Source organism: Bradyrhizobium sp. UFLA05-125 (assembly GCF_059803515.1).
Genome location: NZ_JBANBJ010000011.1, coordinates 56765 through 111913, shown reverse-complemented (window position 1 = coordinate 111913; position 55149 = coordinate 56765). Strand labels below are relative to the sequence as shown.

General features: G+C 63.9%; 55 protein-coding genes and 1 tRNA gene (2 of these 56 only partly in view). 28 read left to right on the top strand and 28 right to left on the bottom strand.

Going from position 1 to position 55149, the window contains the following annotated elements:
* Positions 1–697: the 5' portion of an acyl-CoA dehydrogenase family protein gene (locus SO156_RS13805; protein ID WP_498535143.1), read on the bottom strand. 368 nt of this gene lie to the left of the window's left edge; the window shows 697 of its 1065 coding nt (coding positions 1–697); its start codon is at positions 695–697; the stop codon falls past the left edge of the window.
* Between the two features lie 237 nt (positions 698–934).
* On the opposite strand from SO156_RS13805, the gene SO156_RS13800 reads away from it, so the two are divergent.
* Positions 935–1720, top strand: a complete 786-nt coding sequence (locus SO156_RS13800; RefSeq protein ID WP_458148576.1) for an SDR family NAD(P)-dependent oxidoreductase — start codon at positions 935–937, stop codon at positions 1718–1720.
* 197 nt (positions 1721–1917) lie between these two features.
* Here the strand turns inward: SO156_RS13800 and SO156_RS13795 are convergent, their stop codons facing one another.
* Complete coding sequence (locus tag SO156_RS13795) at positions 1918–2184, bottom strand: GlsB/YeaQ/YmgE family stress response membrane protein (protein WP_458148575.1); 267 nt, start codon at positions 2182–2184, stop codon at positions 1918–1920.
* A gap of 48 nt (positions 2185–2232) precedes the next feature.
* Positions 2233–2826, bottom strand: a complete 594-nt coding sequence (locus SO156_RS13790; protein ID WP_458148574.1) for a YidB family protein — start codon at positions 2824–2826, stop codon at positions 2233–2235.
* 190 nt (positions 2827–3016) lie between these two features.
* Here SO156_RS13790 and SO156_RS13785 point away from each other — a divergent pair, with 190 nt between their 5' ends.
* Both SO156_RS13785 and SO156_RS13780 read left to right on the top strand, forming a co-directional pair.
* Complete coding sequence (locus SO156_RS13785) at positions 3017–4024, top strand: 2-dehydropantoate 2-reductase (protein ID WP_498535142.1); 1008 nt, start codon at positions 3017–3019, stop codon at positions 4022–4024.
* A gap of 28 nt (positions 4025–4052) precedes the next feature.
* A complete protein-coding gene (locus SO156_RS13780) occupies positions 4053–4268 on the top strand; it encodes a hypothetical protein (RefSeq protein ID WP_498535141.1) in 216 nt (71 codons plus the stop codon).
* Between the two features lie 220 nt (positions 4269–4488).
* Here the strand turns inward: SO156_RS13780 and SO156_RS13775 are convergent, their stop codons facing one another.
* A complete protein-coding gene (locus tag SO156_RS13775; protein ID WP_498535140.1) occupies positions 4489–5079 on the bottom strand; it encodes a hypothetical protein in 591 nt (196 codons plus the stop codon).
* Positions 5080–5310: 231 nt separating this feature from the next.
* Between SO156_RS13775 and SO156_RS13770 the strand changes: the two genes are divergently transcribed.
* Positions 5311–6339, top strand: a complete 1029-nt coding sequence (locus SO156_RS13770; protein WP_498535139.1) for an alpha/beta hydrolase — start codon at positions 5311–5313, stop codon at positions 6337–6339.
* A gap of 40 nt (positions 6340–6379) precedes the next feature.
* Here the strand turns inward: SO156_RS13770 and SO156_RS13765 are convergent, their stop codons facing one another.
* The gene (locus SO156_RS13765) at positions 6380–6673 is read right to left on the bottom strand and encodes a GYD domain-containing protein (protein ID WP_449381148.1); all 294 of its coding nucleotides are present in this window, start codon (positions 6671–6673) and stop codon (positions 6380–6382) included.
* A 124-nt stretch (positions 6674–6797) separates the two neighbouring features.
* Positions 6798–7151: a VOC family protein gene (locus tag SO156_RS13760; protein ID WP_458148046.1), complete on the bottom strand. Its 354-nt coding sequence runs from the start codon at positions 7149–7151 to the stop codon at positions 6798–6800.
* A 114-nt stretch (positions 7152–7265) separates the two neighbouring features.
* Between SO156_RS13760 and SO156_RS13755 the strand changes: the two genes are divergently transcribed.
* The 4 genes from SO156_RS13755 to SO156_RS13740 all read left to right on the top strand — a co-directional run bounded on the left by SO156_RS13755 (position 7266) and on the right by SO156_RS13740 (position 11114).
* The gene (locus tag SO156_RS13755; RefSeq protein ID WP_458148045.1) at positions 7266–7460 is read left to right on the top strand and encodes a hypothetical protein; all 195 of its coding nucleotides are present in this window, start codon (positions 7266–7268) and stop codon (positions 7458–7460) included.
* Positions 7461–7561: 101 nt separating this feature from the next.
* Positions 7562–7638 (top strand) — tRNA-Arg (locus SO156_RS13750).
* 200 nt (positions 7639–7838) lie between these two features.
* Positions 7839–9845, top strand: coding sequence for an SPFH domain-containing protein (locus tag SO156_RS13745; protein WP_498535138.1), 2007 nt, complete (start codon positions 7839–7841; stop codon positions 9843–9845).
* 129 nt (positions 9846–9974) lie between these two features.
* The gene (locus tag SO156_RS13740) at positions 9975–11114 is read left to right on the top strand and encodes an amidohydrolase/deacetylase family metallohydrolase (RefSeq protein WP_498535137.1); all 1140 of its coding nucleotides are present in this window, start codon (positions 9975–9977) and stop codon (positions 11112–11114) included.
* A gap of 274 nt (positions 11115–11388) precedes the next feature.
* Here the strand turns inward: SO156_RS13740 and SO156_RS13735 are convergent, their stop codons facing one another.
* Both SO156_RS13735 and SO156_RS13730 read right to left on the bottom strand, forming a co-directional pair.
* The gene (locus SO156_RS13735; protein ID WP_498535136.1) at positions 11389–12999 is read right to left on the bottom strand and encodes an ABC transporter substrate-binding protein; all 1611 of its coding nucleotides are present in this window, start codon (positions 12997–12999) and stop codon (positions 11389–11391) included.
* A 299-nt stretch (positions 13000–13298) separates the two neighbouring features.
* Complete coding sequence (locus SO156_RS13730) at positions 13299–14024, bottom strand: alpha/beta fold hydrolase (protein WP_498535135.1); 726 nt, start codon at positions 14022–14024, stop codon at positions 13299–13301.
* 161 nt (positions 14025–14185) lie between these two features.
* Between SO156_RS13730 and SO156_RS13725 the strand changes: the two genes are divergently transcribed.
* A complete protein-coding gene (locus SO156_RS13725) occupies positions 14186–15166 on the top strand; it encodes a helix-turn-helix domain-containing protein (RefSeq protein ID WP_498535134.1) in 981 nt (326 codons plus the stop codon).
* A 9-nt stretch (positions 15167–15175) separates the two neighbouring features.
* Here the strand turns inward: SO156_RS13725 and SO156_RS13720 are convergent, their stop codons facing one another.
* The 3 genes from SO156_RS13720 to SO156_RS13710 are packed head-to-tail and all read right to left on the bottom strand — an operon-like array spanning position 15176 to position 16695.
* Complete coding sequence (locus SO156_RS13720) at positions 15176–15739, bottom strand: TlpA family protein disulfide reductase (protein WP_498535173.1); 564 nt, start codon at positions 15737–15739, stop codon at positions 15176–15178.
* 40 nt (positions 15740–15779) lie between these two features.
* Positions 15780–16244, bottom strand: coding sequence for a DsrE family protein (locus SO156_RS13715; protein WP_498535133.1), 465 nt, complete (start codon positions 16242–16244; stop codon positions 15780–15782).
* 22 nt (positions 16245–16266) lie between these two features.
* Entirely contained in the window at positions 16267–16695 is a 429-nt protein-coding gene (locus SO156_RS13710; RefSeq protein ID WP_498535132.1) for a DoxX family protein, read from the bottom strand.
* Positions 16696–16798: 103 nt separating this feature from the next.
* Here SO156_RS13710 and SO156_RS13705 point away from each other — a divergent pair, with 103 nt between their 5' ends.
* The gene (locus SO156_RS13705) at positions 16799–17683 is read left to right on the top strand and encodes a LysR family transcriptional regulator (RefSeq protein WP_458148036.1); all 885 of its coding nucleotides are present in this window, start codon (positions 16799–16801) and stop codon (positions 17681–17683) included.
* A 19-nt stretch (positions 17684–17702) separates the two neighbouring features.
* On the opposite strand, the gene SO156_RS13700 is transcribed toward SO156_RS13705, so the two are convergent.
* Positions 17703–18848 (bottom strand): acyl-CoA dehydrogenase family protein, encoded by a 1146-nt coding sequence (locus SO156_RS13700; RefSeq protein WP_458148035.1) that lies wholly within the window; start codon positions 18846–18848, stop codon positions 17703–17705.
* A 126-nt stretch (positions 18849–18974) separates the two neighbouring features.
* Here SO156_RS13700 and SO156_RS13695 point away from each other — a divergent pair, with 126 nt between their 5' ends.
* Positions 18975–19667 carry an alpha/beta hydrolase family protein gene (locus tag SO156_RS13695; RefSeq protein WP_498535131.1) on the top strand — a complete coding sequence of 231 codons (693 nt, stop codon included), beginning with the start codon at positions 18975–18977 and terminating at the stop codon, positions 19665–19667.
* A 12-nt stretch (positions 19668–19679) separates the two neighbouring features.
* On the opposite strand, the gene SO156_RS13690 is transcribed toward SO156_RS13695, so the two are convergent.
* Complete coding sequence (locus SO156_RS13690) at positions 19680–20654, bottom strand: ketopantoate reductase family protein (protein ID WP_498535130.1); 975 nt, start codon at positions 20652–20654, stop codon at positions 19680–19682.
* Between the two features lie 172 nt (positions 20655–20826).
* Here SO156_RS13690 and SO156_RS13685 point away from each other — a divergent pair, with 172 nt between their 5' ends.
* A complete protein-coding gene (locus SO156_RS13685; RefSeq protein ID WP_498535129.1) occupies positions 20827–21627 on the top strand; it encodes an enoyl-CoA hydratase-related protein in 801 nt (266 codons plus the stop codon).
* Positions 21628–21853: 226 nt separating this feature from the next.
* On the opposite strand, the gene SO156_RS13680 is transcribed toward SO156_RS13685, so the two are convergent.
* Entirely contained in the window at positions 21854–22108 is a 255-nt protein-coding gene (locus tag SO156_RS13680) for a hypothetical protein (RefSeq protein WP_498535128.1), read from the bottom strand.
* A gap of 148 nt (positions 22109–22256) precedes the next feature.
* Here SO156_RS13680 and SO156_RS13675 point away from each other — a divergent pair, with 148 nt between their 5' ends.
* The 4 genes from SO156_RS13675 (at position 22257) to SO156_RS13660 (ending at position 26356) form a co-directional block, all read left to right on the top strand.
* Positions 22257–23621, top strand: a complete 1365-nt coding sequence (locus SO156_RS13675; RefSeq protein ID WP_498535127.1) for an FAD-dependent oxidoreductase — start codon at positions 22257–22259, stop codon at positions 23619–23621.
* Positions 23622–23642: 21 nt separating this feature from the next.
* Positions 23643–24647 (top strand): ABC transporter substrate-binding protein, encoded by a 1005-nt coding sequence (locus SO156_RS13670; RefSeq protein WP_458148030.1) that lies wholly within the window; start codon positions 23643–23645, stop codon positions 24645–24647.
* 115 nt (positions 24648–24762) lie between these two features.
* Entirely contained in the window at positions 24763–25536 is a 774-nt protein-coding gene (locus tag SO156_RS13665; RefSeq protein WP_458148029.1) for an ABC transporter ATP-binding protein, read from the top strand.
* Positions 25529–26356, top strand: a complete 828-nt coding sequence (locus SO156_RS13660; RefSeq protein ID WP_498535126.1) for an ABC transporter permease — start codon at positions 25529–25531, stop codon at positions 26354–26356. Before SO156_RS13665 ends, SO156_RS13660 begins: the two co-directional genes overlap by 8 nt.
* Positions 26357–26484: 128 nt before the next feature.
* Here the strand turns inward: SO156_RS13660 and gtdA are convergent, their stop codons facing one another.
* A complete protein-coding gene (gene gtdA / locus SO156_RS13655) occupies positions 26485–27525 on the bottom strand; it encodes a gentisate 1,2-dioxygenase (RefSeq protein WP_498535125.1) in 1041 nt (346 codons plus the stop codon).
* 93 nt (positions 27526–27618) lie between these two features.
* On the opposite strand from gtdA, the gene maiA reads away from it, so the two are divergent.
* Both maiA and SO156_RS13645 read left to right on the top strand, forming a co-directional pair.
* A complete protein-coding gene (gene maiA, locus SO156_RS13650) occupies positions 27619–28251 on the top strand; it encodes a maleylacetoacetate isomerase (RefSeq protein ID WP_498535124.1) in 633 nt (210 codons plus the stop codon).
* Entirely contained in the window at positions 28241–28753 is a 513-nt protein-coding gene (locus SO156_RS13645; protein ID WP_498535123.1) for a MarR family winged helix-turn-helix transcriptional regulator, read from the top strand. Before maiA ends, SO156_RS13645 begins: the two co-directional genes overlap by 11 nt.
* A 293-nt stretch (positions 28754–29046) precedes the next feature.
* Here the strand turns inward: SO156_RS13645 and SO156_RS13640 are convergent, their stop codons facing one another.
* The 3 genes from SO156_RS13640 to SO156_RS13630 form a co-directional block, all read right to left on the bottom strand.
* Positions 29047–30186, bottom strand: coding sequence for an FAD-dependent monooxygenase (locus tag SO156_RS13640; protein WP_458148024.1), 1140 nt, complete (start codon positions 30184–30186; stop codon positions 29047–29049).
* 141 nt (positions 30187–30327) lie between these two features.
* The gene (locus SO156_RS13635; RefSeq protein ID WP_498535122.1) at positions 30328–31146 is read right to left on the bottom strand and encodes a cysteine rich repeat-containing protein; all 819 of its coding nucleotides are present in this window, start codon (positions 31144–31146) and stop codon (positions 30328–30330) included.
* A 167-nt stretch (positions 31147–31313) separates the two neighbouring features.
* Entirely contained in the window at positions 31314–32315 is a 1002-nt protein-coding gene (locus SO156_RS13630; RefSeq protein WP_498535121.1) for an NADP-dependent oxidoreductase, read from the bottom strand.
* Between the two features lie 213 nt (positions 32316–32528).
* Between SO156_RS13630 and SO156_RS13625 the strand changes: the two genes are divergently transcribed.
* Together SO156_RS13625 and SO156_RS13620 are read left to right on the top strand one after the other, a co-directional pair.
* Positions 32529–33824 carry a dicarboxylate/amino acid:cation symporter gene (locus SO156_RS13625; RefSeq protein ID WP_458148021.1) on the top strand — a complete coding sequence of 432 codons (1296 nt, stop codon included), beginning with the start codon at positions 32529–32531 and terminating at the stop codon, positions 33822–33824.
* Between the two features lie 12 nt (positions 33825–33836).
* Positions 33837–34754 (top strand): amino acid ABC transporter substrate-binding protein, encoded by a 918-nt coding sequence (locus tag SO156_RS13620; RefSeq protein WP_458148020.1) that lies wholly within the window; start codon positions 33837–33839, stop codon positions 34752–34754.
* On the opposite strand, the gene SO156_RS13615 is transcribed toward SO156_RS13620, so the two are convergent.
* The gene (locus SO156_RS13615; RefSeq protein WP_458148019.1) at positions 34751–35686 is read right to left on the bottom strand and encodes an ATP-grasp domain-containing protein; all 936 of its coding nucleotides are present in this window, start codon (positions 35684–35686) and stop codon (positions 34751–34753) included. The two genes, SO156_RS13620 and SO156_RS13615, sit on opposite strands and share 4 nt — an antisense overlap.
* Before the next feature lie 28 nt (positions 35687–35714).
* On the opposite strand from SO156_RS13615, the gene SO156_RS13610 reads away from it, so the two are divergent.
* The 4 genes from SO156_RS13610 to SO156_RS13595 all read left to right on the top strand — a co-directional run bounded on the left by SO156_RS13610 (position 35715) and on the right by SO156_RS13595 (position 39360).
* Positions 35715–35861 (top strand): hypothetical protein, encoded by a 147-nt coding sequence (locus SO156_RS13610; RefSeq protein WP_458148018.1) that lies wholly within the window; start codon positions 35715–35717, stop codon positions 35859–35861.
* A 193-nt stretch (positions 35862–36054) separates the two neighbouring features.
* Positions 36055–36828: a ferredoxin--NADP reductase gene (locus SO156_RS13605; RefSeq protein WP_458148017.1), complete on the top strand. Its 774-nt coding sequence runs from the start codon at positions 36055–36057 to the stop codon at positions 36826–36828.
* A gap of 512 nt (positions 36829–37340) precedes the next feature.
* Positions 37341–38966 carry an FMN-binding glutamate synthase family protein gene (locus tag SO156_RS13600; protein ID WP_458148054.1) on the top strand — a complete coding sequence of 542 codons (1626 nt, stop codon included), beginning with the start codon at positions 37341–37343 and terminating at the stop codon, positions 38964–38966.
* A 106-nt stretch (positions 38967–39072) separates the two neighbouring features.
* The gene (locus SO156_RS13595; protein ID WP_498535120.1) at positions 39073–39360 is read left to right on the top strand and encodes a hypothetical protein; all 288 of its coding nucleotides are present in this window, start codon (positions 39073–39075) and stop codon (positions 39358–39360) included.
* A gap of 196 nt (positions 39361–39556) precedes the next feature.
* Here the strand turns inward: SO156_RS13595 and SO156_RS13590 are convergent, their stop codons facing one another.
* On the bottom strand, positions 39557–40855 hold the full coding sequence (locus SO156_RS13590; RefSeq protein WP_498535119.1) for a hemolysin family protein: 1299 nt from the start codon (positions 40853–40855) through the stop codon (positions 39557–39559).
* 216 nt (positions 40856–41071) lie between these two features.
* Here SO156_RS13590 and SO156_RS13585 point away from each other — a divergent pair, with 216 nt between their 5' ends.
* Positions 41072–43147: a methyl-accepting chemotaxis protein gene (locus tag SO156_RS13585; protein WP_498535118.1), complete on the top strand. Its 2076-nt coding sequence runs from the start codon at positions 41072–41074 to the stop codon at positions 43145–43147.
* Positions 43148–43374: 227 nt separating this feature from the next.
* Here the strand turns inward: SO156_RS13585 and SO156_RS13580 are convergent, their stop codons facing one another.
* From SO156_RS13580 to SO156_RS13545, 8 genes are all read right to left on the bottom strand, one after another.
* Positions 43375–43914, bottom strand: coding sequence for a TadE/TadG family type IV pilus assembly protein (locus SO156_RS13580; RefSeq protein WP_498535117.1), 540 nt, complete (start codon positions 43912–43914; stop codon positions 43375–43377).
* A 17-nt stretch (positions 43915–43931) separates the two neighbouring features.
* Positions 43932–44492: a TadE/TadG family type IV pilus assembly protein gene (locus SO156_RS13575; RefSeq protein ID WP_498535116.1), complete on the bottom strand. Its 561-nt coding sequence runs from the start codon at positions 44490–44492 to the stop codon at positions 43932–43934.
* Positions 44493–44503: 11 nt separating this feature from the next.
* On the bottom strand, positions 44504–46051 hold the full coding sequence (locus SO156_RS13570; protein ID WP_498535172.1) for a TadE/TadG family type IV pilus assembly protein: 1548 nt from the start codon (positions 46049–46051) through the stop codon (positions 44504–44506).
* A 317-nt stretch (positions 46052–46368) separates the two neighbouring features.
* Positions 46369–47673, bottom strand: a complete 1305-nt coding sequence (locus SO156_RS13565) for an ABC transporter ATP-binding protein (RefSeq protein WP_498535115.1) — start codon at positions 47671–47673, stop codon at positions 46369–46371.
* Positions 47674–47686: 13 nt separating this feature from the next.
* Positions 47687–49420, bottom strand: coding sequence for an ABC transporter permease (locus tag SO156_RS13560; protein ID WP_498535114.1), 1734 nt, complete (start codon positions 49418–49420; stop codon positions 47687–47689).
* 37 nt (positions 49421–49457) lie between these two features.
* A complete protein-coding gene (locus tag SO156_RS13555; protein ID WP_498535171.1) occupies positions 49458–51401 on the bottom strand; it encodes a carbohydrate porin in 1944 nt (647 codons plus the stop codon).
* 430 nt (positions 51402–51831) lie between these two features.
* Positions 51832–52095, bottom strand: a complete 264-nt coding sequence (locus tag SO156_RS13550; protein ID WP_498535113.1) for a hypothetical protein — start codon at positions 52093–52095, stop codon at positions 51832–51834.
* 139 nt (positions 52096–52234) lie between these two features.
* Positions 52235–53041: a creatininase family protein gene (locus SO156_RS13545; protein ID WP_498535112.1), complete on the bottom strand. Its 807-nt coding sequence runs from the start codon at positions 53039–53041 to the stop codon at positions 52235–52237.
* Positions 53042–53167: 126 nt separating this feature from the next.
* Between SO156_RS13545 and SO156_RS13540 the strand changes: the two genes are divergently transcribed.
* The 3 genes in view from SO156_RS13540 to SO156_RS13530 are tightly spaced (at most 10 nt apart) and all read left to right on the top strand, a layout consistent with a single transcriptional unit that may run on beyond the window.
* The gene (locus tag SO156_RS13540) at positions 53168–54190 is read left to right on the top strand and encodes an ABC transporter substrate-binding protein (protein ID WP_498535111.1); all 1023 of its coding nucleotides are present in this window, start codon (positions 53168–53170) and stop codon (positions 54188–54190) included.
* 10 nt (positions 54191–54200) lie between these two features.
* Entirely contained in the window at positions 54201–55016 is an 816-nt protein-coding gene (locus SO156_RS13535) for an ABC transporter ATP-binding protein (RefSeq protein ID WP_498535110.1), read from the top strand.
* Positions 55013–55149 carry the 5' end (the start) of an ABC transporter permease gene (locus SO156_RS13530; RefSeq protein WP_498535109.1) on the top strand. Its footprint extends 685 nt past the window's final position, so only the first 137 of its 822 coding nucleotides appear in the window; its start codon is at positions 55013–55015; the stop codon falls past the right edge of the window. The genes SO156_RS13535 and SO156_RS13530 overlap by 4 nt, the downstream gene beginning before the upstream one ends.

Genomic DNA, 55149 nt, shown 5'->3' with positions numbered 1-55149 from the left:
TCTTCTTCTCGAACGCGACGCGCTCGTTGGAGTAGCGCACGGAAATGTCGAGCATGGATTCCAGCGCGCCCGCGATCTGGAGGCTGCGCGCCACCCCGCCCATCAGCATCAGCGTGGTCTGATCAAGGTGCTTCGGCGCGGGCTTGATTGTGATGGGCGCGACCTTGTCGAGCGTCACGACATCGCTGTCGTCGTAGCCGACATTGAGCCCGGCCTCGACCTTAGCCTTGCCGGCATCGACCAGCGCGATGGACACGCCGCCTGCGCCATGCGCCAGCACCGCAAAATGCCTTGCGGCTTTCGCAAAAGGCACGTCGCGGACGCGGCCGGAGAGCGAGCCGTCGGGATTGAGGGTGATGCGGTTCTGCGGGCTTGCCGGCAGCACCGTCATCTCGCCTTCGGGGGAGGCAATCTTCGCCTGCGCGAGCAGCCAGCCGGCGAGCATGGTTTCGGCCAGGGGAACCGCAATGGCAAAACGTCCCGCCGCGTTGAGGAACGCAAAGCCGTCGGCAAGGCTTGCGCCGGAGCCGCCAAGGTCCTCCGGCACCCACGCCAAAGGCAGGCCGGCCTCGCTCAGCGCCTGCCACAGCGGCGCTTTCCACGCGTCCTTCTTGTCGTTGTTGATGGTTTGCGGATCAGCGAGATCGGCGAAGATTTTCTCCGCGGTCTCGACGACGATGTTGTCACTCTCCGCCACAGCGTTCCCCGTGTTTTGCCATTGGCGCGCCCGTGTTTTCGAGCGGGTGCGCAGCTCTCTTCTTGCGCCCGATGATCGGAAAAAGCCACGGCCCTGACAAGCGTTGGTCGCAGGTCCGCCTGCGGCGCGGGCATGGGCAAAGAGACTAATTCCGCTTAGCGGAGTTTGGTCGATTTGCAGCCGTCCGCAAACTCGCTAAACAGACCGCTGGCATTCACAGCAAGAGAGGATAACCGGATGGCAAAGGACGGCTTGTGCGCAATCGTGACGGGGTCCGCATCCGGTCTTGGAGCTGCGACCGCGGAAATTCTCGCGCGCGGCGGCGCGCGGCTTGTCATCAATTACTCCTCGAGCCAGAAGGAAGCCGAGGCCACCGCCGAGGCCTGTCGCAAGGCAGGCGCGGCCGAGGTTGTGATCGCGCAGGGCGATGTCTCGCGCGACGAGGACTGCCGCAGGATCGTCGCGGCGGCCGAGGCCTGGGGCCGGCTCGACGCGCTCATCAACAATGCCGGTACGACCAAGCACGTCGCTCACGCCAATCTTGACGGATTGTCGGCGGAAGATTTTCAGCGGCTCTATGGCGTCAACACCATCGGTCCATTCCAGATGGTGCGTGCCGCACGTAAGCTGCTCGAGGCCGGCGCGAACGCCTCGGGGCGGGCGTCAGCGGTGGTGAACGTGTCCTCCGTTGCCGGCATCAGCGGCGTCGGTTCCTCGATCGCCTATGCCGCGAGCAAGGGCGCGCTCAACACCATCACGCTGTCGCTGGCGCGCGCGCTTGCGCCGCTGATCCGCGTCAACACGGTCTGTCCCGGTTATATCGATACGCCCTGGTTCACCAAGGGCCGCGGCGAGGATGCTGCCAAGCAGGTGCGCGACAACGTGGTCGCGAAAGTGCCGCTCAAGGTCGCCTCGAGCGCCGACGACGTCGCGCAGCTCGTCTGCTTCCTGGCAACGCCAGCCTCCAGCAACATGACCGGCGAGATCGTGCGCATGGATGCCGGGCTGCATTTGGTTACGTGATGCGTCATTGCGCGTTTACGGCAGGTGCGATTCACATCCCCGCTGTCGTCACCCGCGAAAGCGGGTGATCCAGTATTCCAGAGACATCAATCGTATGCGGGGAAGCCAAGGCGTACTGGATGCCCCGGTCAAGCCGGGGCATGACGAGCGGAGTAGCAGCAGAGGCTCGTGGTTTCAGTTAGCCCCGGCTTATGCCGTCAGCCCTTGATCACGCCGCTCGCCACCAGGCGATGCCAGATGAACAGCACCACCACCGCGCCGATCGTGGCGGTGATGAAGCCGGCGCCCTGGTCCAGGCTGTAATGGCCGATGGCCTGGCCGATAAAGGTTGCGAGAAACGCGCCGACGATGCCGAGGACGGTGGTGAGTATGAAGCCCTGCGGATTCTTCGGTCCCGGCATCAGCCAGCGCGCGATGAGGCCGGCGACGAAGCCGACGACGATGATCCAGATAATCCCGCCCATGTTCGCAACTCCCCTTGCAGCAACGATACGACTGAAATCAGAGCTCGATCAGATCCTGTCCGACAGCTCGTTCTCGGTCGGCAGCCGTCCGTCCGGCGTCAGGTGATCGATCACCTTCGGTAAATACTGGCTGAGACCTGACAGGAGCTCGTCGCGCGACAGGCCGCTCTGGGCCGACAGGCTCTGGATCTGGTCGGCGCCGAGCGCGTTGGCGAGATCGCCCGGTGCGATAGGCTTGTTCTCACCCTTGCCGACCCAGGAATTCGCCGTTTCGCCATGGCCGCCTTGCTGGAGCTGGTTGAGGAGATCGCCGAGCCCGCCGCTGAGCACGCTGCCGGCCGCGCCGCCGGCGAGCAGGCCGCCGAGGCCGCCCTTGAGCACATCGCTGAGCCCGCCGCCGCCGGGCGCGCCGCCCGGAAGCGCTGCGCCGCCGGCATTCGCTTGCGTCGGCGGCGGCAAGGGTGACGATTGCGGCGCCGCGCTGCCTTGGCCTGCCGTCAAATGCTTGAATGCCTTCCACGCCAGCAGGCCAAGGATCGCCATGCTCATTGGCGACATGCCGCCGGAGGATTCTTGCGAGCTCGGCGTGCTGGGGCCGCGCGGGCCGTTCTGCATGCCGTTGAGGACGTCGAGTAGACCCATGGTGCTCTCCCGCTGAACATGCCCCGGGCGAAAACATATGGGGCTCTCATGACGGTTACAAGGCGGTCGCGCCGCAACCGCAGGGGCCGATGGGCAAGCGGCGCGGCCTTTGCTATCGAAGGTCCGGCAGGCGCAGGTCCGGTCAACGCCGCTGTCGAAAGCGGCAAGTTGTTTGGGGAGCAGAGATTAGGTGGTGACGGATCGACCGATCGCCGTTGCGGGCGCGGGGGCCATCGGCTGCTTCGTCGGCGGCACGCTCGCTGCCGCCGGCCGCCGCGTGGCGCTTCTGGTGCGGCCGCGGGTGAAGACCGAGATCGAGCGGTTCGGCCTGCGCCTGACCGATTTCGACGGGGATGAACGGCGACTCTCCGCAGGCCAGCTCGCGCTGTCGGAAGATGCCTCGATTTTTCACAGTGTTGGCGTCGTTCTGGTGACCGTGAAGAGCGCCGACACGACTGAGGTCGCCGAGCTGATCGCCCGGCATGCGCCGCAGGATGCCGTCATCGTCTCCTTGCAGAACGGCGTCGGCAATGTGGGTCTCCTGCGCGAGAGACTGCCGGGGCGACGCGTGCTCGCGGGCATGGTGCCGTTCAACGTCATCGCGATGGGCGAGGGGCGTTTCCACCGCTCGACCTCCGGCGACATTCATGTCGAGAAGGATCAGGCCAATACGGCCGCGGCGCTGTCGGTGCCGGGCCTTGCTATGCGCGCGAGCCCGGACATCGCCGGCGTGCAGTGGGGCAAGCTGATCATCAATCTGAACAATGCGCTGAGCGCCTTGTCCGACATGCCGCTTGCCGCGCAGCTCGCGAACCGGGACTGGCGAAGATTGTTTGCGGACCAAATGGCCGAGGGGCTCGCGACGATGACGGCGGCTGATATCAAGCCGGTGTCGGCGACGCCGATTCCGCCGCGCTGGACGCCGACGCTGCTGCGATTGCCCGACATGATCTTCAACGTGATCCTGGGGCGGACAATGAAGATCGATCCCGAGGCGCGCTCATCGATGTGGCAGGACCTGAAGCAGGGCCGCAAGACCGAGATCGACTATCTGCAGGGGGCGATCATCGCGCTGGCGGACCAGCACGGGGTGGACGTGCCGCTGTGTCGCCGCATTGCTGCGCTGATCAGGGAGGCGGAAAGCGCAGGCCAAGGCCCGCCGCGCCTGACGCCGCGGCAGATCCGCGGCCGTGCATGAGCGTGCTGGTCCGACCCGAGGCGTGCCGATGAAGCCTGTTCTGATGATGGTGATTGCGGCTGCGATGCTCTGCGGTGCATCCACGCTTGCGCAAGCCGTTCCACCCACCGTCACACCGTCGCCCGGCTATGACAGGCGGTTGCAGGAAAGCCGGTCGGCGCCGGGCGGCGCGACGACGACGGTTGCGCCGACCACCGCGCCGGCGACCACGCACAAGCATTCAAGGAAGAAGCATACGAATTGACGCGCTGCATGGTGCTGCGGCTTATCAAGGCCAGTTGGCGACGCTCGAGGCCACAGGCTCCCTTGTCATTCCCCGCGAAAGCGGGGAATCCAGTACGCCGCGGCCTATCGATTCAATCACAGCCGTCTCTGGAATGCTGGATCGCCCGATCAAGTCGGACGATGACGGCGGAGGGTAAGGAGAGTCCCCGATCCCGGCTCGCAGGGACGGTGCGAAGGTTTCAGCCCTTCTTCGCCTTGCTCGGCGCCGGGCTGAACAGCTTCTTCAGTTCGTTCAAGCTCTCCGACAGCCTTGGCCATTCGCAGGAGAACGAGTCCTTGGTGCATGCCTTCGGGCGCGGCTGCTTGGGCCGCTCGACCGGAACCGGCACGCGCGCCGTCTCGGTGCGCAGTGCGACCTGCTGGACTTGCTCTTGTTGTTGCTGTTGCTGCTGCTTAGCGGCGGCCTCGGCAGCCAGGTTGGCCCGACGCTGATTGGCGAGATAGGCGGCGTAGGACTCGTCGATCTTTTTCTGTTCCTCCGGCGTCGGATTGGGACCGGTGATGTCGAAGCTGCGATCCTGGAGGACGTCGTAGTAGGTGTACCCGCCACCTATCTTGCGGCGGCCGGCGAACTTGGCGTTGCACTCGGCGAGCGCCGCCGTCTTCTCCTGCTTGGTTGCATATCTCTCGGCCCGATCGGCGCATTCCTCGAAATCGCCCGGCGTGCGCTTCCACCATTCCGCGCGGGCATGCGCCGGCATCAGCAGGATGAGCCCTGCAATCAAGCCAAGCGACAATCTCGCGCTACGCGAAGCGATCACGAACGACATTCAACAGATACAATCTTTGTGGAACTCAACTGAATCAGCCGAATTTTCGCCTGTTTCCAGCCACTTGTCACCCGTGGAACCCGACATTTTCATGGCTGCATTGCTGACATTTTTTGCTTGACGTGGCCAGCCGGTCACAGCGGCATGGCACATGATGCGCATAGAGTTGCAAGAAGGCTTCAAGTCAAGAAGGCTTCTAGTCGAGTCTTCGCGTGGAAAGGAATTTTGCCTATGGGATGGCGGACATTTGTCACGGCGATTGCGTTGACACTGCTGTCGTGTCACGCGAATGCCGCCGATGAGGAGGCGCCCAACCGCGCACCGGTGAAGGCGGTCGCCGACGCCCGCCTTGCGGTCGGCGATCAGGGTGTCCTGCCACTTTATCTCTCCAGCGATTGGGCGCTGCCACTGCCAGCGATCACCCGCGCCGTCATCGTGCTGCATGGGCGGTTGCGCAATGCGGATGTTTATTACAAGTCGGCGCGGGCGGCGCAGGCGGCGGCCGGCGACGAGGGCCGGGCCACCATCATGATCGTTCCGCAGTTTCTGGCGCAAATCGACGCCGACGCATACAAGCTGCCCGACGAGACGCTGCGCTGGTCGCTGGAGGGATGGGAGGGCGGCGAGGCCGCGCTTGCGCCAAACCCGGCCTCCTCGTTCGAGGCACTCGATGCGATCCTCGCCAAGCTCGGCGACCGGCGCATCTTCCCCAATCTCAAGCAGGTCGTGGTGGCCGGTCATTCCGGCGGCGGCCAGGTCGCGCAGCGTTATGCCATCGCGGGCAGGGGCGAGGCGGCGCTGTCGCGCCAACACATCGAGGTTCGTTACGTCGTCGCCAATCCGTCATCCTACGCATATTTCAGCAGCGAGCGGCCCGAGCCGTCGATCGCCGCCTCCTGCGCCGGCTACGACAATTGGAAATACGGCATGGAGGGGCGACCGCCTTATCTCAGCGACGCCACGCCCGCCGCGCTCGAACAGCGCTATGTCGAGCGCGAGGTGATTTATCTGCTCGGCACGCTCGACACCAATCCTGAGCATCCGGCGCTGGACAAGAGCTGCATGGCGCGCGCGCAAGGACCCTATCGCTACGCCCGCGGCCACGCCTATGCCGACGCGATGGCCAAGCGCGACCACGGCACGCCCAATCACAAGCTCTTCGACGTCGCCGGCATCGGCCATGACGGCGACAAGATGCTGACCTCGAAATGCGGGCTCGCGGCGCTGTTCGATCTGCCGGGCTGCACTGCGGACCGGTGAGCCCGCACCCACGCTGGCCGAAGTGTCGCGCGCTTTTGCGTCAGGCGATCTTGCCGACGATCTTCGTCATTTCCGCGCCTGAAAAAGCGCGTAGCGTTTCCGTGCGGACATTGCCGAGTGCGCCAACGCTGACGCTGAGCGACATGGCCGCGGCCTCATCTGGAGCCTCGAGAAGGGTCACAAAGTCATATCGCCCCTGCGTCCAGACGAGCTCTTTCACGGTCACGCCGAATGTCTTCGCCATTTCCTTGAAGGCGTCGGCCCGCTTCGGTGAATCCTTGACGTTGCGGATTCCCTGGTCGGTGAAGTTTCCCAGCACGACATAGGCCACCATGGTCGTCCTCCCTGGTTAGAGCCCGATACACTTCTCGCATGAGGAAACCGCACTGAGCTTGCCACAGCGGCTGAGACGCCGCCACTTGCCCATTGGGGAACGTCAGCGGGCATGACTTATCGGATCAGGACAACGGCCGCGCAAAGCTCAGCTCGTGGCCGTCAGGGTCGGTGAGATGGAAGTAGCGCTCGCCCCATTCGGCATCGCGTGGCGCGGTCGAGGGCTGCCATCCGGCCGCGAGCGCGCGCTGATGAATGGCATCGACGTCGGCGACGTAGAAGATGACGCGGCCCCACCAGGACCAGCGCTTGTCCGTGGGCTGGGCGATCAGGTTGAGATAACCGGGACCGGCGCGGAAGCTCGTGAACGCCTGGGCTTCGCCCCCGTGCAGAATCTCAAAGCCCAGCGAACGATAGAAGCCGACGGCACGTGCCATGTCATGGGTGGCGAGGGTGATGGCGCTGATGCTCTCGATCATGGTGGCGCTCCCGATGGACCAAATCGGGGATATTAGAGCGGGGATGAAACGATTGACGATGGTCAATGTTTCGCTTTGCGGGAGAAATGGACATCCAACAGGCGGGAGGTTTTGATGCGGATACCTGCAACGCCGGATGGCGCGTTACCAAAACCCGGAACGGCGGAGGCGATCGCGCTCGGCTGCACCTGCGCCGTCATTGCCCATGACTCCAAGACGGATGAGCTCGAGCCGTCCGGGATGCTGGCCGCTCCGGACGCGAATTGCCCGGTTCACGGCGCGGCGGCCCAGCTCGAGGAGCATGATTGAGACCGCCGCGTTGCCACCCATTCGGCGCATCGCAAGGCTGGCGATTTGCGACCTGCTCTGCTATGGAGGCCGCAAGCGCCTGCACCCTATGCAGGTTCCGCGGTCCCGTAGCTCAGCCGGATAGAGCGGCGGTTTCCTAAACCGTAGGTCGGATGTTCGAGTCATCCCGGGATCGCCATTCTCAAGTCCGGTTTTTCAGAACCGATCGCGTTTCTTACTCCGTCCCGTCCGTCAAGTAGCCAATAAAAAAAGATTGGCACGGCTTTGCGCGACACGCGGCTTGCGAAGCAGGCTCCGTATTCACATCTGCGCTCCCGCAATTCTGGGGTGTGGCTTGGTTAACCAAAGCCGCCCAGTTGCGAATTGTGGAGATGAACTATGGACTTCAATGGTTTCAATGGCGCCTGGCCGATCCAGCCCGCGCTGTGGGCCGCGGCAGTGATCGCGCTTCTGATCCTGCTGCGCGTCGCCAATATTTTCCGTTATATCCCGAACAACCAGGTCGGCATCGTCGAGAAGCTATGGACGACCAAGGGCTCGATCGCCGGCGGCTTCATCGCGCTGAACGGGGAAGCCGGCTACGAGCCGGAAGTCCTGCGCGGTGGCCTGCACGTGTTCTTTCCGTTCATGTACCGCATCCACAAATCGGATCTCGTCACGGTCGGACAGGGCAAAATCGCCTATGTGTTCGCGCGCGACGGCGCGCCGCTCGGCGCTTCGCAGGTTCTCGGCGCCAATGACACCGAGCACAAGTCGGACTTCGAGGACACGCGTCGATTCCTGCTCGGCGGCGGGCAGAAGGGACCGCAGCGCAAGATCCTGCGCGAAGGCACCTATGCGATCAACACGACGCAGTTCGCGATCATCACCGATGAACGCGTCTACGGCCATGCCCTGAGCGAGCAGGAGCGCGGCGTGCTCGACGCGATGCAGCTGACGATCGCCGAGCGATGGGGCTTTGCGCCCGTCGTGCTCGCGGCCGATCACGACTTGGTCGGCATCGTCACCGTGCATGACGGTCCGTCGCTGCCTTCAGGCGAGATCATCGCGCCCGAGGTCGGCGTCGATCTGCACGACGATGAGACCTTTCACAATAATTTCCAGGAGCCCGAGCAATTCCTGAGAGCCGGCGGTTATCGCGGCCGGCAGCTTCAGATCATCGTCGAGGGCACCTGGTACATCAATCGCCTGTTCGCGACCGTCGAGGCCGTACCGAAGACGGTGATTCCGGTCGGCAACGTCGGCGTCGTCATCTTCTACACCGGACCCAAGTCCGACGACGTGTCGGGCGACCAGTATCGCCACGGTGAGCTCGTCCTCAATGGCGGTCGCGGTGTCTGGCGGGATCCGCTGCTGCCCGGCAAGTACGCGTTCAACACCTATGCGGGCAAGATCGAGATCATCCCGACGGTCAACTTCATCCTGAAATGGGTACGCGGCGAAGTCGGTGCGATGAAGCTGGATGAGAATCTGTCGGAGATCTCGCTGATCACCAAGGATGCGTTCGAGCCGACGCTGCCGCTCTCGGTGGTGATGCACATCGACTACAAGAAGGCGCCGATGATCATCCAGCGCTTCGGCGACGTGAAGAAGCTCGTCGAGCAGACCCTCGATCCGATGGTCAGCGCGTTCTTCAAGAACATCGCGCAGAAGATGACGCTGATCGAGCTGCTGCAGAACCGCGCGTCGGTCCAGGAGGAGTCGGCCGGGCAGATGAAGGCGAAGTTCGCAAGCTACTCGCTCGACCTCCAGGAGGTCCTGATCGGTACGCCGCGCGCCGCCGCGGGCGACCACACGATCGAGGACATCCTGATCCAGCTCCGTTCGCGCCAGATCGCGCGTGAGCAGATCGAGACCTACCAGGAGCAGGAAAAGGCTGCGGTGCAGGAGCGCGCGCTGAACGAGGCCAAGGCGACGGCGGCCGCGCAGTCGGCGCTGACGCAATCGCTGATCCAGATCAAGGTGAACGAGAACGAAGGCGCCGCAGCACTCGCCCGCGCGCAGAAGGACGCAGAGACCCGAAAGGTGACGGCGGCTGCGGTCGGCGAGCAGTCGCGGCTCGAAGGTCAGGGCGAGGCCGATCGGGCGCTCGCGGTCGGCGCTGCGAACGCGCAGGCGACCAAGCTCTCGGTCGAGGCCTATGGCGGGCCGGAATTCCGCCTGGCCGAGCAAAACTTTACGAAGTTCGCGGAAGCCTTGACCAAGATCAATCAGCCGTTGGTGCCACAATTCCTGATGTCCGGCGGACCGGGCCAGGAGACCGGCAATGCGGGCCTGATCCCGACCGCGATGCTGAGCTCGATGTTCGGCCGCATGATGCCTGATGCGCTGGAGCGGCTGAAGGACGAGGCGCCCAAAACGGCCCGCAAGACCAATGGTCAGTGATCGCCGTCGATTTGCTTAGTCGGCGCGAAAATTGCTAACAGGACGACGAAACGGCCAGGCTGGAAGAATACCTTCCAGCCTGGCCCATTCCTGTTGCTTGCAATGCCATTGTGACACCCGGAGATGACGATGCCTTTTGACTTGATCCTGCGCGGCGGACGGGTCGTCGACCCCTCGCAGAAGCTCGACGCGGTGACGGATGTCGCGTTTTCGGGCGGCAGGGTCGCGGCGATCGGCAGCGGGCTCAAGGCGGATCCGGGGACCGATGTGCGCGACGCTTCTCGCTACATCGTGACGCCTGGCCTGATCGATTTGCACACCCATGTCTATTGGGGCGGCACCTCGCTCGGCATCGATGCCGAAGAATTCTGCCGTCTTTCCGGTGTCACTACTGCGGTGGACACCGGCAGCGCCGGTCCCGGCAATTTCGCCGGCTTCCGCAAGCATGTGATCGAGCCGAGCCAGGTTCGCATCCTCGCCTATTTGCACGTCTCGCATGCCGGCATCTTCGGCTTCTCGCACAAGGTGATGGTCGGCGAGAGCGAGGAGCTGCGGCTGATGAACCCCATCGATGCCGCCAAGGTAGCGGATGCCAACCGCGACCTCATCGTCGGGATCAAGGTGCGCGTCGGCCTGCACGCCTCCGGTACCTCGGGCATCGTGCCGCTCGATATCGCGCTCGAAGTGGCGGAAGAGGTCGGCATGCCCCTGATGGCGCATATCGACCATCCGCCGCCGAGTTATGAAGAGGTGCTCGCGCGGCTGCGCCCGGGCGACGTGCTGACCCATGCCTTCCGCCCGTTCCCGAATACGCCTGCGACCGCGCAAGGGACGGTGAAGAAGGTGGTGCTGGAGGCGCGCGAACGCGGTGTGATCTTCGACATCGGTCACGGCAAGGGCTCGTTCGCCTTCAAGACCGCGCGCGCGATGCTGGCGAACGGTTTCTATCCAGACACCATCTCGTCCGACATCCACCTACTCTGCATCGACGGTCCGGCCTTCGATCAGGTGACGACCATGTCGAAGTTTTTGTGCATGGGGATGTCGCTGCCCGACGTGATCGCGGCATCGACCGTCAACGCCGCGATGGCACTGCGCCGCCCCGAGCTTGGCAGCCTCAAGGTGGGCAGCGTCGGCGATGCCACGCTGATCACGGTTCGCGAAGGGCAGTTCGGCTATGTCGACGTGGTTGGCGAGCACCTCGCGGGCAGCCAGAAAATCGTGTCCGAAGGCGTCGTCATCGGCGGCCGTTGGTGGCATCCGAAGTAGGGCACGTGCGCGGTCGACGAGTTTCGTCTCTCCCCGCTTGCGCGGGAGGCGAAAAGTTTATTGTCGTCCCGGACAAGCGAAGCGCAGATCCGGGACCCATAACCACAGGATCGTATTTGACCCTGGATCGGTAACCCATATCTCGCGCTACAACTACTGCCTGGGGTTATGGATCCCGGCTTTCGCCGGGACGACACCGAACTTGTTGAAGCGGCTGCTGCAGAAACAGCAAGAATCCAAATGCGATTGCTCTGCCCCAAGCCGAGAGCGCAGCTCACTCATTCTTGTCCACGTTCCAGAACATCGGCGTCGCCGGGCCGTCGATCACGCCGGTGAGTGATTTGCGCCAGGCACTCGGCGCCTGGAACTGGCCGAGCGGAACGTAGATCACCTGGTCGTAGGCTTCCTTCTGCACGTCGAGCGCGATCTTCTTCTGCTCTTCCGGTGAAGTGGCGCGGGCAAACGCGTCGCGCAGCTGCTCGAGCTTGGGATCCTCTGACCAGCCGAACCAGCCGCCCTCCTTGCCTTTGCCGACCATCGCGCCATTGACGAGCGGGTTCATCGAGTCGGCCGCGCCCTGGTAGGTGAAGAACATGTTCCAGCCGCCTTCCTTCGGCGGCTTCTGGTTGGCCCTGCGGGTGACCACGGTCTGCCAGTCCATCGCCTGCAGATCGACCTTGAAACCGGCCTCGCGCAGGAGCTGTGCGACCACGATTGGCTGCGCTTTCAGCAGGATCTGATCGCCCGGCGCCAGGATCACGACGGGCGTGCCGTCATAGCCGGACTCGGCCAAGGCTTTCTTGGCTTCCGCCATGCCATTGCCCTTGATCAAGGTCTCGCCGCCCTCGTCGCTGGCGAACGGCGTGTCACAAATGAAGAATGCGCCGCAGAGCTTGTAGTATTTGGGATTGCCGATCTGCGCGTCGAGCACGTCCTTCTGGTTGATCGCGAGCATCGCGGCGCGGCGGATCTTCACATTGTCGAACGGCGGATGCAGGAAGTTCATCCGGCCGAACGATTGGAAGCCGAATTTGTTCAGGATTGCGATGTTGATGTCCGGGTTGGATTCGAGCACGGGCAGCAGGTCGAACGGTGGCGTTTCAACGAAATCGACATCGCCGGATTGCAGCGCGTTGAGCGCGGTCTGCGCGTCCGGCATGGTCAGCCACTCGACACGGTCGACCTTGACCACCTTGCCGCCCGATGTCCATTCGGCCGGCTCCTTGCGCGGCACGTAGTCGGCGTTCTTTTCGTAAACGGCTTTCACGCCGGGCTGGAATTCGGCAGCCACGAACTTGAACGGTCCGGAGCCGATCTGCTCCGGAATCTGCTTGCTGATCGGGGTTTCGGCCAGCCGCTTGGGCATCATGAAGGCGCAGATCGACGATGGCTTGGCTATCGTCTCCAGCACGAGGCCATAGGGCTCCTTCAGTTTGAGGACGATCGTTTTGGCATCAGGGGCCTCGATGCCTGCCGTGAAGTCCATCAGCTTGCGCGCCATGCCGTCGACGCTCGCGCCCCAGCGCTTCAGGGAGGCGACACAATCCTCCGCCGTCACCGGCGCTCCGTCGTGCCACTTCAGGCCGTCGCGCAAGGTGAAGGTGTAGGTCAGCTTGTCCGCGGACACCGTCCAGTCAGCCATCTGCGGCCGCACTTTGAAGCCGGAATCGATGCCCAGCAGCGTATCGTAGACCATATAACCATGGTCGCGGGTGATGATGGCGGTCGTGAAGCCAGGATCGGTGACGCGAAGGTCTGATTGCATCACCGCCGTCAGGATCTTCTTTCCGCCCGCGGCAGATGCAACCGATGTCCATGCAACGGGAAGTGCCGATGGCGCGACAGCCGCGAGCTGCAGCAGTTTCCGACGCGAGACGTGAACCATTCGCTATTCTCCTGACCTGACGCAAACGAAACCAGATGGCGGCTGCCGATGGCCGGCAGCGTATGGCGGGGCGCCACACGTGACAAGGAGGGTTGCTTCCACCGATCTGAATTCGTTTGCGACCAAGCAAGGGCTGTGCCGCCGAACCCGGCGGCGCGAGCGAATATCGAACGTCGTCTCGCTTTCGACGGACGCGCGTTAGAGTAGGATCCGGAAAAGTGCGGCGCGGTTTTCCGAAAAGATCATGCGCAAACAACAACCTAAAGCGCGATGACGATTCATCCTAATCTCATCGCGCTTTAGTCCCGCCCCGCCTCCAAGATCGCGCGTGCCAGCCGGGCCGGATCGGAGAAGCACAATTCGTGGCTGCCCGGCACCTGAACCAGGCGGAACAGGCCGAGCTTTTCCGACAGCCGCGGATGCCAGGGATAACCGTGCGGCAGCGCTGTATCCTCGGTGCAGTTGATGTAGGACTTCGCCAGCTGCATCTCGGCCGGGTTGGTCTTCAGCACGATCTTGTCGCTGAACGTCTTGAGGGGATGCGGATTGAGGATGTCGTAGGCACGCTGCGCCAGCTCGAGGTCAACGTCGTTGATGAACGCCTCGCGCCAGATCGGGAATGGCAGCACCACCGAGCCGTCGCCGCGCTCGGCGGCGATAGCCTCGAACAGGCCGAGATAGTGTGGCGGCACCAGGTCGTTGAGCGACTCGCCGTTGTTGGGGACGAAGGCATTCCAATAGATCAGCCGGCGGATCCGCTCCGGCACGAGGTCGGCGACCCCCGTGATGACCATGCCGCCATAGGAGTGGCCGAGCAGGATCACATCCTCCAGATTGTTCTCGACGAGATAATCGGCGATGGACTGGATCGCCTCCTTGAGTCCCGTGGTCTTGGCATCGCCCACCCGGTTGCCCTTGATCGTGGGCGTATGAACGGTGTGACCGGCGGCACGAATGGGGGCGGCGACGGGCTCGAGCTCGGCTCCGGTGTGCCAGGCGCCGTGGACGAGGACGTAGGTCGACATATTGTAGCTCCTCCGCAAGGATGGTTAGATCGGCGCGGCAATCACCGGCCGAAACCCTGCCGACTGAACGTCGATCATTGTCTTTGTTGCAGCCATATTGGGCCGGCCGGAGATCGGTCCGCTTGGCTGGCGCTGAACCGGATTGGTCTCGGAGCGAACTGATGGAGCAGGTCAATCCAGCAAGCCGGCCGCGGCACTTCGTCTGGAATACGGCCGAGATGCGACCGGCCGAGCAGTTTTCCTTCTATCGCGAGGCAATCTGCCAGGCGTTCATGAACCTGACGCCGGAATCGGCGACGACCTCGCGTTTTCCAGCGAAGGTCGAGACGATCAGGTTCGGCGCCGGCGCGGTCAACCGCGTGGTGTTTCCCGAGCATACCGTGCATCGCTCGCGCAGCGATATCGCGGCCTCGAACGAGAGCTGCTTCTATCTCAACTTCAAGCTCGCCGGCCGCTGCCGCATCCTGCAGGGGGATCGCGACGTCAGCCTGGCGCGCGGCCAGGTCGGCATCTGCGACAGCGACCGTGAGCTGGCACTGCGGCATGATCGCGGCCCGACGTTGGAGGTCGCTTCCTTCTGGGTGCCCTCGCGCGCGCTGCACGACCGTTTGCCTCCGGGCTTCGATTTCGAGGCCGAGCGTGTCTCCGATGATCCCCATGTCGGCCATCTCATCGTCGAGACGGCGCGCTCGCTCAACGCCGGCGCATTGCGGATGGCGGAGGAGGACAGCGTGCGCCTGTTCGGCGTGCTGCTCGACCTCGTGGCGCTGAGCCTGTCGCGCCGCTCGCGCGCGCAAGTCGCGGAAGCCGCGAGCTTTGCCGATGCCACGGTGCTGGCGCTCCGCCGCGCGATCCACGAACGGCTGCGCGAGCCGGGCCTGACGGTCGCCGCGGTCGCGGGCGCCGTCGGCATCAGCGAACGCTACGTGCACAAGCTGTTCGAGCGTTCCGGCACGACGTTCTCCGACTACATCATGGAACGCCGCCTCGACGGCGCCGCGGCGGATCTGAGGGATCAGGCCATGGCGCGTCGCGAGATCGGCGCCGTCGCGTTCGACTGGGGCTTTTCTGACCTCTCCCACTTCACGCGGCGTTTCAAGCAACGCTTTGGCTGCCGGCCGCGCGACTGGCGCAGCCGGTAAGCCTGCGCACTAGGCCTGCTCGCGATAAAACTGCAGCAGCGCCGTGCCCGCCGGCGACAGCCAGTCGGCGGCCCCCGTGATGTAGCCCTCGATGCGATTGCTACGCCCGATGAGATAGGTGATGGGCATGCCGAAGAGCCTGAAGGCTGCATCGGCCGGGTCGCTCGCCGCGGCGGCGACGCCATAGGCATCGACGTAGGAGAGGAGATGTTGCGTGCTGAGGCCGCCCAGGAAGTGCGTGATCTTCCCGAGATCCCTTGTGTCGGTGCAGATCGCATGGATGTCCAGGTCATCGCTCCGCGATCGCGCGAGGCTTGCCATGACTGGCAGGTCGAGGCGGCAGGCCGCGCACCAGGTCGCCCAGAAATTGATGATGGTTACGCGCCCCGGCTTTGCCATCAGCACGACATCCTTGCCACGCAAATCCCTGAGCCGCAGCGGCGGCATCGGCGCGCGAGGCCGCACCACGGTGAACTGGCTGCGTCCGGTCTCGAACAGCGGTGGCCACGGGCCATTTTCCGCATGAGCAGGACGCAGGCGAGCCAGTCCGAGCGCGGGCGCGGCCAAGAGCATCGCCCGTCGCGTCAGCCCGGTCCGGTTCACACGAGGCACATCACGCATGGATATAGGCCCATCCCCTGAGCTGGAGATCGACGACGCGGCCGATGCCGAACGGCACGAGCGCCGCGCCTGATATCAGCGGGATCGTGATCTGCTCCTTGGCCTCCGCGATCGATTTGGAGGATGCGCACATGCTGTAGCTGAGGTTCGGCAGCGATTGCCGCAATGTGGCCAGCGGCTCGGCGAGCGTGGACTTGTCCGCGCGAAACACCTCGATGCCCTTGCCGTTGGCGACGACCTCGATCATGAGCCTTGTGCCTTTCTCGGCAAAATGCGCTGCGAGATTGGCCGAGTAGCTGATCGCATGCCCCATGACATAGGGCTCGTTGCTGTCGATCAGGATCACCACGCCGTCGACGAGGCGATCCTCCTTGGCCGCGGCATGTGAGCTGGCCGCGGTCAGGATCGAGGCGCCCGCGATCAGTCCGCGGCGTGACAATGGGTTGGAGAGGACCATCGCTGGCGCCACGAGGTCTGTGTCAGAACCGACGCGCAGCAATCGGCGCCTTGCGGCCGCGTCCCCACAGCACGAAGAGAGCGAGCGCCAGCAGGACGAAGTTGAGCGGGGTCACCGCGGCCTCGCCGCGTGAGATGTGGAAGACGAGCGCAAACACCTGCAACACCGTGCAGCCGAGCGCGGCCAGCACCGTCAGCCGCGGCAGGATGCGCGTCAGCGCCGGCAGGAGAATGCCGATCCCGCCAGCGAGGTCGATTAGACCGATGGTGCGAACGAAGCCTTCCGAATACTGGCCCGCCCAAGGCATCATCTCGGCAAGCTGCGGAATAGGCGTAAGCAGCTTCATGAGTCCGGCTGAGCCAAAGGCCAGAAAGATCAGGACCTGGGCAATCCAGAGTCCGGCTCGAAGCGGGCGTCCCGGCGCGGCGGCTTCAATGGCGGTAGTCGACATGGTGGTTTTCTCCAATGAGTGGGTTGCCACCATTTGATAGTTTCACGATCTTTGATCATTATGCATTTCGGTAGGAGTTCCTTTCCTGGATGTTGATGATCTCATGGATTCGTTGGTCAGCATGAGGGTGTTCTGTCTGGTCGCCGAGCTGAAGAGCTTTGCGACCGCGGCCCAGCGCCTGCGCATTTCGCCCGCGATGGCGAGCAAGCACGTGATGCAGCTCGAGAAGCGGCTGGGCACGCGGCTGCTCAACCGGACCAGCCGGCGCGTGAGCCTCAGCGAGAGCGGCACGCTCTATTTCGAGCAGGCGCGCCAGATGCTCGATTCGCTCGACGAGGTCGAAGCCGCCGTCAGCAAGGCGACCGTCGTCCCGCGCGGCGTGTTGCGGCTGACGGCGCCGGTGTGGATGGCGAATGCGATGTTCGCCGGTGTGCTGGCGGAGTACCAGGCCCGCTATCCCGAGGTGCGCCTCGACGTCGATCTCAGCGGGCGGCTGGTCAACCTCGTCGAGGAAGGCTTCGATCTCGCGCTGCGCGCGACGGGCGCACCCGACGAGGCGCTGATCGCACGGCCGATTTCCGGCGTCCCGTTCTACATGGTCGCAGCTCCCGCCTTTCTCAAACGCGCTGGTCGCCCGACGAAGCCGGCCGATCTTTCCGGCCAGGCCCTGCTGCACTACGCGCTTTATCCGGGCGAGAGCTTCTCCCTTACCGGCGAGCGCGGCACCGAGACCATCAAGCTGAACCCGGTGCTGCGCAGCGGCAACGAAACGCTGCTTCACATGGCAGCGCTCGAAGGCATGGGCTTCGCTTTCCTGCCGAAATGGCTGGTCACCGACGACATCGCGGCCGGACGTCTCGAGCACGTCATGCCCGACCAGATCATCTTCGTCGGAAAGCTGTTCGCGGTCTATCCGAGCCGCAAATATCTCTCCGCGAAAGTCAGGACCTTCATCGACTTCGTCGCCGCCGACAAACGGATGAAGTAGCCACGCTACAGCGACCTGATTACAGCGATCTGGCGATCAACAGCTTCATGATCTCGTTGGTGCCGCCATAGATCTTCTGGATGCGGGAATCGATGAAGATGCGCGAGATCGGGTATTCCTGCATGTAGCCATAGCCGCCGAACAGCTGGAGGCATTCGTCGGCGGTCTCGACCTGCTTTTCCGAGCACCAGTATTTCGCCATCGAGGCGGTGACGGTGTCGAGATCTCCTGCGATCAGACGCTCGACGCACCAGTCGACGAAGACGCGGGCGATCATCGCCTCGGTCTTGCGCTCGGCGAGCTTGAACGCGGTGTTCTGGAATTCGAGCAGCGGCTTGCCGAAGGCGGTGCGTTCCTTGGTGTAATCGGTGGTGAGCTTCACTGCGCGCTCCATCGACGCGACGGCGCCGACCGCGAGCGAGAGGCGCTCCTGCGGCAGTTGCTGCATCAGTTGCACGAAGCCTTGCCCCTCTTCCTTGCCGAGCAGGTTTTCCGGCGGCACCGTGACGTTGTCGAAGAACAGTTCCGACGTATCGGAGGCGTGCAGGCCGATCTTGTCGAGGTTGCGCCCGCGGCGATAGCCTTCAGCGGCTGCGGTCTCGACCACGATCAGCGAGATGCCCTTGGCGCCAACCTCGCCGGTGCGCGCGACGACGATGACGAGGTCGGCGGCCTGGCCGTTGGTGATGAACGTCTTCTGGCCGTTGATGACGTAGGAATTGCCCTGCTTCTTCGCCGTGGTCTTGACGCTCTGCAGGTCCGAGCCGGTGCCGGGCTCGGTCATGGCGATGGCGCCGACCATCTCGCCCGATGCCATCTTCGGCAGCCAGCGCGTCTTCTGCTCCTCCGAGCCGTAGTTGAGGATGTAGTGGGCGACGATGGCGCTGTGGACAGAGACGCCGGTCGTCACCTCCGGCACCGTGCTCTCGATATCCTCCAGCACCGCGGCTTCATAGGCGAAGGTCGCGCCCAGGCCGCCATAGGCTTCGGGCACGCTCGGCAGCAGCGCGCCCATCTCGCCGAGCCCGCGCCAGGCGGAGCGGTCGACCATCTTCTGCGCGCGCCACTTCTCAGCATGCGGCGCGAGGTCCTTGGCGAGGAATTTCCGGAACTGGTCGCGGAAGATCTCGAGCTCTTCGGTCATCCAGGAGGAGCGATAAGACATAAAAACCTCGCATCGTGATGCAGTGGCGTAGGTACGCCAGCCGATAGCGGCAATTATTGTGTTTTCAGGCTGCGCCGGTGGCGCTACCAAGGCAACGGGATTCGAGCCTTTCAGGGTGTGTGATTTGTGACTGCCAAAACGACTGAGCTCAAGGCGACAGAGCTCAAGATCGACATCGAGCGCGTGGGCGTCGTCTCCGCACTGCTGACGATGCAGGACAAGCCCCGCGCCTGCTACGTCTTGGCCCATGGCGCGGGCGCCGACATGCGGCATTCGTTCATGGACAAGGTCGCGGCAGGACTGGCCGAGCGCGGCATCGCGACGCTGCGCTATAATTTTCCCTACATGGAGAAGAAGCAGGGCCGCCCCGACACGCCTGCGATCGCGCACGCCGCGGTGCGGGCGGCGGTCGACGAGGCGGCGCGGCTCTGTCCTGGTCTGCCGCTGTTCGCCGGCGGAAAATCGTTCGGCGGGCGCATGACCTCGCAAGCGCAGTCCAAGGCGCCGCTGCCCCGTGTGCGCGGGCTCGCTTTCCTCGGCTTTCCCCTGCATGCCGACAACAAGCCATCGATCGAGCGCGCGGCTCATCTCGCCGGGATCGATATCCCGATGCTGTTCCTGCAAGGCACGCGCGACCGGCTCGCCGATCTCAGCTGCCTCGAACCCGTGATCAAGGAACTCGGCCCGAAGGCTACGCTGCACGAGGTCGCCGGAGGCGATCACTCCTTCCTGGTCTTGCGGAAGTCCGGCCGTAGCAATGAAGAGGCGATTGAAGAGGTGCTTGATGCGCTCGCGGCGTGGATCGATGAGCTCATCTGAGCCTTTGCGCAGTCATCCCGCATAAAGCCCCTTGTCGCGCGCCTTCTGGATCGCGAGGGCCGCGACCAGGTCGAGTGACGGGGTCGACAGGCCCGCAGCGTGGGCAAAGGCGGCCGGCGCCTTCACCAGCACGTCGATCTCCATGGCGCGGCCGAGCTCGTAGTCCTGAAGCAGCGACGGCTTGTGGTTGGGCGCCGGGCCGCTCCGCGTCACCCGCTTGACCTCGGGGATGTAATGCTGAGCGATCTCGTTGGCCTCGTTGAGCAGGCGCGGAATGACGTCCGTGAAGGCGGGGTCGTTGCGCACCCCGCGCGCAGTCAGGCCGGTGAGCAGGCACAGCACTGTCAGCGACATGTTGGTCAACAGCTTTGACCAGATCGCCTCGCGGATGTCGGCAACCGGCGGCGATTCGAGCTTTGCGTCGTTCAGGGCTGTGCGGAGCCGCGCGATGCGCTCGCTGTTGCGATCGTCGCATTCGCCGACCAAGAGCCGGTTGCGGTCCGGGGTGAGGTTTTCGACGATGCCGGGCTCGACCACTTCATTGGAGGAGAATACGACGCCGCCAACGATCCGCTCCTTGCCAATCGTTTTCTTCAGGCGCGCGCCGGGATCGAGGAAGGCGAGGTCGGGCGGGGCGGGGTGCCGCGGCGGTAGCCCAATATTGTACCACCAGGGAATGCCGTTCTGCGCGAAGACGATCGCGGTTTCTTCGCCAAGCAGCGGCGCGATGCCGGTGACGAGGCCCGGCAGGCCGGTTGCCTTCAGCGTAGAGATCACGACGTCCTGCGGCCCGAGTTGGGCCGGATCACCGGAGGCGCGGACCTTGGCACAAATTTCCGCCTCGCCGACGCGCAGCTTCAGGCCGTTGGCGCGCACCGCCTCCAGATGCGGTCCGCGCATGACGCAGGAGACCTCGTGGCCGGCGCGTGCAAGCCGCACCGCGAGGTGGCTGCCGACGGCGCCCGCGCCGAAAATGCAAATCCGCATGATATGACCGCCCCGTCCCGAGGATTGATCTTTGGCTCGCGCCGGCGGCCAGCATGGCACAAGCCGCCATGCGATGGGCGCGACCGCCTCCCCGCGGAAAGTGATGGATCAAGGGGCGCGGCCACGGTCATAGTGCGTGGCCTGAGAAAGAATAATGCCGAGAGGATCGCCCATGCCGGCCAGCCCCGTTTTGTGGACCCTTGATGAGCGCGGGGTCGCGACCATCACGCTCAATCGACCCGAGGTCAACAATGCCTATGACGGTGCGCTGATATCAGGTGTGCTCACGGCGATGGACGAATTGGGCGGGAAACCCGATTTGCGCGTCGTGGTGCTCAAAGGCAACGGCAAGCATTTTCAGGCCGGCGCCGACCTCAAATGGATCAACAGCGTGCGTCCGCAATTGCCTGGAGAGAACGAGGCCGCCTCGCGGGCGACCTTCGAGGCCGTGCAGCGGCTGAACACGCTGCCGATCCCGACCGTGGCCCTCGTGCAGGGCGGCTGCTTCGGTGGCGGCACCGGCGTGATCGCGGCTTGCGACGTCGTGATCGCGGCCGACAATGCGCTGTTCTCGATCACCGAGGTGCGTTGGGGCCTGACCGCTGCGATCATCATCCCGCAGCTCTGCGACGCCATCGGCGTGCGTCAGGTCCGCCGCTACGCGCTGACCGGCGAGCGGTTTGGCGCCGAAGAGGCGCGCCGAATTGGCCTCGTTCATGAGGTCGTGCCGTTCGCAGAGCTGGAGGCCGCCGGTGCGAAGGTCATCGAGCAGTTGCTCGCCAACGGGCCGGAGGCGATGGCGGAAACCAAGCGGCTCGCGCTGGAGAGCTCGTTCGGCGGCATGAGCGTCAATGACGCCGCCTATGCGCGCCTCGTTCATTTGCACTCGCTCAAGCGCCAGAGCGCGGAAGCGGCTGAAGGGCTGGCGTCCTTTGCCGAGAAGCGCGCGGCGAAGTGGGGCGGCAAGGCCTAAAGCAGGATGAGAAGAAGCTCGATTGTTGCCGCGAAGGCGGTGCGCTCCCTCTCCCGCTTGCGGGGGAGGGCTGGGGTGGGGTGTTTCCGCAATGGACAATCCCCGCGTGGAGAAAGCCCTCACCCGGCGCTTCGCGCCGACCTCTCCCGCAAGCGGGAGAGGTGCAGCGAGTTCGGGGCAAAATCGATCTTGCCAATGATCGTCAGCGTGTGCTCGGCTTCTTCGCTCAGCAGCCGCGGCAGATGCCGCTCATGCTGCGGTAGACCGCGTCGTCGTCCTGCCGCATCTGCTTGAGCGATTCGAGCGTCGTGCTCTCGCGTGAGGGCTCGGGCTTGCGCTTGGCCGCAAGCTCTTCCTCCTGTCGCTTGTAGCAGGCCTCGCGGTCGGCCTTGGCCTGGATGAAGCGGCAGTTCTGCTCCAGCGCGGAAGCGGGCGCGGCGGTGATCGCAAGGCAGATCAGCGAAATTAGAGTGCGTTTCAAAGGTATCGATCCTAGGGGGACGCCTGTTCTGTCAGTTCCGCTGAACGGGATCAATCGTCTTGTGGCGCCACAGGGCTTTACATCGTCGATCGCTTTGTCGAGATAGCAAGAAAGGCCGCCTTGGGCCTCAAACGACCGGAAGATCGTCTTGCACCAAAAATCCATTCGGGAACCTGCGCGCCAGGTGCCGCTCTACGGCGAATATGAAGTGGTCGTGCTCGGCGGCGGGCCGGCCGGCATCATCGCAGCGGCCTCGGCCGCGCGGGCAGGGCGGCGAACGCTCCTGATCGAGCGTTACGGCTTCTTGGGCGGCATGGGCACGGCCGCCGGCGTCACCAATTTTTGCGGCTTGCACGGCAATGTCTATGGCAGGCACCACCGTCTCGTGCAGGGCATGGCCTCCGAGCTGCTCGCGCGGATCGACCGGCTGGATGGCCTCAACGAGCCGCATCTGATCCTCGGCAAGGTCTTTGCGCAGGCCTATGACACGGCCGCCTACAAGATCGCGGCCGATGATCTTCTCGCCAGCCACAAGGTCGATATCCTCTTCCACGCACTCGGGGCCGGCGTCGTGATGGGCGATGCGCGCCGCATCGACGCGCTGATGGTCGAGACCAAGGCGGGACGGCAGGCGGTGCGAGCCGAGATCTTCATCGATTGCTCCGGCGACGGCGATCTCGCAGTCTGGGCCGGCGCGCCTTTCGAGATCGGCGACGAACACGGCCATCCGCTTTATCCGTCGATGATGTTCCGCCTCAATGGCATTGATCCGGACAAGGCTGGCGAGGCCTGGCGCACCATTCCGCAGTTGATGGAAAAGGCGCTCGCCGCCGGCACGCACAGCTTTCCGCGAAAAAGCGCGATCGTGCGGCCGCAGCGCCACGGCATCGAATGGCGGGTGAATTTCACCCAGGTCGCGCGCGAGGACGGCCATGCCATCAACGGTGTCGAGCCCGACGATCTCACCCGCGGCGAGATCGACGGTCGCAGGCAAGCGCTCGCGGCTTTCGAATTCCTGCGCACCGTCCCGGGCTTTGAAAAATCCTACATCGTCGACCTGCCGCCGCAGCTCGGCATCCGCGAGACTCGCCGCATTACGGGGGCCTATCAGCTCAGCGGCGAGGACGTGCTCACCTGCGCCTCGTTCGAGGATTCCATAGGCGTCAATGGCTGGCCGATCGAAGCGCATGTGCCGGGCGACGTCGTCTTCACGTTCCCGCCAATCCCGGAATCGCGCGGCTACAACGAATTGCCGTATCGCATGCTCCTTCCGGAGGGACTAGACAATCTCCTGGTCGCCGGCCGCTGCGCCTCCATGACCCATGAGGGCCAATCGGCGGCACGCGTCTCCGGGGCGTGCTTCGTGATGGGGGAGGCGGCCGGTTCCGCCGCTGCGCTGGCGCTGGCAGGCAACCAGATCCCGCGTGACATCCCGGTTGAAAAACTGCAGGAAACATTGAAACAACAGGGCGCCTTCATCGGGCGGGACCAGACCGTGCCAGAGGGCCTGTAAAGAGACGACGGAGGAAGACGGATGGGTTGGGTTGCGCGGTTCGCGGGTGTGGGTTTGTTGGCGCTGACGACGATTGGAGCAGCGCAGGCCGAGGAGCCGCTAAAGGCTAAAATTGGCGTGCTCAGGCTGTCGTCCTCCGCGCCAGTCTTCATCGCGCAGGACAAGGGCTATTTCCGCGATGCCGGCCTCGATATCGAGCTGAAGTTCTTCGATGCGGCGCAGCCCATCGCCGTCGCCACGACCTCGGGCGACGTCGATTTCGGTATCACCGCCTTCACGGCCGGTCTCTACAATCTCGCCGGCAAGGGCACGCTGAAGGTGATCGGCGGCATGAGCCGCGAAAAGGCCGGCTATCCCCTGATCGGCTATTTCGCCAGCAACAATGCCTACGCGGCTGGCCTGAAGACGCCAAAAGATCTCGCCGGCAAGCGCGTGGCGATGACGCAGGTCGGATCGTCCTTTCACTATTCACTCGGCCTGCTCGCGGACAAATACGGCTTCAAGCTATCAGACGTGAAGATCGTGCCGCTGCAATCGCTGTCGAATGCGGCGGCTGCGCTGAAGGGCGAAACGGTCGACGCCGCGCTGCTTCCGATCTCCACCGCGCGCAAGCTGATGGACGAGGGCGGCGCGAAATTCCTGGGCTGGGTCGGCGATGAGACGCCCTGGCAACTCGGCGCCGTGTTCGCCTCTCCCAAGACGCTCGCCAACAAAGTGCTGGTGACGAAGCTGCTCGGCGCGCTGGCAAAAGCCGATCGCGAATATCACGACGTCATTCTCGCCGCGATGAAGGACGGCACCGTGCCGATCAACGAGCAGACAAAACCGCTGCTCGAGATCATTGCCAGGTACACCAACCTTCCGGTCGAGCAGGTGGTCGGCAATTGCGCCTATATCGATCCCGACGGCAAGCTGGACGTGAAGAACGTCGACAACCAGATCAAATGGCTGCAAGCGCAGGGCTTTGCCGACAAGGGCTTTGATGCGGATACGATCATCGCCAAGGATTATGTGAAGGCGGATTGATGCCCCAGGCGATCACTCATCTCCGTCATCCTTCGAGGCTCGCTTCGCGAGCACCCCTGCAACAACGGCGAAGCCGTTGTGCAAGGGATGACGGGTCCATAGCGCGGGTTAGCAGATGGACCTGATCGCCAACCACATCACCCACCGCTTTGGCGAGCTCGCGGTGCTCGACGACGTCTCCTTCACCGTCAGCGCGGGCGAGGTGGTGGCGATTGTCGGGCCGTCGGGCTGCGGCAAGAGCACGCTGCTGTCGATTTTGGGTGGGCTGTTGCTGCCGTCATCCGGCGCGGCCGAGCTGCGTGGCGCGCCGCCTGCGGACAGCCTCAATCCGCTGACCTTCGTGTTCCAGGATTTTGCGCTGCTGCCCTGGGCCACGGTGGAGGAGAACGTGGAATTCGTGCTGCTGCACACGCAGCTTTCGTCCGCACAACGCCGCGCGCAGGTCGACGATGCCCTGCGCCGTACGGGACTTACCGATTTTCGCAAGACCTATCCCAAGCAGCTCTCCGGCGGCATGCGCCAGCGCGTCGGCATTTCGCGCGCGCTTGCGGTGAGACCCGCAATCCTCCTGATGGACGAGCCGCTCTCGGCGCTGGATTCGCAGACCCGAGAGCTGTTGATGGAGGACTTCGTCGGCCTGCTCGCCGATGGCGGCATGGGCGCGGTCTATGTCACCCACAATCTCGAAGAGGCGGCGCGCCTTGCCGACCGCATCGTCGTGTTGTCGCGGCGGCCCGGCCGCATTCGCGAAGTCGTGACAGTGCCGATGACGCGCGCCGAACGGGGCGAGGCTGCCGCGCGTGAAAAGCTGCTCGCGCTGCAGAACCAGATCTGGTCGCTGATCCGTAACGAAGCGATCGATGCCGAGCGCGAGGTCCAGCATGCTTGATCGCGCGCCACAGGCGGAAGCGACGGCAAAGGATGCCGCGCCGCGGCCGGTCCGCTTTCGCGGCGCGGGCTTCGTGCCGGCGAGCAGTCGTTTTGGCGGCTGGGTCGCGCTCGCGCTCGTCATCGCGCTGTGGCAGGCCGCGGGCAGCGCGCGCCTCGTCAATCCGCTGTTCCTGCCGCCACCATCGGCGATCGCGCGCGCGATCTACGAGCTCGCCGTGTCCGGCGCGCTCTGGCAGCACGTCTCCGCCTCGCTTCTGCGCATCGGTGTCGGCTGGCTGCTCGGCACCGCGGCCGGTGTCGCGGTCGGCTTTGCCATTGGCCTGTCGCGGCTCGCGCGCAGCGTCGGCATCACCTTCATCTCGGCGCTGTTCCCGATCCCGAAGATCGCGCTGTTACCGCTGCTCATCCTCTGGCTCGGCATCGGCGAAGAACCGAAGATCGCGACCATTGCGCTCGGGGTGTTCTTCTCGACCGCGATCTCGGTCTATAGCGGCGTCGATGCGGTGCCGCGTAATCTCATCCGCATGGCGCAGAGCTTCAACGTGCCGTTCGCCACCATCGTGCGCAAAGTGGTCTGGCCGGGCGCGCTGCCCTCGATCCTCGCCGGCTTTCGCATCACGGCCTCGGTGGCGCTGCTGCTCGTCGTCAGCGCCGAGATGATCGGCGCCCAGTTCGGCATCGGTGCCTTCGTGCTCCAGGCCGGCAATCTCATGCAGACGGATCAGCTGCTTGCGGGCGTTGTGATCCTGTCGGTATTCGGGCTTGCGGTCGGGAAAGTAATCAACTGGCTGGAAACGCGGCTGCTGCACTGGCGGTGAGGCCGGCACAGATGCCGTAGGGTGGGCAAAGCGAAAGCGTGCCCACCACGTCTGCTTCATTCACGGAAAGATGGTGGGCACGGCGCTAACGCGCCTTTGCCCACCTTACGGCATCTACAACGCTGCCCTCACGCATTGCCGCGATCCTCGCGGAAGAGGTCGAGCTTCTGCTGCACCGGACGGTCGGAGAAGCTGAACAGCACGGCATCCGTCTCGGCTTCGTGCGTCACCCAGTGCCAGCTCGGCGCCACGAACAGGTCGCGCGGGCCCCATTCGAAGGTCGCATCGCCGATGCGGGTGCGGCCCTTGCCTTCGATGGCGCAGAACACGGTCGCGTCGGTGGAGCGATAGCGCGCGGTCTTGAAACCCTTGGGCAGCAGCTGGATGAACGTGCCGATCGTCGGCATCGCATAGTCACCGGTCTCGGGGTTGCTGAACTTGAGCTTCAAGCCGTGGCAGGCGTCCCATTCCTCGCGCGCCTTGGCCTTCTCCAGCGCCTCGCGGGTGTAGGCATAGGGATAACTGAAGATCGGCGAGGTCTTCGAGGATCGCTTCACGTCGACCGGCAGCAGATTGTGGCCGTAACGCGCAAAGCTGTCGCCAGCGGGTTTCGTGATCTTCTGCTTGTCCTCCTTGGCGCCTTCCGCAAAGGAGCAATCGAAGAACTGCACCAGGGGGATGTCGAGACCGTCGAGCCAGAACATCGGCTCATCCGTCTCGTTGGAATGATCGTGCCAGGTCATCGACGGCGTGATGATGAAGTCGCCGGGCTCCATCGCCGTGCGCTCGCCGTCGACCGCAGTGTGGGCGCCCTTGCCTTCGAGCACGAAGCGCAAGGCCGACTGGCTGTGACGATGCGCGGGCGCGACGTCGCCGGGCACCACCATCTGTACGCCGGCATAGAGCGAGGTCGTGATCTTCGACTGTCCGCGGAGCCCTGGATTTTCCAGGATCAGCACCCGCCGCTCGGCTTCCTTGGCGGTGATCAGCTTGCCCGCTTCGGTCATGTAGTCGCGGATGACGTCGAACTTCCACAAATGCGGCCGACAGGCGCTCCTTGGCTCCGGCGTGATCAGATCGCTCATCACGGTCCAGAGCGCGGTGAGGTTTTCGCCGTCGATCTTCCTGTAGAACGCCTCGCGTTCCGGTGTCTTCGCAACGGCTTCCATGGCGAGCCTCCCGTTCGCTTTGTAGATTGACAGTATACTGTCAATCTGGATAGCGTCAACTTGACGGACGAGAAACCAAAAGGGAGGGTTCCGATGAAGCTGCATGGTTATTTCCGCTCCAGCGCGGCCTATCGGGTGCGGATCGCGCTGAACCTGAAGGGCCTGACCGCCGCTCACCTGCCGCATCATTTGCGCAAGGGCGAGCAATGTGCGCCCGCCTATCTCGCCATCAATCCGCAAGGCCTGGTGCCGGCGCTGGAGGATGATGCGGGCACGATCCTCACGCAGTCGCTCGCCATCATCGAATGGCTGGATGAGATCCACCCCAATCCCCCGCTGCTGCCGAAGGATAGCTTGCGCCGCGCCAAGGTGCGCGCGTTCGCGCTTGCCATCGCCTGCGATACCCACCCGGTGCAGAACCTGAAGGTGCTGGCGCGCCTGCGCGAGCTTGGGCTGGCGGAGGAGAAGGTCCAGGAATGGGCCGCCTGGGTCAATCGCGAGGGGCTGTCGGCCTGCGAGACGCTGGTGAAGAACGAGCCGGGGCCGTTCTGCTTCGGCGACGCGCCGACGCTGGCCGAGCTCTGCCTGGTGCCGCAGCTCGGCAATGCCCGCCGCTTCGGCGTCGACGTCTCGGCCTATCCGCGTCTGCTCCAGGCGGAAGCTGCGGCGAAGGCGCTGCCGGCCTTCGCCAACGCCGCGCCGGAACAGCAGCCCGATGCCGAGTAGGCCTCCTTCTGCGATCACGATGGACGCGGTCTATGCCGCGCCGGGCTATCTGTTCCGGCGCATGCAGCAGATCGCGGTCTCGATCTTCATGGAGGAGTGCAAGGCATTCGACCTGACGCCGGTGCAATATGCGGCGCTGGTCGCGATCCATACCCATCCCGGCATCGATGCAACGCGGCTGTCCGCGGTGATCGCCTTTGACCGCTCGACCCTCGGCAGCGTCATCGAGCGGCTCCAGGCCAAGGACTATATCGAGCGCAAGCCGGCGCCCGAGGACAAGCGGATCAAGCTACTCTATCTGACGAAGCAGGGTGCCGAGATCCTCAAGGACATCATCCCTGCGGTCGAACGCGCCCAGGCGCGCATGCTGGAGCCGCTCAAATCCGCCGACCGCAAGACGTTGATGACGCTGCTCATGCAGCTCGTCGATCTCAACAACGAAGCCTCCCGCGTCCCCCTGCGCGCCGAGGACGCGCTGGAGCATCTGGGGAAGGCGGGGTGAGGGTGTGCAGACCTATCAGGTTGGCGAGGGAGCGGCCTAACGCTCTGCTGTCGTCCCGGGGCGCGCCACGGGGTCCGCGCGAAGCGCGGCCCGATGACAGGCTCCGCGCGAGCCCGGGACCCATAACCCAAGGGAGTAGTTTGGCGTAGACTGGTAACCACTATCTCGCGCCACAACGGCTTTCTGTGGTTATGGATCCCGGCCTTCGCCGGGATGACATTGGTAGTGGAGCGGCATAGTGCGTCCCTCACGTCATCCTCTCACACCGTGAGCAGCGCCTGCAGGTCACACCCTCATTCCGGGCTTCCGCCGTTCTTTTCCGCCTCGTAGCGGGCCATGAAGGCCGGGGACATATGGCGCAGGCGCGCATCGTCGATCCGCCCCGAGCGGGTGATGTAGCTGTAGGCAAAATCCATCAGGTCGAGCTTCATGTGCTCGGCAAAATGCTCATACCAGCCGGCCGAGGTGCGCGCTGCGCTGACGAGCTTTTGCACGATCGGCTTGCGTTCGGCCTGATAGCGGTGCAGCGCGGTGGCAAGATGCGCGTCCGATTCCAGGGCCCTCACCAGCGAAATTGCGTCTTCGATGGCGAGCCGCGTGCCCGAGCCGATCGAGAAATGCGCCGAGTGCAAGGCGTCCCCGATCAGCACCATGTTCTTGAACGACCAGTGCTCGTTCCAGACCCAGGGGAAGTTGCGCCAGACCGATTTGTTCGAGACCAGGCAGTGACCGCCGAGCGTATCCGCAAAGACCTCCTCGCACACGCCCTTGGATTGCTCGACATCTTTGTAGGCGAAGCCGTAAGCCTGCCAGGTGGCATGGTCACACTCGACCAGGAACGTGCTCATGGTCGGTGAGTAGCGGTAGTGATGGGCGTTGAAGGCTCCGCGATCGGTCTTCACGAAGGTCTGCGACAGCGTGTCGAAGCGTTTCGAGGTGCCATACCAGACGAACTTGTTGGAGCAGTAGGACAGCGAAGTGCCGAAATCGCCTTCATAGGTGCGGCGCACCAGCGAGTTCAGCCCGTCGGCAGCGACGATCAGATCATGGCCGTTGACCTGATCGATGGAATGGACTGGCGTGTCGAAGCGCGGCGTGACGCCGGCATCGAGCGCACGCTGCTGGAGGAATTTCAGGAGCTCGAGCCGCCCGATCGAGGAGAAGCCGACGCCGTCGATGGCGACGCTGTCCCCGCCGAGGTTCAGCGTGATGTTTTCCCAGCTTTCCATGTGCGGTGTGATCGCGTCGACGGTGTCAGGGTCGTCGGCGCGCAGGAACTCCAGCGCCTCATCCGAGAAGACAACCCCAAAGCCCCAGGTCGCGTCGGCCGGGTTCTGCTCGAACAGGTCGACCTGGTCCTCGGGGTGGCGCTTCTTCCAGAGATAGGCGAAGTAGAGCCCGCCGGGCCCCCCGCCGATCACGGCGATCTGCAACGTTATCCTCCCTGACCGACAGTGTGCTTACGACCTCGCTAACTCATCGGCTTTGGTCCGTGGCGCCAAGTGCACGACCGCGCTGGTGAATGGCGCCTGGGTGAAGCGCTGCGTCCAAGGACCCGGCATCCTAGCGCGATCCTAGCGCGCAGCGAAGGGGGCAAGGACTTCTTTGCAGGCGGGCGACAGTGTCGCGGCGTTGGTTGCAAGGCATTGCGCAATGCGGCCGCCTCCCGGCGCCACGCCGGCGCACAATGTCCGGACATCGCCGCCGCAGGCCGAACGTACGATGAGCAGTTCCTCGCGCGGCCGCAAGGGCCGCAGCACGATCACCGCCGGTGCTGCCGCGGGTGCGGCCGCTGCGGGTGCCGTGCCCGCGGGCGCTGCCGCGGCCGCCGCGCCGCCGCCACTGGCAGCGCTCACTGCCTTCGCGCAGGCGGACGAGACTCTCGCCTTGTTCTTCTCCAGGCATTCGAGCGCGGGCGCGCCGCCGGGCGGCACGCCGGCGCAGACTTTTGGATAGTCGGAGCGGCAGGCGCTCTTGATCGCGGAGACCTGTGCGCTGCTCGGCTGCTTGGCCGCGGCAGCTTTGGGCGTCTCGGCTTTGGGTGCTTCGGTCGCGGCGGCCGGCTTGGCGGGTTCAGCGGAAGGCGCCGATTCGGCCTTCGGTGCGGCCGGCGCGGCTTCGGTCTTTGGTGCGGCCGCCGGTTCGATCGCGCGCACCGCGCTCTGGCAGGCCGACGACAGGCTCGACATGTTCTTGTTCAGGCATTGCAGCGCCTCGGCGCCGCCCGGTGTCACGCTCGCGCAATGCGCCTGATAGTCGGCCCGGCATGCGGACCGGATCGTACTCTTCTGCGCGTCGGTCGGGGCCTGCGCGAAGATCGGTGCTGCAGTTGCGAAGAGAGCCGCCGTCAGCAACGCGTTGCGCTTTGCGACAATTCTTGAGCTGTTGAACATTTGCGTCAATTCCTGCCCTTGGTGAAGCCCATGCCTTGAAAATCGGGGCTTCGAAAAAGTCATATGATCGCAATCGGCGCGAGGGTCATCTCGCGCGCGGCATCATTGGCCGCTTTGGCATCTACCGCAAGTAGATTATGCCCACCGAATGTAGCGGGACACCATCATCAGAGCTTGACCATGCGCTTGCCGCGGTTGTCGCCCGCAAGCAATCCGATCAGCGCCCGCGGCGTGTTCTCGAGGCCATTGATGATGTCCTCCTGCACCCTCAACTGTCCCGACTTGACCCAGGCTTGCAGGTCGGCGAGCGCACGCTGGCTCTGGTTCATGTAGTCCATCACGATGAAGCCCTGCATCACGAGCCGCTTCACCACGATCAAGCCGGGCACGCCGCGCGGGCCATGCGCGGACGGCGCGCCATCATATTGCGAGATAGCACCGCAGCAGGCGATGCGGCCGTAATTGTTCATCTGTGGCAGGCAGGCTTCCAGAATGTCGCCGCCGACATTGTCGAAATAGACGTCGATGCCATCAGGCGCGGCCGCGCGCAGCGCCTTGAACACCGCGCCGTCCTTGTAATCGACCGCGGCATCGAAGCCGAGTTCCGAGGTGAGCCAGTTGCACTTATCCGCGCCGCCGGCGATGCCGATCACGCGACATCCCTTGATCTTGGCGATCTGTCCGACGATCGATCCCACCGAGCCAGCAGCTGCCGAGACAACGACCGTCTCGCCCTCCTTGGGCTTGCCGATCTCCAGCAGGCCGAAATAGGCGGTGAGGCCGGCGATGCCGAACACGCTGAGCAGATGCGTCAGAGGCTCGAGCTTCGGCATTTTCGTGAGATGCTTTGCGGGCACTGCGGCGTAGTCTTGCCAGCCGGTATCGCCGAACACGATGTCACCGGCCGCGATCCCCGCGGCCTTCGAGCTCACGACCTCGGCGATGGCGCCGCCCGCCATCACGCTGTTGGCCTCGACCGCCGAGCGATAGGTCGCTCCATGCATCCAGGCGCGGTTGGCGGCATCGAGCGAGATGTACCGCACGCGCAACAGCGCCTCGCCGTCATTCGGCTCCGGCACGGCGCCCTCGACCATCCTGAAATGCTCCGGTCCAAGCTTGCCGCTCGGCTTCTCCACCAGAAGGATCTGGCGATTGACGGTCCCGCTCATGGGTCATCCCCTCTCTAATTGTTTGACTTTTATTGATGCAGTTGCCGCGCAGAAAACATGCAAGCCGCATCCGTTGTGCGCTGCGTGAAAGCTAGATCGCTCCACCCCTTTACACAACGGGAACATCCGGCCAACGCGAGCGCTCGCCAAGCGTGTTGCGTAGCTGTCAAAATCTGCGACACTATGAAGCGCCGGTATACGCGGGGGTCAGCAATGTCGAACAGGTTTACGCAATACATTCTGGCCGCGATGGTGCTGGGCATCGTTGTGGGGTCGGCGATCTACAATTTCATGCCCGACACCCGTGCCGAGTGGGCGGCCTCGATCAACCTAATCGCCATGATGTTCCTGCGCCTGATCAAGATGATCATCGCGCCGCTGGTGTTCGCGACCCTCGTCGGCGGCATCGCGCATATGGGCTCCGGCGCAAGGCTCGGGCGCATCTTCGCCAAGACCATGGGCTGGTTCGTCAGCGCCTCCTTCGTGTCGCTGCTGCTTGGCCTCCTGATGGTCAATCTGCTCCAGCCGGGCTCGAATTTCCCGGGCACTCTGCCGGACAAGGCGCAGTCGACCGGCCTGCCGGTCTCCGCCTTCTCGATCGAGAAATTCCTCACCCATCTGATCCCGACCTCGATCGCGGATGCGATGGCGCAGAACGAGATCCTGCAGATCGTGATCTTCGCCGTGTTCTTCTCGGTGGCGATGGGCGCCCTGCCTGAGCGCTCGAAGCAGATCCTCGGATTGATCGACGACCTCGCCCACATCATGCTGAAGGTGACGAGCTATGTGATGATGTTCGCGCCGATTGCCGTCTGGGCCGCGATCACTGCGACCGTCGCAAAGAACGGCCTGCTGGTGCTGTGGAAGCTCATCGTGTTCATGGGCGGCTTCTACCTGTCGCTGCTGATCTTGTGGGGCATCCTGGTCGTCGTCGGGTTCGTCGCGATCGGGCCGCGCTACAGCCACCTGTTGCGGCTGATCCGCGAGCCCTTGATGATCGCATTCTCGACCGCGAGCTCGGAAGCGGCCTATCCCAAGACGCTGGAGGGGCTGACCAAGTTCGGCGCCTCCTCGCGGATCTCGAGCTTCGTGCTGCCGCTCGGTTACTCCTTCAACCTCGACGGCACCATGATGTACTGCACCTTTGCGAGCATCTTCATCGCGCAGACCTATCACATCGAGATGTCGCTCGCGACGCAGCTTGCCATGCTCGCAACGCTGATGATCACCTCCAAGGGCGTTGCCGGCGTGCCGCGCGCCTCGCTGGTCGTGATCGCTTCGACGCTTTCGCAGTTCGGCATCCCGGAGGCGGGCCTGTTGATGATCATGGGCATCGACACATTCCTCGACATGGGGCGCAGCGCCACCAACGTGATCGGCAACTCGCTCGCCACCGCCGTGGTCGCGAAGTGGGAAGGCGAGCTCGGGCCCGAGCATGCGCTCGGACCAGGCGAGGCTCCCACGCCGGACATGGTGCCCGGCGAAGTGCCCGCGATGGCCGGCCACTGACAGGAGCGCGTCATGCGCCTGACATCGGCGATATCGGCAGGCCTGTTGCTGGCATGCGCGCTGGCAACCGGCGCCTCGGGGCAGACCGGTGGCAGTGAAGGGCTGAGCCCGACGTTGTCAGCCATCAAGAGCAATCACGTCGTGCGGCTTGGCTATCGCGAAAGCTCGCCGCCGTTCTCCTTCCTCGACCAGGCGGGCCGGCCGATCGGCTACAGCCTCGAGCTCTGCGAGGCGATCGTGGAGGAGATCGGCGTCGAGGTCGACGATCCCGATCTCAAGATCGAGTACGTCAAGGTCACCTCGGACGACCGCATCGACGCCGTGCTTCAGAACAAGATCGATCTCGAATGCGGATCGACCACGGCCAATGCCGAGCGCGCCAAGCGTGTCGCGTTCTCACCGCTGATGTTCGTTGCCGGCACCAAGCTGATGGTGCCAAAGGCGTCCGCCGTGTCTGCCGTCACCGACCTCAAGGGCAAGACGGTGGTGGTGACCAAGGGCACCACCAACGAGCAGGCGATGCATGCGGCCGACAAGAAGTTTTCACTCGGCCTCAACATCATCGCCTCGCCCGATCACGAGCAGTCGTTCCAGATGCTGGCTGATGGCAAGGCTGACGCGTTCGCGACCGACGACATCCTGCTCTACGGCCTGATCGTGCGCCACAAGGCGCAGGACAAGTTCCGCGTCACCGGCGACTATTTGTCCTACGACCCCTACGGCATCATGTTCCGCAAGGGCGAGCCACAGCTCTCGGCCGTGGTCGAGCGCACCTTCCGCAAGCTCGGCTCCAACCACGACCTCGTCCCACTCTACAACAAATGGTTCGTGGCAAGGCTTCCGACCGGCGAGCGGCTCAACGTGCCGATCTCGCTGCAACTCGAGGAAGCCTTCAAGGCAATGGACGACTCGCCGGGCGCGAACAATTAGCGCGCTCGCACTTCCCCGCCAAACACCCGATCAAGCGCCGCGTCGTACGTCGCCTGCACAAGGTCCGGATACAGTTTCCCCAGCACCTCCATCATCACGCCGGAGTTGATCTCCAGCACCTGCCACGCGTCATCGGCGCGGACGAGGTCGATGGATGCGAAGGTGATGCCGATGGCACGGGCGGCGTCGATGGCGAGCTTGGCGCAGACGGCGCGGATCTCGCCGTCCGCGATGAGGACGGGCCTTGCGCCGGCATCGAGATTGTGACGCCAGGTGAGGACGCGTCGCTGGCCCCTTGGCACGATGGTGGCCAGTTCGCGCGCGTCGAGCTCGTCGAGCTTGACCTGGGGCACCGCGCCCGCCAGTTCGCGCAGCGTCTGCACGCCGTCGCCGACCACCGACGGCCGCTTCTTGCCATAGACCGCCATCGGCGTCTCATCGAGGAGAATGACCCGGACCTCGTCCTGGATCTCGACATAGGGTGAGATCACCAGGCCGAGGCTCATTGCGAAGATTTCGCTCACGGCGCGTTCGAGTTCGGCGCTGCTCATCACCTTGAGGACTGACCGGCCGGCCGTGCCCTCGTTTGGCTTCACCACGAGCCCCTGCGGGTTCTGCATCAAGAGCCGAAGCATGGCTTCCCACCAGCGCGGTCCGGCGACGTGCTCGCCCAGCTTCGGATTGAGGAAGAGGTGATGGGCGATAGAGGGTACGCCTGCCAGCGCGAGCACCTCTGATGTGACTGATTTGTCGTTGGCGAGGCGATGCGCAATGGCGCTGTTGAGACCGACGTCGTAGCCGAAGGCGAAGCGGCGGGTCTCGCCCCGCTCCATCGCGATCAGCCAGCCGTCCGCGCGCACGTCGATGGCGATGCCGTGCCGCGTGCAATAGCTCCGTATTGCCTGGACGAATATCCGTTCATTACTTGGCATCATGCTTGTCCCGCCAAAAGGTCGCTTCATGCCGGAAATCGGCGGTCTGCCATCGCCAAAAGCAGAGCTATTCTTAATGAATTTCTCGCGAGCCAAATGGAAATTAAGTGCTGCCTTGCGAGCCATTTGGGCAAAGAAATTGCTGCAATGCGGCCTGGAAAGAGAAAATCGTTAATTGTTCTGACAAATCAACGGGAAATGCCGGTTTGATCGGCATCAATTGCTGCGCAAACAAGGTTGATTATTGATCTCAATGGCGTACATCAACCACGCGAAATCGTCCGCCATGACAGTGGTGTTCGCCCCGCGTTGAAGGGGCCGGGCAACCCTTTTGTTCAAAACCGCATAGATTCGGAATATCGAAACACATGAGCGCGTTTTATCGAGAGAAGGTCCTTTCCGTCCAGCACTGGACCGATACCCTGTTCAGCTTCCGCGCCACCCGCGATACCGGCTTCCGGTTCCAGAACGGCCAGTTCGCCATGATCGGCCTCGAAGTGGACGGCCGTCCGTTGCTGCGCGCCTACAGCATGGCGAGCGCCAATCACGAGGAAGAGCTCGAGTTCTTCTCGATCAAGGTTCAGGACGGCCCGCTCACTTCGCGCCTCCAGAAGATCAAGGAAGGCGACACCATCCTGGTCGGCCGCAAGGCGACCGGCACGCTCGTCGCCGACAACCTCATTCCCGGCAAGCGGCTTCTTCTGCTGTCGACCGGCACTGGTCTTGCGCCGTTCGCGAGCCTGATCAAGGACCCCGACGTCTATGACCGGTTCGAGACCATCGTGCTGGTTCACGGTTGCCGCCAGGTCTCGGAACTCGCCTATGGCGAGCAGCTCGTCGCCACCTTGCGCGATGACGAATTGTTCGGGCCGATTCTCTCCGAGAAGCTCGTCTATTATCCGACCGTGACTCGCGAGCCGTTCCGCAACCGCGGCCGCATCACCGACCTCATCAACTCCGAGCAGCTCTTCAACGACATCGGGCAGGCTCCGCTCGACATCGCAACCGACCGTATCATGATGTGCGGCAGCCCCGCGATGCTCGAAGAGCTCCGTAGCATGTTCGAGGGCCGCGGCTTCACTGAGGGCTCCGGCAGCGAGCCAGGCCATTTCGTGATCGAAAAGGCCTTCGTGGAGCGCTAAGTTCCACGTCGCGAGTGGCTCTTCAGCCGCGCCCCATCTCACCATCGTCATCCCGGGGCGCGCAAGGGGCGAGCCCGGGATCCATAACCCTAGGCAGGAGTTTTGGCGCGAGACGGTGGTGACCCATCTTCGCCAAACTCAATCCTGTAGTTATGGGTCCCGGGCTCGCGCGGAGCCTGTCATCGGGCCGCGCTTCGCGCGGACCCGGTGGCGCGTCCCGGGACGACAGTTGAGTTTGTGGCGACACTTGCGGCGCCACAATCAGTCTCGAACACAGTTCGGGCACTTCCGCTGCCCCATTTCACTCCCGTCTATTGCACTGCAGTAGCCTGCCCACCCGGCGATTGATTTGCGCCGGGCGAATTCGTTAGCCTGAAACGCAGGCTGCGTCATATCCGTATGAAGGCGCAGGCGTATAGTAAGTATCCCGTCAGCCCGACGATGAGGATGTGATCGTGTCCAACGTCAACAAAGCACACAACCAGCCCAGGGGACCTCTCGAACAGGGTGTCATGGAGACGCTGCTGCTCCCGTTCTCGCCGCGCTTCATCGTGCTGACGATCTGCGCGGTCGTCACCGCGCTCCTGATCGGCTTCGGCATCGCCGATCGCAAGATTTTCGACCTCCTCATCATTCCCATCGTGATCTTCGGCGGGCTCACCCTGCTCGGCGTCCGCGATCTCCTGCAGAAGGGCCACGCGGTCCTTCGCAACTACCCGATCTCGGCGCATATGCGCTTCCTGCTCGAGGAAATTCGCCCGGAGATGCGGCAGTATTTCTTCGAGAGCGAGAAGGACGGCATGCCGTTCTCGCGCGACACCCGCGCAGTGGTCTACCAGCGCGCCAAGATGCAGCTCGACAAGCGACCCTTCGGCACACAGGAGGATGTTTATCGCGAGGGCTATGAATGGATGCATCACTCGGTCTCGCCGAAGACGCGGGCCGATGAGAAATTCCGTATCACCATCGGCGGCCCGGACTGCGCGAAGCCTTACTCCGCGTCGGTGTTCAATATCTCGGCCATGAGCTTTGGCGCGCTCAGTCCCAATGCCGTGCGCGCGCTGAATGCCGGCGCCAAGAGAGGCGGCTTCGCGCACGACACCGGTGAGGGCGGGGTCAGCCCCTATCACCGCGAGATGGGCGGCGACATCATCTGGGAGATCGGCTCGGGCTATTTCGGCTGCCGTCACCTCGACGGCACCTTCGATCCGGACGCCTTCGCAAGAGTGGCAACCGAAGACCAGATCAAGATGGTCGAGCTCAAGATCAGCCAGGGCGCCAAGCCCGGTCATGGCGGCGTGCTGCCGGCGGCCAAGGTGTCCGAAGAGATTTCAAAGATCCGCGGCGTCAACATGGGCGAGGACTGCATCTCGCCGGCCTCGCACCGCGCCTTCTCCACCCCGATCGGGATGATGCAGTTCATCGCCGAGATGCGAAAACTCTCCGGCGGCAAGCCGGCCGGCTTCAAGCTGTGCATCGGCCACACCTGGGAGTTCCTGGCGATCTGCAAGGCCATGCTGGAGACCGGCATCTATCCGGACTTCATCGTCGTCGACGGCAATGAAGGCGGCACCGGCGCTGCGCCGCTGGAGTTCATGGATCATCTCGGCATGCCGATGCGCGAGGGCGTCAACTTCGTGCACAACGCGCTGGTCGGCATCAACGCGCGCGACCGCATCAAGATCGGTGCGTCGGGCAAGGTCGCGACCGCTTTCGACATGGCGCGCGCCATGGCGATCGGCGCCGACTGGTGCAATTCGGCGCGCGGCTTCATGTTCTCGCTCGGCTGCATCCAGTCCCTGAGCTGCCACACCGACCGCTGTCCGACCGGTGTCGCCACGCAGGATCCGACGCGCGCACGGGCGCTCTACGTGCCGCTCAAGATCGACCGCGTCCACAACTACCACCATGCGACACTGCACTCGCTCTCCGAGCTGATCGCCGCGGCCGGCCTCGAGCACCCGCAGGAGCTGCGCCCGATCCACTTCACGCAGCGCACCGCGACCACCGAGGTGAAATCATTCGCGCAGCTCTATCCGGCGCTGCGGCCGGGGGAGTTGCTCGAAGGCACCGAAGACCCGCGCTTCCGCGATGCCTGGCGGATGGCGCGGGCGGATTCGTTCCAGCCGGTTCTGTGAGGGTCCGGCCCGGTTCGCGCCCGGCACGTTGCAACTCCTACGCACGATCCGCATTGCCATCGAACGCGCCGAAGCACCTGGTCGGCGCGTCGAGCCGGGAGAGATCATGAGAACAGCGAGCATGGCCGCTTTGCTCTGGCTTGCGCTATCGGCCATGGCCACGGCGCAAGGCGGAGGATATCCAGCAAGTCCGTCGCACGCCGTCGTCGGCACAACGGCGGACGGCACCCCACGCTACGGCCGCGAACCGCGGACGGAGCAGGGCACGTCGTCGAATACCCTGGGCTACAGCGGTGCGTTCGATAGCAACGGCAGGCAGGATCGAACGCCGGACGCGAGCAACAGCGACGACGACGAGAGAACCAACGGCGGCTCTCAAAAGCGCGACAAGTGAAATCGAGAAAGAGGCGCGCTGGTGCCACCAGCACAACCGTCGTCCCGGACAAGCGAGCGCTGATCCGGACCCATAACCACAGGGAGTGGTGTGGCGCGAGATGCTGGTTAGCCAGTCTTCGCCAAAACTTGATCCTGTGGTTATGGGTCCCGGGCTCGCGCGTCGCGCGCCCCGGGACGACGAGTGGAGAGGCAGCTCACGCCGTCGCCTGCTCACTCCTTCGACTCGCAAGGATCTTGTCGATTCGCCGGCCGTCGAGATCGACGACTTCGAGATGCCAGCCACCGAGGTCGAAGGCGTCGCCGACATGGGGCAGCACGTTGAAGTGTTGCAGCACGAGGCCGGCCACGGTGTTGTAGCGGTGATGCGGCGGCAACTCGAAGCCGAGCAGCTCACCGAATTCGTCGACCGGCATCCAGCCCGAGACCAGCAGCGAGCCGTCGGCACGCGCGACATAGGCTGGCTCCGGCGGGCCTTCCTCGGAATGGAACGCTCCGACGATGGATTCCAGGATATCGGCGGCGGTGACCACGCCTTCGAAAGCGCCGTATTCGTCGTAGACGAGGCCAATATGCACCGGCGCTGCCTTCAGGATCGCCAGCACGTCGCGCGCATCGGCGGAGGCCGGAATCACCGGCGCGTCGCGCACCAGCGCACGCAGATCGGGCGGGCGCTCGTTCAAATAAGCGACGAGCAGGTCCTTGGCCTGGAGCACGCCGATCGGCTTGTCGCGATCGCCGTCGGACACCGGAAAGCGTGAATGCGGGCTCTTCGACATGATCTCGCGGATCGTCTCCGGCGCATCATTGAGGTCGATCTCGTTGACCTCCGTTCGCGGCGTCATCACGGCGCCGACCGGACGGTCGCCGAGCCGCATCACGCCGGCGATCATCTCCCTCTCGCCGGGTTCGAGCACGCCGGCGTTTTCGGCCTCGCTGACAAGGTGATGGATTTCGTCCTCCGAAACCTTCTCCTCCGCCTTGCCGCCGCGGCCGAGCAGCGTCAGGATCAGCTTGCCGGAGAGATCGAGCACCATCACCAGCGGCAGCGAGATCCTGGCGAGCCAGTCCATCACCGGTGCGACCTTGACCGCGATGCTTTCGGGATCGCGCAGCGCCACCTGCTTGGGCACGAGCTCGCCGACGATCAGCGTCGCGTAGGTGATCAGCGTCACCACGATGCCGACGCCGACGACGTCGGCAATGCCGGACGAGAGGCCAAGCTCGACCAGCCATTGCGACAGCCGCTGCCCGAGCGTCGCGCCCGAGAACGCGCCTGACAGCACGCCGACCAGCGTGATGCCGATCTGCACCGTCGAGAGAAACTTTCCGGGATCGGACGCCAGCGCCAGCGCGCGCTCGGCACCGCGCACCCCCTTGGCCGCCAGCATCGAGAGCCGGGCCGGGCGCGAGGAGACGACCGCCAGCTCCGACATGGACAGGAGGCCATTGACGACGATGAGGCAGACGACGATGGCGAGCTCAAGCGAAAGCATCGATGTTCCGGGTTGGGAGTGCGGTCACTACCTCGTCATATAGGCATTCGGCGAGCAAATGCCCGGGAATTCCGTCGCACCCTCGCGCTGCAGTGGCATTGAGGCCAGTTACGTCCACTCCGCGGAACTGCGGTTGTTGCGGGGGCGTTACTTAACGGCGCCTTAGTGTCTGCCGGCTAATTTCCGACATCTACAGAAATGTCTATGGGGATCGGGATGCGGATCGGGAGGCTGTTCGCACTGTCGATGCTGTCGGTGACAGTCTTCGCGGTCATCCTCGGCGCCGAGGTGCTGGTGCCCCAGACGCGCATCTATGCCGACCGTTCCCAGGCCATCAAGGCCGTCGATGCCTTTGGCGCGGTCCTCATGGTCAGTCAGTACGTTGCCGGCTATCGCGCACCCTACATCACGCCGATCTTCCAGGAGGCTCCTGCGACGCCGGCCCAGCTCGAGGCCACCGCGAAAGCCGCGAAGGCTGCGGATACGGCGTTCGAGAACGCAAGGCGGGCGATCATTGCGCTGGATGATGGCACAGCGCTGGTCGAGACTCTCGACCGGGCCGCGAGCCGCTTGAAAGAAACCCGCACGGTGGCGGACCGCGCCATGAGCGTTCCCCTGAGCGCACGCGACGGCGCCGCGATCAAGGGCTTCCTGCCCGGCGTCGGCGAGGTGATTACCGCCATCGAACCGATCATGAACCGGCTCGAGGCGAAAGTGGTGAACGCCGACTCCTCGCTCGCGGCGCTGCTGAACGTGGCCCGCACGGCGCAGGATTTGCGCGTCTCGGCCGGCAGTCGCGCCGCCACCCTGTCACCCGCGATCAGCGCCCACCGCCCGCTGACGGTGGCTGAATTCTCCGTGATGGACCGCATGCAGGGACGCGTAGAGGCAGACCGCGAGCGCATCGAGGCCGGCATCGATCAGCTCGGAAATCCGCCTCGCATCGCCAAGGCGTTCAGGGACGCAACCGAGGCCTATTTCGGCCACGCGGCGCTCGTGGTCGAGAAGGCGATGCCCGCGGCGCGGAGCGACGGCAAGTTCGGTCTCAGCACCGATGAGCTGGCGGATGCAATCGTGCCGGCCATCCAGATGTTTTTCGGCGTGCGTGACGCTGCGCTGGCGGAGGCGGCCGACCGCGCCTCCGCGGCCCGTGACGGCGCGCTGGCGATGCTGGCACTCGCCGGCATCGCGGTGCTGGCGCTGCTCGGCATGCTCGCCGGCGTGACCGTGATGCTGCGCAGCCGCGTGGTGACGCCGCTTGCGAAGCTTGCGGACGTGATCGGCGCTCTTGCCGCAGGCAGGCACGCGGTCGAGATTCCCGCGAGCGGGCGCCAGGACGAGATCGGCCAGGTAGCCGGCTCGCTTCAACACTTCAAGGATTCGCTGATCGCCAAGGCCGCCGCCGACGAGGCGGCCGGCGTCGAAGCGGAGGTGAAGCTCAAGCGCGGACAGCGCATGGACCGGATCGCCCGCGAGTTCGAAGCCCTGATCGGTGACGTCGTCAACACCGTCTCGTCGGCTTCAACCGAGCTGGAAGCCTCGGCCGGAACGCTGACGCGGACAGCCGAGCAGTCCGAGCAGGTCACGGCCAACGTCGCGGCCGCATCCGAGCAGGCTTCCACCAACGTGCAGACCGTCGCTGCGGCGGCCGAGGAGATGGCCTCATCGGTCGATGAGATCAGCCGTCAGGTCCAGGATTCCGCCCGCATCGCCAGCGAGGCGGTTCGGCAGGCCGAGCAGACCAACGGTCATGTCGGCGAGCTCGCCAAGGCTGCCGGCCGCATCGGTGACGTCGTCGAGCTGATCAGCCAAATCGCAGGCCAGACCAATCTTCTGGCGCTCAACGCCACGATCGAAGCGGCGCGCGCCGGCGAGGCCGGGCGCGGCTTCGCGGTCGTCGCATCCGAGGTCAAGGCGCTGGCCGAGCAGACCGCAAAAGCGACCGGCGAGATCAGCCAGCAGATCGCCGGCATCCAGTCCGCGACGCAGGATTCCGTGGGCGCCATCAAGGCGATTGGCGACACCATCACCCGCATGTCCGAGATCGCCTCCGCCATCGCCTCGGCGGTCGAGGAGCAGGGCGCCGCAACGCGCGAAATATCCCGCAACGTGCAGCAGGCGGCGCGCGGCACCCAGCAAGTCTCCGTCAACATCGTCGAAGTGCAGCACGGCGCAAGCCAGACCGGATCGGCCTCCGCCAACGTGCTCGCTGCAGCGAAGTCGCTCTCGGGCGAGAGCGGCCGCCTCAAGCTCGAGGTCGGCAAATTCCTCGATGCGTTCCGGGCCGCGTAACAGCACGTTCGCGGGTGTTGCGAAATCGTGCTCGCGGGCGCCGTGCCGGCATCGCGGAGGTCGACGAGATCGATCTCAACGACGCGCCCGCGACTATTCTTCCATCTACATCGGACGTCGAGGCGGTGCTTGGACTTCGCGGCTCTCTTGCCATTCCTCCAGCGCGCTTGCGGCATTCGATTTGTTGCCGGAGGTGCTCGTGTCGGCCAGCCTCGGCTGGCGCTCTTTCAGCTGCACGGATACTGCACGGAGGAGGAAACGCGCGGATACAGGTAATAGCTCTCGCTGATCGGGATAGTCCCGCTGATCGTATAACCAAGGTTGGGCGTGTATTGGTACGTGACCTGGCCGAGTATCAACGATACGTTGGCGGGCGAGGGAGTGCCGAGGGCCGCGGGCAAAGTTACCGTGCCGCTCAGCGGAGTCCCGTTGAGCGCCTTGCTCCAGGTCACGGTCGCATTGCCGCTGGAGTCCGTGGATATTTCGGACACCACTACCGACACAGCCGTGGAGGAATAGGGAGCGGAGGAATAGGGAGCGATCGTCGCCGCCGACGCACCAAGCATGGTGCTCAGCGATGAGTCGGTGACGCATGCGTTTCGCGACACCAGGTCCGCCACGGTGTGGGCGGTTTCGCTGACCTTGACGCTGATCGCGAGCCCGTTCCCGAGTTCGACGCCGCCCACATAGAGCACCAGCATGAACGGCACCACGATGGCGAATTCCACCGCGGCCACGGCGCGGGTGTCGACCCATAAGTTCCGCACGTGATGAAGCCTCCGGCTCATGAGTTGACGAAGGCCTCGTTCATGAACGCCGTGGTTGCCATGATCAGGCGGCTGCCATTCGACTGGTTCGCCAGATTGAAGCCGAGTGGACCCAGGTAAACCGGCCACAAATACATCACCCGCACGACGACGATGTCGCCCTGATTACCGGGGCTGTATTGCCAGGTGTTCGTCACGTTTCCTTGCGCGTCGTAGGTCAGGGTTGGCAGGCCCGTGTTCGCCGAACTCCACGCGCTCGCAACCTGGACGTCGACCATCAGGCCTTTGCAGTCGAACAGGATCACAACGTTGGAGCAGACCGCGCTGGCAAACTGGGCCTGGGTCATGCTCTGGGCCTGCGCCTGCCCCGTCAGGATCGTCCGGCTCGATTGGTTCACCACCTGTTCCAGGAGTTGTTGAGCGAAGAAAACAAGGAAGGTCTGGATGATGGCGAGCAGCAAAGCGATGAACGGTGCGCCGACCAGCGCGAACTCGACCGCGGTTGCGCCCTTCCGATCAGCAAGGAACGCACGCCAGCGGCGGCGTTTGGTTGTGGGCGCGGCGTGCGTGGCGGTCATGACTGCTTTCTCTACTGAGTCAGGCGGGGGTTGGACGCGACCTTGAGGAACAGAGCCTGGAGTGCGGCCGTGATGTCGTCGTTCTTCGTCACCTTTTGGTACAAATCGGTCGACGAGGCGCAGGATTGCAGATTTGTCTCGATCTGGCTGGTCGAGCCGGTGGACGTGCCGTTGAAGGGGTAGATCCAGGTATCGTACCACTGGTTGGATTTATGGAGCGCCGAGTCGTCATATTCGGTGTAAAGCACCGCGATGCGGATCTTCTTGTTCTTGATGGTGGTGCAGATCGTGGGGTCGAGCGGCTGCTGGCAGCGCTTGCCACTGAGCGTCTTGTTGCAGGATTTCGTGTACGCGTCGGTCGTAGTCATCACGTCCTCAACGCCATCGGTCACGAGGAAGACCACTTCCTGTGGCGTATCGTTAGCGACGTTGGTGCCATTGCCCGGAGTCGGCATGATCTTGTTGAGAGCGTTCAATGCGCCCGCGATGCTGGTGTCGGCGTCGCTATTATTGTTCGTCGATGTCAGCCAGTTGTTCTTGTAGACTGGCAGGACCGCAATGCTGCTGGCTGCACTCTGGATGGTCGCTACCGTGTAGCTGGTCGTCGAGGCGGGCGTCACGGGAGTTTGCACCACCCCGGGTTTTCCGTTGGGCGCGAAGATTGGCGAGCTGCTGTTCAACTGATAATCGAACGTATAGATCGCTACCCCGTAAGTGTTTCGATTGGTGGTCGATACGCTTTGGGCGGTATTCATCAGGGCTTGGACTGCCTGCGTTACACGATCGATGCGCAACGTGAGGCCAAGATTGCGCGCAAGCTGGTAGTTATCAATCCCGCCTGGATTGCCCAGATTGTCCGCAGCAGGGTTGGTTTCGTGGCATGCGAACCCGCACCCTTTGGTCCCGTTTGAGTCGACCTGCTTTTGCGTGTTGGCGATCAGCGTGCTGATATCGGTCGATGTGGCGCCGATCGCCATGGAAGGCGAGTCGTCCAGCAAGAGATAGAAGTTGATATTGGGTGCGCCCTGGTTGCGTGCCGTTGACGCACCTGCGAACGGCCAGTTGGCCTGCTTGAGCAGGTTCGGAAAGGCGTTGGTCGCGGTCCCGTTGTAGCAAATCTGGACGTTGCGAACGACCTGGTTGTTTGAGTTGACAGGGTCCGCATAGACTGAGTCCACGCCGGTGGCGGGGGGAGAGGGGCAGGCGGCGTAGGTACAATAGCCCGTTGTGGAATTGGGGCTGCTGCAATTGACCGCGACCGTGACAGTTGGCTGTCCCGCCAGGTTGTTGTTGCTCACCAGGCTATTCGCGGTGATGTTGAAAACGTTTTTCGCTGCGGTCTGGGCCGCCGTCGGGCTCTGCTGCATCATCGCCGAGGTGACGGTGGCGACGGCGGCCGCGTCGGCGGCGGCGTCGAGGTCGACCTTCATGTGCTGCGTATGAGTGTAGTCCAGCGCCATGCCCAGCAGAAAGACGGTCGGAACCATCACAAGTGCAAAGATCACCGCGACGTTGGCCTTGCGATCTCTGGCAAAACGATACAACCGAGCGCGGAGCATGATCTTCACCCTAATCGCCGTGGGTCCCGGCAGAGGCAATTTCTCTGGTCTATCAAGGATCGAGGACCGGGTAGCGTGACCGGGCAACCTCTGCCGACCTCTCGGCAGGGGGGAACTTTGAAGATCGCCTGTTAAGTAAAGCTTACGCGGATCGCGTGAACATGGGTCGCCGAAAATCCGCCGTTGCCGGATCGAGCAGCATCATTAACGAAGGCTAAACGCAGCCAGGAAAACCGAGAGAGGGAGAACGCTGCTTTCGACGATGCGATGCCGTTGAAGGCGATGCTTCGCGCAGTGTCGTCGCTCAATGAGAACGGTTAACCAGGATTCTCCAGGCTGAACGTCTCGGACTGCTCGTCATAGGCGAATAGCTCGGCGTAACGGCCCCATGACACAACCGTCCTGAGCGTCTCGTCCGCATAATCCTCGGACATGTAGTCTTCGAGCTCGTTGCGGAAGCGCGCCGAGGGCGCAGTGTGCGAGGGACGTTCATCGAGGACGCGGCGGATCAGTCCCATCACCGGCACGTAAGTCACGAGGTGCTCGGCGAACAGCTTCTTGCGCGCATCGGTCTCGAGATTTGCGAACCGCTTGCCGGCTTCGGTCAGCATCAGGTCGCCTTCGCTGAGCTGGGCGAAACGCAGGAGCTGCAGGGATTCGCCGAGGTGCAGGATCTCGTCGGCTTCGAGCTGGAGCTGCCCCGCGATCACCGGCAGGTCGGCGTGCCCATCATAGGGCGGGCCGGCAAGCGTCTCGATCAGGCCCGATAGAACGTTGGAGGAAACGTGATGCAGAGTCATGCCGACGCCGGAGCCGGGAATGCCTTCGAGCGACGGCGCCTTCGGCTCGGCGCGCTGGGTCATGCGGGCATAGATGCTGTCGACGAGCTGGCGGAAATGCGGATCGAGACGGTTGCGCGGATGCTTCAGCTCGACCTTGATCTCGGCGGCGACGCGCCCTGGATTGGAGGAGAACACCAGGATGCGATCGCACATCAGCACCGCTTCCTCGATATTATGCGTCACCATCAGCACGGATTTGATCGGCAGGCGGCCCTCGATCCAGAGATCGATCAGGTCGGTGCGCAGCGTCTCGGCTGTTAGCACGTCGAGGGCGGAGAACGGCTCGTCCATCAGCAGCAGGTCCGGGTGCACCACCAGCGCGCGGGCGAAGCCGACCCGCTGGCGCATGCCGCCGGACAATTCCTTGGGAAAGGCGGATTCGAAGCCGTCGAGGCCGATCAGGTCGATTGCCGCCAGCGCGCGCTTTCGCCTCTCGGCGGCATCGACGCCGAGCGCCTCGAGTCCGAGCTCGACGTTCTGAAGCACGGTCAGCCAGGGAAACAGGGCAAACGACTGGAATACCATGGCTACGCCATTCGGCGGACCGATGATGGTCTCACCCCGGCAGCTTGCACTGCCCGAGGATGGCGTAACGAGGCCCGCAATGATCCGCAGAAGCGTGGACTTGCCGGAGCCCGAGCGGCCGAGCAGGCCGACGATCTCGCCGGAGCGGATCGTCAAGTCGACCTTTTCGAGCACCAGGAGCTGCTCGCCGCTGCCCTTGGGAAAGGACCGGCAGACGCCGCGGATATCGATGAGCGCGGAGGGTTGGTCGAGCATGGTGATCTCCTCATCAACCGAGACGCAGGCGGCGTTCGCCGAAGGCATAGAGCGGCCGCCAGACCAGGCGATTGAACAACGTCACCAGGATGCACATGGTGGCAATGCCGAGCACGACGCGCGGGAAATCGCCGGCTTCCGTCGCGCTGGCGATATAGGCGCCGAGTCCGGCGGCATTGAGATGCGTGTCGCCCCAGCTTGCGACCTCCGCGACGATTGAGGCGTTCCACGAGCCGCCCGACGCGGTGATCGCGCCGGTGACGTAATAGGGGAAGATGCCGGGCAGGATCACCTTGACCCACCACCGCCATCCGCTGAGATGGAAGCTGCTCGCCGCTTCCTTCATATCGCTCGGAAATGCGCTGGCTCCGGCGATGACGTTGAACAGGATGTACCACTGCGTGCCAAGGATCATCAGCGGGCTCAGCCAGACATTGGCGTTCAGCTTGAAGCGGACGATCGCGACCACGAACACGGGAAAAGCAAGATTGGCCGGAAAGGCCGCCAGAAACTGCGCCAGCGGCTGGATCCTCTCGGCGAGTTTCGGGCGAAGCCCGATCCAGACCCCAACCGGCACCCAGATCAGGGTGGCGAGGCTGATCAGCACGGTAACGCGAAGCAGCGTGATGAGACCGTCGCGGATGACGAGGAGAACGTCGGTCGGGCTCAGACTGCTCGAGAGATAGCGATAGGTCAGCCAGGCGGCATAAGCCGTGCCAGCGAGGATGATCGTGACCCAAAGCGCATCGACCAGCCGCGACGGGCCGCTTTTGACTTTGGCCGCGGAGGAGAATGTCGGCAGCGGGATGCGCAGGTTCGAGACCAAGCGGCTCAGCGCCGTAAAAGGCAGCGTCAGCGCGCGCAGTGCCCGCGTGCGGCGGAACAGGTCGAGCATCCAGGAGGTCGGCGCCTCGCCCGAAGCCGTCTGCTCGAAACGGAATTTGTCGGCCCAGGCGACGATCGGGCGGAATAGCAACTGGTCATAGGCGATGATGACGAAGAGCATCGCCAGGATCGCGTAGAAGATGGCGGACAGGTTCTGCTGCTGGATCGCCAGCGCGACATAGGAGCCGATGCCCGGCAGTGTCACGGTGGTATTGCCGACGGTGATGGCTTCGGACGCCACCACGAAGAACCAGCCGCCCGACATCGACATCATCGCGTTCCAGATCAGGCCGGGCATCGCGAAGGGCACGTCGAGCCGCCAGAAGCGCTGCCATCCCGAGAGGTGGAAGCTTTGGGTTGCCTCCTCCAGGTCCTTCGGCACGTTCCGCATCGACTGGTACATGCTGAAGGTCATGTTCCAGGCCTGGCTGGTGAAGATCGCGAACACCGAGGCGAGCTCCGCACCCAGCACCTGACCCGGAAACAGGTTCAGGAAGAAAACGACGGTGAAGGTGAGGAAGCCCAGGATCGGTACCGATTGCAGGATATCGAGCAGCGGGATCATCACCATCTCGGCGCGCCGGCTCTTGGCGGCGATCGCCGCATAGATGAAGGTGAAAATCGTGGAGCAGATGATGGCAAGCAGCATCCGCATCGTCGTACGCAGTGCGTAGAACGGCAAGTTCGACGGATCGAGCGACACCGGCGTACGCTCGAGCTCGGACAGCGGCATTGTGGTCTGCTCGCCGCCATAGACGATCAGCACCATGGCGCCGACGACCAGGATCAGGGCCGCAATGTCCCAAACATTGGGGCGCAGCGCCTGCCCGATCGCGGCGCTACGAAAATCCTGAAGTCTCATGCGGCCCGCCCTTGGCTGGAACGTTGGGCTGGAGTGTTTAGAACTCGGCGTGCAGGCGTCCTGACAGGATCGAGACCGGCCCACGGTCGGCGTTATAGGCCGGGTTTGTGATGAACTGATAGTCGAACGTCAGGGTCGACCACGAATTGAGCTTCCAGGCATAGTAGGCCTCGAGAATTCGCTCGGGGCTGTAGTTGAGTTGGCCGTCGCCGATCAGCAGGCCGGTACCGCCGGCTGCGAGGAAATCGCGATGTGCAGCGGAAAGCCCATTGATCGCACCGCCGATGCCGATCGTATCGTCCGCCCGTCCCCAAGAGCTGCCCTTGATCGACAGTCCGCCGGACAGGCTGCGGTCGACGTCGGTGAAGGACAGAATCTGGTTCTGGCCGTCGTTCCAGCTCGCGCGGGCAAACAGCCCGACGTCCTTGACGATCTGCTGCTCGAGATTGGCGTAGAACCCGTATTTCGTGCGGTCGCGCTGGTTGGCGGTCGCGATGTCGTTGATATCGAGCGCGGGGTTGGCGGCGGCGATCGCGAGCACCTCACGGTAGTTGGCGGTATTGCCACTGTTGTAGAACGCGCCGAGCCGGAGCTTGCCGGGTTGATCGAAGATCGAATGCCGCTCCTCGAATTCGATCACGCTGCCGCCGGTCTTGAAGGTGAGCACGTCGCTGTTGGGCGCTGCCGGGACCTGGAACAGGCCGGCGCGCACCGCCCAGTCCTTGCGGTTGAGCTCGACCACGGCGCCGCGCGTATAGCCCGGCAGGTCGGCAGGAAAGTCGTAGGCCGCCGACTCCCACAACGACCAGTTCATGAAGTCGGCGCGCGGATCGTGCGCGTATGCATTGTTGTCGAAGAAGTCGCCGACGGCGAAGCGGCCGACGATCAGCGTGATGCGGTCGATGTCGCGCTTGCCGGCGAGCTGGTTCGGCCCGTCGGCGACTTCTTCCTGCTCGCCGCCGAGTCCGAACGTCTGCCTGAGATAGTAGCGCTGTGCACGAATCTTCGGGAACGGCGCTCCGGCCTTCTGCGCTTCGCCGTTGGAGAAGCCGGCAAGGCCGAGTGTCCCGTTGAGGCCGAAGCCCTGCGCAAGCTCGGGATTGAAATAGAACTCGCCACCCTCCCAGAGCCGCGCGCCCAGAAATGCCGTGGTGGTCCACGTCGCCTGCAACTGGCCGCCGCCCGGAAGGCTTTGCGGGCTGGCATAGGGCGAGTGGATCGGCCCATAACCCTGCGGCAGGAAAGTTGTTTGTGCGTGGACGTTCCAGTCGTCGGATTCCGGCAGTTTCGTCTTGCCGTTGACGGGCGCCATCCACGGCGTATCGCCGAATTGATAGTTCAGGCCGAGCTTGAACAAATGGATACGCGGGTCGACGTCGACATTGGCGAGGCCAAAGCCGCTTAGATCGTAGGCGTGACGCGCCAGATCGATGTATTCGTACTCGGCCTTTGCCGTCCAATTGCCGCTGACCGCGAACTCGAGCCCAAGTCCTGCGGTCCAGCCGGTCTGGTAATGTCCGACCGGAAACTGCGCGTCGCCGTTCGCGTCGTTGACATTGATGTGGGTGTGCCCCCACGCGAAGCCGCCAGTGACGTACGGCATCAATCGTCCGAACGCGTAGCCGACGCGGCCCCGCACCGTGCCGACATAGTCGATCGTCGTGTTGAAGGGGTGAGGATCCCGGCCCAGCGCCGCCGGATCCAGCGGACCCGTGAACGTGGCGTCCGCCTCGATTCCGAGAACGACGCGATTGGCGAACTGACGATTATAGCCGAGCTGATAACCGCCGGAGATGCCGGTTGCGCTGTGAGGAAGGAATACACCCTGCTCAGGCAGCGGATTGGTGCCGGGCCCGAAGCTCGCATCGCCATAGGCGACATGGCCGCCGACGTAGAAGCCGGTCCAGTCATAGATTGCCTTCACGGCCGGCGCCTTCAGCGGCAGGTCGGCGGCCCGGCCGTCCACGGGGAGCGCCAGCATGCCGCAGGCGATCGCAGCGGCCGTCTGCAAAAGGCGATGTCGGTGAACTCTCAACGTCAAAACGCGCGCCCCCAAGACGCAAATATGCCCACGCCCCGATATCCCTGCCGATTCGTGGCGATCCTGTCATCAGGTGCTTCTCGTTCACTCGATCGAACGAGATGATCGCGGTGCGACGCGATTTCTTCCCAAGTCCCTGAGCCTGCTGCGAACCTTATTGCGAGTAATTCTCAATAGCAACAAGCGCGCGATGTCGCAGAAGATGGTTCGCATCCTTGTGTGACGGGACTGCAACAAAAACGCCGACGCCAAAAAAGGATGACCCCGCCCGGGGGGACAACCGGACGGGGTCGGGGCACGACACGGGGTGGATGAGGCGCCCGTGTCGGACGCAGGATCCACTCAGGGATTGGGCCTCAAATATGTAAGATCAGTAGCAAGTGCGGACGCGGCCGAGGTACTGGCCGAAGGCGTCATACTGGGCGACCCAGCCGCAGCGGTGATAGCCGTAGTAATAGGGGTCGTTGCTGGCGGCGATCGCAGTGCCGACGATGGCGGCAGTGGCGATGCCGGCGCCGACACCCCAGCCCCAGCCGAACGGCTTGGCCTGGGCGGTCGCGGTGGTGGACGCAATGCTGGCGGTCACAGTCATGGCCGCGAGAGCAATGGCGGCAATCTTGGTCTTGATCGACATTTCAAACTCCATCCGGCGTGAGGCGGTCCGTTGTGGCCCGCGTGCTCAGTTGGACGGAGGCTTGCGCGTTCGGGTTCGAAGGGTGCCAGGCTGGCTCCGAAACCTGGTCGATAATCCAGGAATCGCAAAGAGATATGAGTTAGGCGAGAGGGCCTGACGCGAGTCTCTTCACGTCGAAGTTATCGACCTCGGCCAGCAGTTCGCAAAACGCACGTGCGCCCCTGTCGACGAGTTGCTCGCCTTTTTCGACGGAGGCCAGTGTCGCGTTGCCGACGGCGCCGCTCAGGTGCAGGTCCTGCGCCTGCCAGGCGAATGGTGCGGGCCGCTGCGTCGACAGCCAGCGATATTGCTGCTCCATCGCGATGCTGTTCGAAGCAAAATCGGCAATCGCATCCTGGCGTACTTCTGACGGATAGCGCGCCAGCATGATCGAGGTCTCGACTGCCCCGCCGTGAATGCCGTGGCGCACTTCGTCGGCGGGAAACAATAGCTCCGCGCCAGAGAGCCGCGACCAGGACGTCGTCACGACGAACAGCTTCTGATGTGCGCGCAGATCCTGCGCCACCAGCATCATCGCCGCGCTGTTGCCGCCATGGCTGGTGACGATGACGAGCTTTCTGAGGCCCGCCCGCGCGACCTCCTCGCCGATTCCCGTCCACCTCTTCAGCGCCACCTCGGTCGGTAGCGTCTGCGTGCCCGGGTAGTCGATATGCTCGGTGGAAATTCCGATCCGCTCGATCCCTAGAAACGTGACAGGAAGGTTTTCGGGCGCGAGCTCGCGCACCCGCGCAAGATATGCCTCGGCGATCAGCACATCCGTTTCGAGCGGCAGATGCGGCCCATGCTGCTCGGTCGCCGCCAGCGGCAAGACCGCGATCCAGCGCGCCGGTTCCGCAAGACCGGTCTCGCTCCAGCGGATATCGGTCCAGTCGCGGGAAGGTCTCATCGTGGTTTCTTTGCGCGAATTTGTAACGTAGTAGTTTGGCGGTCTCGAGGGGACGTGGCCCGACTGGCCGCGTCCCCGAAATTCTTGTGTTTTATCATGGTCCAGAACGATCGACGGAGTCCAATCATGCGCCCCATCCATCTGCGGCGAGCGTTAACGGCAGGCTTGATGGCCGCATGCATCTCGATCCTGCCGGCGCGGGCCGAGACCCTCGACAAGGTCTCCTTCGGCACCAACTGGGTCGCCGAGGCCGAGCATGGCGGCTTCTTCCAGGCGGTCGCCGACGGCACCTACAAGCGCTACGGGCTCGACGTCACCATCGTGCCCGGCGGGCCGAATGAGAACAACCGGATGCTGCTGATCGCCGGCAAGATCGATTTCTTCATGGCCGCCAACACCCTGATGTCGTTCGACGCCGTCACCAACAACGTGCCCGTCGTGACGATCGCCGCGATCTTCCAGAAGGATCCGCAGGTGATGCTGACGCAGCCGGATGCCAAGGTCGCCAAGATCGAGGATCTGAAGCCCCTGACGCTGTTCGTCTCCAAGGAGGGCATGACCAGCTATTTCCAGTGGCTGAAGTCGGAATACGGCTTCAGCGAGAAGAACGTGAGGCCCTACAACTTCAATCCGCAGCCCTTCATCGCCAATCCCAAGAGCGCGATGCAGGGCTATGTGACGTCGGAACCCTTTGCGGTGGAGAAGGCTGCGGGCTTCAAGCCCAACGTGCTGCTGCTCGCCGATTACGGCTTCAACACCTATTCCACCCTGATCGAAACCCGCCGCGAGATCGTCGAGAAGAAGCCGGATCTCGTGCAGCGTTTCGTCGATGCCTCGATCGTCGGCTGGTACAACTACATCTATGGCGACAATTCCGCCGGCAACGCCATGATCAAGAAGCTCAACCCGGAAATGACCGACGAGCTGCTCGCCTATTCGGTCGCCAAGATGAAGGAGTACGGCATCGTCGATTCCGGCGAATCCCTGAAGAACGGCATCGGCGCCATGAGCGACGAGCGTTACACCTCCTTCTTCGACAAGATGGTCAAGGCCGGCGTGGTGCGCTCCGACATCGATTATCGCAAGTCCTACACACTACGCTTCGTCAACAAGGGCGTCGGCGTCGAGCTGCGTCCGAGCAAGCCGTAAAAGCGAGCCGATGGCGGACGTCAGAGCTTCGTCCGGGGGCGATGTCGGGCTGACGGCGCTGGCCGTCAGTCTGCGCGGCGTGACGAAGGCCTATGACAACGGCGTGATGGCGCTCGGGCCGTTCGACCTTGCCGTCCGCAAGGGCGAGTTCATCTCCCTGCTCGGGCCGTCCGGCTGCGGCAAGTCGACGGCGCTGCGGCTGATCGCGGGCCTGAGCCCGCCAAGCACGGGGGCGGTGCGGGTCTCGCGCCACGAGGGTGTGGCGCGGCCCGGGCATGCCATCGGTTTCGTATTCCAGGAGCCGACGCTGATGCCCTGGACCAGCGTGCGCGAGAACGTGCGGCTGCCGCTGAAGCTTGCGGGCGTCGCCAGGGCCGAGGCGAATGCGCGCGTGGACGAGGCGCTTGCCGGTGTGGGCCTGGCCGATTTTGGCGGAGCCTTTCCGCGCGAACTCTCCGGCGGCATGAAGATGCGGGTCTCGCTGGCGCGTGCGCTCGTCACCGATCCCGACATCCTCTTGATGGACGAGCCGTTTGCGGCGCTCGACGAGATCACGCGCTTTCGTCTCAACAACGATCTGCTCACGCTGTGGCGGCGCCTGCGCAAGACCGTCGTCTTCGTCACCCATTCGGTGTTCGAATCCGTCTATCTCTCCCAGCGCGTCGTGGTGATGACGGCGCGGCCGGGCCGCATCCAGGCCGACATCCGCATCGAGACCGTCGAGCCGCGCGGAGAAGAGTTTCGCACCTCCGCAGGCTATGCCGATTATTGCCGCAAGGTGTCGAGCGCGCTCGCGCCGTCCTATTCCGGGCAGTCGGTGCTATGAGCGCAGAGCCCGTCGTCCCGGCAAAGCCTGAAAACCGCGCCTTGCGCGCCGCGCGCTTCGCGCTTCCCCTCGCCGTCTTCGCGGCAGGTCTCATCGCCTGGGAGCTCGCGGTCCGCATCAAGCAGATCCCGCC

What these genes read in the sequence shown, in the direction of transcription:
- SO156_RS13560 (WP_498535114.1), bottom strand. Translation starts at nt 49,420, where the DNA reads ATGAGACTTCAGGATTTTCGTAGCGCCGCGATCGGGCAGGCGCTGCGC.
- SO156_RS13595 (WP_498535120.1), top strand. Translation starts at nt 39,073, where the DNA reads ATGAGAACAGCGAGCATGGCCGCTTTGCTCTGGCTTGCGCTATCGGCC.
- SO156_RS13565 (WP_498535115.1), bottom strand. Translation starts at nt 47,673, where the DNA reads ATGCTCGACCAACCCTCCGCGCTCATCGATATCCGCGGCGTCTGCCGG.
- SO156_RS13535 (WP_498535110.1), top strand. Translation starts at nt 54,201, where the DNA reads ATGGCGGACGTCAGAGCTTCGTCCGGGGGCGATGTCGGGCTGACGGCG.
- SO156_RS13665 (WP_458148029.1), top strand. Translation starts at nt 24,763, where the DNA reads ATGGACCTGATCGCCAACCACATCACCCACCGCTTTGGCGAGCTCGCG.
- SO156_RS13780 (WP_498535141.1), top strand. Translation starts at nt 4,053, where the DNA reads ATGAAGCCTGTTCTGATGATGGTGATTGCGGCTGCGATGCTCTGCGGT.
- SO156_RS13615 (WP_458148019.1), bottom strand. Translation starts at nt 35,686, where the DNA reads ATGCCAAGTAATGAACGGATATTCGTCCAGGCAATACGGAGCTATTGC.
- SO156_RS13710 (WP_498535132.1), bottom strand. Translation starts at nt 16,695, where the DNA reads ATGTCGACTACCGCCATTGAAGCCGCCGCGCCGGGACGCCCGCTTCGA.
- SO156_RS13690 (WP_498535130.1), bottom strand. Translation starts at nt 20,654, where the DNA reads ATGCGGATTTGCATTTTCGGCGCGGGCGCCGTCGGCAGCCACCTCGCG.
- SO156_RS13670 (WP_458148030.1), top strand. Translation starts at nt 23,643, where the DNA reads ATGGGTTGGGTTGCGCGGTTCGCGGGTGTGGGTTTGTTGGCGCTGACG.
- SO156_RS13600 (WP_458148054.1), top strand. Translation starts at nt 37,341, where the DNA reads ATGGAGACGCTGCTGCTCCCGTTCTCGCCGCGCTTCATCGTGCTGACG.
- SO156_RS13575 (WP_498535116.1), bottom strand. Translation starts at nt 44,492, where the DNA reads ATGACCGCCACGCACGCCGCGCCCACAACCAAACGCCGCCGCTGGCGT.
- SO156_RS13620 (WP_458148020.1), top strand. Translation starts at nt 33,837, where the DNA reads ATGCGCCTGACATCGGCGATATCGGCAGGCCTGTTGCTGGCATGCGCG.
- maiA (WP_498535124.1), top strand. Translation starts at nt 27,619, where the DNA reads ATGAAGCTGCATGGTTATTTCCGCTCCAGCGCGGCCTATCGGGTGCGG.
- SO156_RS13730 (WP_498535135.1), bottom strand. Translation starts at nt 14,024, where the DNA reads ATGTCGACCTACGTCCTCGTCCACGGCGCCTGGCACACCGGAGCCGAG.
- SO156_RS13645 (WP_498535123.1), top strand. Translation starts at nt 28,241, where the DNA reads ATGCCGAGTAGGCCTCCTTCTGCGATCACGATGGACGCGGTCTATGCC.
- SO156_RS13770 (WP_498535139.1), top strand. Translation starts at nt 5,311, where the DNA reads ATGGGATGGCGGACATTTGTCACGGCGATTGCGTTGACACTGCTGTCG.
- SO156_RS13800 (WP_458148576.1), top strand. Translation starts at nt 935, where the DNA reads ATGGCAAAGGACGGCTTGTGCGCAATCGTGACGGGGTCCGCATCCGGT.
- SO156_RS13605 (WP_458148017.1), top strand. Translation starts at nt 36,055, where the DNA reads ATGAGCGCGTTTTATCGAGAGAAGGTCCTTTCCGTCCAGCACTGGACC.
- SO156_RS13590 (WP_498535119.1), bottom strand. Translation starts at nt 40,855, where the DNA reads ATGCTTTCGCTTGAGCTCGCCATCGTCGTCTGCCTCATCGTCGTCAAT.
- SO156_RS13545 (WP_498535112.1), bottom strand. Translation starts at nt 53,041, where the DNA reads ATGAGACCTTCCCGCGACTGGACCGATATCCGCTGGAGCGAGACCGGT.
- SO156_RS13790 (WP_458148574.1), bottom strand. Translation starts at nt 2,826, where the DNA reads ATGGGTCTACTCGACGTCCTCAACGGCATGCAGAACGGCCCGCGCGGC.
- SO156_RS13720 (WP_498535173.1), bottom strand. Translation starts at nt 15,739, where the DNA reads ATGCTCTTGGCCGCGCCCGCGCTCGGACTGGCTCGCCTGCGTCCTGCT.
- SO156_RS13795 (WP_458148575.1), bottom strand. Translation starts at nt 2,184, where the DNA reads ATGGGCGGGATTATCTGGATCATCGTCGTCGGCTTCGTCGCCGGCCTC.
- SO156_RS13735 (WP_498535136.1), bottom strand. Translation starts at nt 12,999, where the DNA reads ATGGTTCACGTCTCGCGTCGGAAACTGCTGCAGCTCGCGGCTGTCGCG.
- SO156_RS13705 (WP_458148036.1), top strand. Translation starts at nt 16,799, where the DNA reads ATGGATTCGTTGGTCAGCATGAGGGTGTTCTGTCTGGTCGCCGAGCTG.
- gtdA (WP_498535125.1), bottom strand. Translation starts at nt 27,525, where the DNA reads ATGGAAGCCGTTGCGAAGACACCGGAACGCGAGGCGTTCTACAGGAAG.
- SO156_RS13740 (WP_498535137.1), top strand. Translation starts at nt 9,975, where the DNA reads ATGCCTTTTGACTTGATCCTGCGCGGCGGACGGGTCGTCGACCCCTCG.
- SO156_RS13685 (WP_498535129.1), top strand. Translation starts at nt 20,827, where the DNA reads ATGCCGGCCAGCCCCGTTTTGTGGACCCTTGATGAGCGCGGGGTCGCG.
- SO156_RS13775 (WP_498535140.1), bottom strand. Translation starts at nt 5,079, where the DNA reads ATGTCGTTCGTGATCGCTTCGCGTAGCGCGAGATTGTCGCTTGGCTTG.
- SO156_RS13625 (WP_458148021.1), top strand. Translation starts at nt 32,529, where the DNA reads ATGTCGAACAGGTTTACGCAATACATTCTGGCCGCGATGGTGCTGGGC.
- SO156_RS13585 (WP_498535118.1), top strand. Translation starts at nt 41,072, where the DNA reads ATGCGGATCGGGAGGCTGTTCGCACTGTCGATGCTGTCGGTGACAGTC.
- SO156_RS13610 (WP_458148018.1), top strand. Translation starts at nt 35,715, where the DNA reads ATGCCGGAAATCGGCGGTCTGCCATCGCCAAAAGCAGAGCTATTCTTA.
- SO156_RS13755 (WP_458148045.1), top strand. Translation starts at nt 7,266, where the DNA reads ATGCGGATACCTGCAACGCCGGATGGCGCGTTACCAAAACCCGGAACG.
- SO156_RS13765 (WP_449381148.1), bottom strand. Translation starts at nt 6,673, where the DNA reads ATGGTGGCCTATGTCGTGCTGGGAAACTTCACCGACCAGGGAATCCGC.
- SO156_RS13630 (WP_498535121.1), bottom strand. Translation starts at nt 32,315, where the DNA reads ATGAGCGGGACCGTCAATCGCCAGATCCTTCTGGTGGAGAAGCCGAGC.
- SO156_RS13715 (WP_498535133.1), bottom strand. Translation starts at nt 16,244, where the DNA reads ATGGTCCTCTCCAACCCATTGTCACGCCGCGGACTGATCGCGGGCGCC.
- SO156_RS13555 (WP_498535171.1), bottom strand. Translation starts at nt 51,401, where the DNA reads ATGCTGGCGCTCCCCGTGGACGGCCGGGCCGCCGACCTGCCGCTGAAG.
- SO156_RS13540 (WP_498535111.1), top strand. Translation starts at nt 53,168, where the DNA reads ATGCGCCCCATCCATCTGCGGCGAGCGTTAACGGCAGGCTTGATGGCC.
- SO156_RS13760 (WP_458148046.1), bottom strand. Translation starts at nt 7,151, where the DNA reads ATGATCGAGAGCATCAGCGCCATCACCCTCGCCACCCATGACATGGCA.
- SO156_RS13660 (WP_498535126.1), top strand. Translation starts at nt 25,529, where the DNA reads ATGCTTGATCGCGCGCCACAGGCGGAAGCGACGGCAAAGGATGCCGCG.
- SO156_RS13745 (WP_498535138.1), top strand. Translation starts at nt 7,839, where the DNA reads ATGGACTTCAATGGTTTCAATGGCGCCTGGCCGATCCAGCCCGCGCTG.
- SO156_RS13635 (WP_498535122.1), bottom strand. Translation starts at nt 31,146, where the DNA reads ATGTTCAACAGCTCAAGAATTGTCGCAAAGCGCAACGCGTTGCTGACG.
- SO156_RS13700 (WP_458148035.1), bottom strand. Translation starts at nt 18,848, where the DNA reads ATGTCTTATCGCTCCTCCTGGATGACCGAAGAGCTCGAGATCTTCCGC.
- SO156_RS13550 (WP_498535113.1), bottom strand. Translation starts at nt 52,095, where the DNA reads ATGTCGATCAAGACCAAGATTGCCGCCATTGCTCTCGCGGCCATGACT.
- SO156_RS13570 (WP_498535172.1), bottom strand. Translation starts at nt 46,051, where the DNA reads ATGCTCCGCGCTCGGTTGTATCGTTTTGCCAGAGATCGCAAGGCCAAC.
- SO156_RS13725 (WP_498535134.1), top strand. Translation starts at nt 14,186, where the DNA reads ATGGAGCAGGTCAATCCAGCAAGCCGGCCGCGGCACTTCGTCTGGAAT.